The sequence below is a fragment of the Microvirga arabica genome (genome assembly GCF_016811235.1).
GTDB classification, from domain to species: domain Bacteria; phylum Pseudomonadota; class Alphaproteobacteria; order Rhizobiales; family Beijerinckiaceae; genus Microvirga; species Microvirga arabica.
The window spans coordinates 1-55339 of record NZ_JAFBID010000024.1 but is presented as its reverse complement, the minus strand read 5'-3'; the positions used below and the strand labels follow the sequence as shown (position 1 = coordinate 55339).

Genomic DNA, 55339 nt, shown 5'->3' with positions numbered 1-55339 from the left:
CGACCCACGCGGGCATCGCTTTGCGCCTGCCGCAGGACGGCCCCGCCGACCAGGCCTGTCGCTCCGACGAGCATCAGTGTCGTCATTCTGGTTGCCCTGCCTCCGTGGCCCTTGCGAATTGTATTTCAATCCCCATATCAGGTTTACCCCAGCGGACATCGTATGTGGACTTCGAGGCGGCGGGCGTCACCGCCAGCCCCGATGAGGCCGTGTCAGGACGGATGTAATCCGGCCCGGTCTGCTCCTGCGCTTGCCTGACGATGCGAGCGCCCGACTGGTACACGATCAGCCCAGGCCCGTAGTGTGCGAGGCAGCGATGCGAAGGCATCCTGTCCGTTCGCCCCGGAGCCTGGGCTTTCTCGTTTGAAAAGTGCCTTGATCTTTCAGAGTGGCCGCAGGTCCGAATGAACGCGAATGGCCTCTCCTGGCACTCCTCGGAAGTACACAGAACTTCGGCATATCGGCTGTGAGCCGACCTTTGGAAGGCTGGCCACCTCCGGACAAACTCGGCCGGCAGGCTTGAGCGGTCAAACCTGTGGACGGGATTAACCGCTCCACATATTGTGTCGATCTCCGGCCTCCACATGGTTCTTGCCGCCGGCACCTTCTTCTGGCTGGTTCGTGCGCTCCTGTCCTTGAGCTCAATGGCCGCGCTGCTCTGGCCGGTTAAGAAGATTGCCGCCGTGGTGGCGATGATCGGGGCGACGATCTACTGCATCTTCTCGGGCTCCGATGTCGCCACCGAGCGCTCGCTCATCATGACCCTTGTGATGTTCGGCGCGGTGTTAGTGGACCGTCCTGCGCTGAGCATCCGCAATCTTTCGATTGCCGCTCTCATCGTTCTTGCACGGGACCCCGAGGCGCTGCTCGGACCAAGCTTTCAGATGTCGCTTGGAGCGGTGGCCGCCATGATGGCGTTGGTGCCGCTGATGGAGCGGAAACAGGCCGACGGAACACCGGCTACCGTTCTCGAACGGAGTCTTCGCTGGATCGGCCGGGCGATGCTCGGGCTCGTGACCACGACTCTTGTGACCAGCATCGCCACGGCGCCCTTCGCGACTTATCACTTCCAGTCGCTCAACCCATACGGTCTCATCGGCAATGCGCTTGCCCTGCCGCTCGTCTCGGTCGTGGTCATGCCGTCCGCCGTTCTGGGTGTGCTCGCGTATCCCTTGGATCTTGATCGTCCTGTCTGGCAGGTGATGGGAGCGGCCGTCGAGCAGGTGCTTGCGGTGTCGGCCTGGGTCGGGTCTTTCAGCGGTTCGACCGTGGTGGTGCCGGCGCTGAGCATCGGTGCCCTGGCATTGCTGAGCCTGGGCCTGCTCATTCTGACCATCCCAGCGTCGTCGTTGCGATGGATGGCCCTTGTGCCGGCAGCGATAGGGCTTGCCTTCACGGCTGCTCCGGATCGCTACGACATTTTCATCGACCGCGAGGGGGCAGGGGCGGCTATTCGCGGGACCCGAGGACAGCTTGCTCTCGTCGGGCGACCATCGGACTTCGTGACCGAGCAGTGGCTGCGCGCCGACGGCGATGCCAGGACTGCAGATGATGCCAGCCTCAGGCGTGAGGCACGCTGCGACAGCGCTGGTTGCGTGGTGACTGCCACGGACGGGCGGCGGATTGCCTTTGTCCAGGACTATGCGGCATTCGAAGAGGATTGCCGTCGGGCGAACGTGATTTTCACACGGCTGCAAGCCCCGCCGGCATGCAGGCAGCCTTTCGTTCTTGACGGTGAGGCGCTGAAGGAACGCGGAGCCACGGCTCTGCGCCTCGGTCCCGATGCGATTGAGGTGACATCAGTCAGGAAAGGCCGAGAGATGAGAGCTTGGCCCGATGGCCGCTCAGGCGAGGCTGAAGTAGCGCCTGCTCAGGGGAGGCAGAGACCTGTAAGGCCTGTCCCTGAGCAGGATCTTCCTGAAGACGAGATCAGTACCGGCGAACCAGACTGACGAGCTTGCCTTGGATCTTGACCCGATCAGGGCCGAGCACCCGGGTCTCATAGGCTTGGTTGGCGGCCTCAAGGGCGATGGACGAGCCGCGGCGGCGGAAGCGCTTGAGGGTCGCCTCCTCCTCGTCGATCAGGGCCACGATGATGTCGCCCGTATTGGCATTGTCCTGCCGGCGGATGACCACAAGGTCGCCGTCGAGGATGCCTGCTTCCACCATCGAGTCCCCACGCACTTCGAGAGCGAAGTGGTCGCCCTGGGCCAGGAAGTCGCCCGAGAGGGTGATGGAGTGGCTGCGGGTCTGGATCGCCGAGATCGGCGTACCGGCGGCAATCCGGCCCATGACCGGGATCGACATCTCGCGATCGCGCGGATCGGAGGCCGGCTGGGGAGCAGCCTTCGCCTTTCCGGCGAGACCGCCCTCGACCACGCTCGGCGTGAAGCGCCGCTGGCTGCCTGCCCCGCTGGTGCTCTCCGGCAGGCGGATCACCTCCAGCGCCCGGGCCCGGTTGGGCAGGCGCCGGATGAAGCCGCGCTCCTCCAGCGCCGTGATCAGGCGGTGAATGCCGGACTTGGACTTGAGGTCGAGTGCGTCCTTCATCTCGTCGAAGGACGGCGGAACCCCGGTTTCACGCAGCCGCTCATGAATGAAGCGGAGCAATTCGTGCTGTTTGCGCGTCAGCATGGCTGGCCCTTACTGCCTTCAAAAGGCGATTCTGAAACAAATCAGGAACAAGGTAGCCGTTCTCGCTGTGTTCTGCAAGTCTGTGGTTAAGATTCAGCGCGATGGTTTGTTCTCCAGCCTTGATGGTGTCTCGGTCGACGCTGTGCCATCCGGCCGCACTGGATGAAGATGATGATCCACATATCAAACTTCCCTGAGCAGACTGCCGCGTCACATCTGCTTGAAGCTTTGCTCAGGACTCCCACAATCCAATCTTCGATACTCCGAACGAACTGTTGGCGTTGTAGCTGAGAGTTGTTGTGGCTGGGATCGGAGACGCAAATCTTAGAACGTCGATCCCGACAATAGAATTCAGGTGAGCGGAACCAAAGAGTTCGATGGTATCGAATTGCAAGTCCGCAAAATCACCGGCACCATTGGTGCCATAGATGCTCGTCTTGGACACGCCTGCGTAAACATTGAAGACGTCGTCGCCGTCCAGTCCATTGTAGATCAGGCTATCTTGACCCGCGGCAAGAGCGACAACATCAAACCAATTAATGTGTTCGTTATCAGTGATAATTACATCTGCCATGTTTGCCCCTTTGCCTATAAAGGCTGAGTTTATTGAACGTTATAAAGTGTCGCAAAAGTTCTAACTCTGCAACGAACATTGTTCTCAATTGCACATATGTTGCTGTTTTAATGAGAACCTGTTTGAGGAGCCAAAACTCATCAAATTCACAAGTCTCCGCCATATCCGAGGATTTGGAGCCAAAAGCTGCTATCTGGATTCTAACAAAACCGCTCCAGCCGAATGATCCGGCACGGCTCGCCCGCCGTGGCCTCCGGGGCATGCGGCGGACGGACCAGTAGGGCATCAGAGCGCTCGAGGATGCTCAGCATGGATGAATCCTGCAGCAGGTGCGGCGTCGCGACGCAGAGCATCAGCCGGTCCTGTCCTTGAGTGAGGGTCAAGGGGACATCCTGAAGCGCAAGAGAGGCGCGCATGTAATCCTGCCGCTCCCGGTTCGGCGGAAGGTCCGCCCCGAGGATGGCGTCCTCCGTTGGGTCGTCCGCAGCCCGCTGGTCGCCCAGGAGAGCGCGGATGGCGGGCACCAGAAACAGGACGGCGCAGACCAGCGAGGAGACCGGGTTGCCGGGGAGCCCGAGGAGTAGGGTCGAGCCGAGGCGTCCATGCATCAGGGGCTTTCCCGGCCGCAAGGCTACGCGCCAGAAGCCGAGATCCATGCCCTGGCGGCTCAAGGCCTCCTGCACGAGGTCGTGCTCGCCCACCGAGGCCCCGCCCAGGGTCACGAGGATGTCGGCACCGATGTCACGCGCTGTCTGGATCCGCTCATCGAGCGATGCAAGATCGTCGCGGGCGATGCCGAGATCGATCGCCTCGGCTCCGGCCCTTTCTACCATCAGGATCGTGGCAGGGAGGCTCGAGGCGGTGATCTGGTCGGGCCCGACGGGTTCACCCGCCCGTACCAGTTCGTCGCCGGTGGCGAGAATGGCCACTTTGGGCCTGCGATGCACGGGCAGGGTCCCGTGCCCCATGGCGGCGGCAAGAGCGATGTGGCGGGAGTCTAGGCGCAGGCCCGCCTGCAGAAGCACATCGCCAGCGCGGAAATCGAGGCCGGCCGCGCGAATGTGGCGGCTGGAGCGGGGCGCCTCCTTCACGGTCACCCGATCGCCGGAGGGGTCCGCATCTTCCTGCAGCACCACTGCGTCCGCGCCGTCGGGAATGGGTGCGCCGGTGAAGATCCGTACCGCCTTCATGGGGCCGATGGTTCCAGTAAAGCGAGCCCCTGCGGCGCTCGTTCCGATCACCTGGAGGCTGGCAGGAACCTGGGCGCAATCGATGCTGCGCACCGCGTAGCCATCCATAGCGGAGGCCGGGAAGGGGGGCTGATCACGCAGGGCGCTGAGATCCTCGGCAAGGGTGCGCCCGGCGCAGGAGGCGAGGGGCACATACTCGGTCTCAAGCGGTTCGCCTACGCTCGCCAGCACCCGAGACAGGGCATCCTCGACGGAAATCAGGCTCATGGCGCCTCGTAATCTCCCGATCGTCCGCCGCTCTTCCGGCGCAGGCGGATGCTTTCGATCCGCATGCCCTTATCGGCTGCCTTCACCATGTCGTAGATCGTCAGGCAGGCGACGGAAACGGCGGTGAGCGCCTCCATCTCGACGCCTGTTTGGCCCGACACCTTCACTTCGGCGCTCACGCGCACGCCGGGAAGGCTCTCGTCGAGGGCGCAGTCCACCTTCACCTTGGAAATTAGGAGAGGGTGGCAGAGGGGGATCAACTCATGTGTTCGCTTCGAGGCCATGATGCCGGCCAAGCGGGCCGTGCCCAGCACGTCACCTTTCTTGGCGTCACCCTGGCGGATCAGGGCCACCGTTTCCGGCTGCATGACCACGCGACCCTCGGCGATCGCGGTGCGGCTCGTGACGTCCTTGTCCGAGACGTCGACCATGTTGGCCTCCCCCGCCGCATCGAGATGCGTCAGCCCGGTCATGCGGCCTCGCCGAAAAGGAGCCTGCGGGTTGCAGCCGCCACGTCCGCCTGCCGCATCAGGCTCTCGCCGACGAGGAAGGTGGAGATATTCACCTCCGTCAGGCGCTCGATATCCTGCAGCGTGAAGATGCCGCTCTCGCCGACGACGATGCGGTCGGATGGGATCAGGGGCGCCAGTTCCTCACTGACTTCGAGCGAGACTTCAAAAGTGCGAAGATTGCGGTTGTTGATGCCGACCAGTTTGGTGCCGAGCGGCAGGGCACGCTCCAGTTCGGGCCGGTCGTGCACTTCCACGAGCACATCCATCCCGAGATCATGGGCTGTATCGATCAGGGCGCGTGCCTCTTCGTCCGTAACGCTTGCCATGATCACGAGGATGCAGTCGGCACCCCAGGCGCGGGCCTCGTAGACCTGATAGGGTTCGAACAGGAAATCCTTGCGAAGGGCAGGAAGCCCGGAGGCCTCGCGGGCTTGGGCGAGGTATTCAGGCTTGCCCTGGAAGGAGGGCTCGTCGGTGAGCACCGACAGGCAGGTGGCGCCGCCCTCCGCATAAGCTTGGGCAATGCTTGGTGGGTCGAAATCGGCACGGATCAAGCCCTTGGAGGGGCTTGCCTTCTTCACCTCAGCGATCAGCGCGGGCCGTCCTTCGGCGAGATGGCGCTCGATGGCCTTTGCAAAGCCGCGCGGCGGTGAGGCCTCGCGGGCGCGGCGTTCGATTTTGGCCTGTGGCACGGCAGCCTTCGCGGCTGCGATCTCCTGGCGCTTGTAGGCTTCAATCCGGCTGAGAACGTCGCTCATGGCCCCCCACTCAACCGTTTGAGACTTGGACAAGGCGCTCGAGGGTAGCTTTGGACGCACCGCTGTCGAGGGCGCGAGACGCGCGCTCAAGACCATCGCGCAGGTTGGCGGCTTCGTCTGCCACTACGAGTGAAGCGGCGGCATTCAGCAGAGCAACGTCGCGATAGGGTGTGCGGGCGCCGTCGAGGACGGCACGCAGTTGGGCCGCGTTGTGCTCGGGATCGCCACCACGCAGATCATCGAGCGATGCCGTCGGCAGGCCAACCTCTTCCGGAGTGACGGTGAAGCGGCGGATTGCGCCGTTTTCGAGCGCTACTACGAAGCTTGGGCCCGTCGTTGTCATTTCGTCGAGCCCGTCCGAACCGTGCACGGTCCAGACCTTCTGTGAGCCGAGCTCTTTCAGAACCTGGGTGAGGGGCTCGAGCCAAGCCTCTGAGAAGACACCCAGAAGCTGGCGCTTGGCGCCTGCCGGGTTGGCGAGGGGGCCAAGCAGATTGAAGATCGTGCGCGTGCCAAGCTCCACACGCGTCGGTGCCACGTGGCGCATGGCGGCGTGGTGGGTTTGAGCGAACATGAAACAGAGCTTCGTCTCGGACAGGCAGCGCTCCAGGCCTTCTGGAGCGAGGCCGAGCTTCACCCCAAGCGCCGAGAGCACGTCCGCAGTACCCGACTTGGACGAGGCCGCACGGTTGCCGTGCTTCGCGACGGGAATACCGCAGGAGGCGACGATGATCGAAGCCAACGTCGAGATGTTGTAGCTGCCTTTGTGGTCGCCGCCGGTGCCGACGATGTCGATAGCCTTGTCCGGTGCGTTGACCTTGAGCATGCGCCCGCGCATGGCCGTGACGGCACCGACGATCTCGTCGAGTGCTTCGCCCCGAACCCTCAGGGCCATCAGGAAGGCGCCGCCCTGGGCCGGCGTAACCTCGCCGGAGAGCAGATCGTCGAAGGCATCCCGCGCCTCGTCCCGCGTCAGCGATGCACCGGTAGCGACCTTCGCAAGGTATGATTTGAAGGATTCCATTGGTTTCAGTGCCCTGCTGGTGCGGCTGCGGCGCCGGTCGCGCGGTGCTTGGCATTCCAATCCGCCGCGAGTTCGAAGAAGTTGCGCATGATCGTCACCCCGTGCTCCGACAGGATGCTTTCGGGGTGGAACTGCACGCCATGGACCGGCAACGACCGGTGAGACAGGCCCATCACGAGGCCGTCTGCCGTTTCTGCCGTGACGAGAAGGTCGTCCGGGCAGGTCTCGCGATCCACGATCAGGGAATGGTAACGGGTGGCTTTGAACGAGCCGTTGATGCCGCGGAAAACCGCCTGCCCGTTGTGCTCCACATCGGAGACCTTGCCGTGCATCGGCAGCGGCGCCCGCGAGACGGTGCCGCCGAAGACCTGGCCGATGGTCTGCAGGCCGAGGCAAACGCCGAACGTTGGGATCTCGGGCGAGGCGCGCTTCACGAGATCAAGGCAGACCCCGGCTTCATTCGGGGTGCAGGGCCCGGGAGACAGCACGATGGCGTCCGGTCGATGGCTAAGCACCTCGTCGGCGGTAATGGCGTCGTTACGCACCACATCGACCGAGGTAGCAAGCGGGCCGAGCAGATGCACCAGATTCCAGGTGAAGCTGTCGTAATTGTCGATGACGAGAACACGGGTCATGGCGCGCCGACGTTCGCGTATGAGACGCCCCCGGTCAAGGGAACGATTGGCATGACGCTCATTGCCCGACCCTTGCCTGGCTGGCGAAGCGCATGGCCTCTTCGGCGGCCCGGAACAGGGCCTTCGACTTGTTGATACATTCCTGCTGCTCGGAGGCTGGATCGGAATCGTACACGATGCCGGCGCCCGCCTGGACCGCCATGCGCCCGTCCTTCACCACGGCCGTGCGCAGCACGATGCAGGTGTCCATCTCGCCGTTGGCGCCGAAATAGCCGATGCACCCGGCGTAAGGTCCGCGCTTATCCTTCTCCAACTCGTCGATGATCTGCATGGCGCGCACCTTCGGCGCTCCTGAGACCGTGCCGGCTGGGAAACCGGCGATGAGCGCATCGAGGGCGTCGAAGCTCGGATCGAGCCGCCCTTCCACGTTCGACACGATGTGCATCACCTGGCTGTAATATTCGAGGAAGAAGGAATCCGTGACCTGCACGGAGCCCATTTCGGCCACCCGGCCCACATCGTTGCGGCCGAGATCGAGCAGCATCAGGTGCTCGGCGCGCTCCTTCTGGTCGGCCAGCAGGCTCTCCGCATGAGCCCGGTCCTCGGCGGCAGTTGCACCGCGCGGGCGGGTGCCGGCGATGGGGCGGATCGTAACCTTGCCGTCGCGGACCCGCACCAGGATCTCAGGCGAAGAGCAGACGATCTGGAAATCCTCGAAGTCGAGGTAGCAGAGGAACGGCGCTGGGTTGACCCGGCGCAGGGAGCGGTAGAGCGCGAAAGCGGGCAGAGGGAAGGCGGATTCGAAGCGCTGGGACAGCACCACCTGGAAGATGTCGCCCGCACGGATGTAGTCCTTCGCCCTGGCGACCATCGCCTCAAACTCGTCCGGTGTGGTGTTGGACACCGGCGGCTCGAAATGAATCTGCGTGGGGTCGGTCCGGTCGTCCATGGGCAGCGGGCGCTCCAGGGCCACCGTCACCTCGTCGAGGCGCGCCAGCGCCGTTTCATAAGCGATCTTGGCGGAAATGCCCGGTTGGGGGCGCACCGGCGTGATCAGCGAGATCTCATCCCTGACCCCATCGAACACCACCATCACGGTGGGACGGATCAGGATGGCATCCGGCACCTTCAGCACATCGGGGTTGGGCTCGGGCAGTCGCTCCATAAGACGCACCATGTCGTAGCCCAGATAGCCGAAGAGCCCGGCCGCCATAGGCGGAAGATCGTCGGCGAGGGGCAGGGCGCTTTCCTTGATCAGAGCCCGCAGGCTTTCCAGGGGCGGACGCTCGTCCACGCTGAATTCCTGCATGCGGCTCAGCGCCTGACGGTCGATGGACGCAACCCCATCCTGGCAGCGCCAGATGAGATCGGGGTCAAGCCCGATCATGGAGAAGCGGCCGCGGGTCGCGCCGCCTTCGACCGATTCCAGCAGGAAGGCCGGGCCCTTTCGCCCATGACGCAGTTTCAGGAAAGCCGCGACCGGGGTGAGCAGATCGCCCACCAGAGTGGTGCGCAGAACGCCAGCCTCGCCAGCCTCATAGGCCGTGGCGAAGGTGTCGAAGTCGGGCGCGAGCGTCATGGCCTACAATTCGCCGCCGGTAGCCTGACGCAGCGCCTGCTGGTTGATGGTCACGCCGAGATCCTGCCGAACCTGGGCGATATACTGACTGATCAGGTCGTCGCTGATGCCGGTGCGAAGCTGGTTCTCGGTGTTCTGTGCCTGTTGCGTTGAGGTGACCAGGGGCGCAACTGTGGCGGAGGTGACCTTGAAGACCGCCCGCCCATCCGCGCCATTGGCAGCATGGCCCGCCTTTCCGACCGGAACGGCGAAGATGCGGTTCACGGCCTCGGCGGTCAGATCGTCCTTTGCGGCATTTCGGGCGAGGTCGGTGGCGGTTTGCACCGTTGCGCCAATCTCCTGGGCGACAGCCTCGATGGCTTCGCCCTTTTCCAGGCGCTCCGTCAGCCCGCGGGCTCTCTCGGAGAGACGCTGGGCGACCTGATCCTCGCGCCACTGGGCGGCGACCTGATCGCGGACCTCATCGAGGTTCTTCTCGCGGGAGGGCTCGATGCCGGTCACGTCGTACCACACATAGCCGGTGCCGGTGCGCAGGGCTTCGTTGTCGACGCCGATATCCGACGCGAAGGCCGCCTTCACGACCGCATCCTTCGCCGGGATGTCGACCGGGTTGCCGGCCTTGTCGAGGCCGTTGGCATCCACCGCCGGGATCTGAACCAGGGTCAAGCCCTTTTCCCTGGCGATGTCCGCCAGCGGCTTGGCGCCGGCGCGCAGATCCTCGATCTCGTCATGGATTCGCTCGATCTGCCCCTGGGCCCGCTCCGTTGCGACTTCCTGCCGGAGTTCCCCGGCAACCTCTTCGAACGGCCGCACGGCTTCCGGCTGGATCTGCGTGACCCGCAGGAGTACGGGGCCGAAGCGGCCGGCGACCGGAGCGCTTGTAGCGCCTTGCTCCAGGCTGAAGGCGGCGTCCGCCACCGCTTGGTCGAGCATCTCGGCCTTGGTGAAAGTGCCGAGCTCCAGGTCCTGCGGGGACACGTTGCGCTCCGCTGCGATGGATTCAAAGGTCGCGCCTTCCCTGATCTTCGCAGCGGCGGCATCGGCCTCAGCCTGGGACGGGAAGGTGATCTGCTGGATCGTCCGACGCTCGGGGCTGCCGTATCTTGCCTTCTGCTGCTCGTAACGTGCGCGGGCATCGGCCTCCGACACAGTGTCGGGCTTGGCCAGGGCAGCAGCATCGAGAGCCATTGCCGTCACAGCGCGGTATTCAGGAGCCCGGAACGTGCTTTTGCGCTCATTGAAGAAGCTCTGGAGCTGTTCCGCCGTAGGGGCAGGGATATCGCCCGCCATCGTTGCCGTCAGGAGAAAGTAGGCACTCGCGCGGCGCTCAGTGGCGTAGCGATTCAGAGCCTCCCTGGCGGCCAGGGGGACATTGATGTCCCCGGCGATGGCCTCGGCGAGATGAAGGCGCGCCATGGCGGAGCGCTGCTCCTGCACAAAGCCGGCCTCGGAAAGATTGATGTTGCGAAGCGCCTGATCGAACAGGGCACGGTTGAACTGGCCGTCCGCACCTTTGAACGCAGGATTGTTGACGATCGAGGCGGCGACAAGCTGATCGGAGACCGACAGGCCCATCTCCCTGGCCTTCTCGGCCAGGACGGCATCGGTCACCAGGTTATTGATCACCTGCTGGTCGAGGCCAAAGGCGCGGGCCTGCTCAGGGCTGATGACCGTGCGGAACTGGCGCCCGAGCCGCTGCAGCTCGTTGGTATAGGCGTTGCGGGTCTGGTCGACCGTGATCGTCGTGTCCCCGACCTCGGCCACCGTGGAAGCGGGCGTTGCGCGGAAGATGTCGCCGATGCCCCAAATGGCGAAGCTGACGATCAGGGCGCCGAAAAAGATGGTGGCGATGGCTTTGCCGACGATTGTCTGCCCAGCCTTGCGCATGTTCCGAAGCATCGTGAACCCGTTTTCCAAAAACTCGTTAAACTTGCCGATAAACGATCAGGGGCTCTACGAAAAGGGCAAGTCTGGTTGAAAGAGGGTCTAAGCCTCTGCTAGTGCCAAGTTATCAAGCGTCACAGGAGTGCCTTACATGAGCGTCGATAGGCCGCGCCCGCTGGTTGCGGGCAACTGGAAGATGAACGGGTTGAGGGCCTCGGCGAGGGTGCTGGAGGAGATCCACGCGGGCTACACTCCCGGCCTCAGGGCCAAGGTGGAGCTTGCCGTCTGTCCGCCCGCGACCCTGATCGGCCATGCCGCACAGCTCTCGGTCGGCTCCCGGGTCGCCATCGGCGGGCAGGATTGCCATGCCAAGGAATCGGGCGCCTTCACGGGTGATCTTTCCGCCGAGATGCTGGCCGATGCTGGGGCAACCTATGTGATCGTCGGCCATTCGGAGCGCCGCCAGTACCACAAGGAAAAGGACCAGGATGTCTGCGCCAAGGCCGTGGCGGCTCACCGGGCCGGCCTCACGGCCATCGTGTGCGTCGGCGAAACCAGGGAAGAGCGTGAAGCCGGGAAGGCCCTCGCCGTGGTCAAGAAGCAACTGCGCGGCTCGGTCCCGGTCGATTCGAACAGCCACAACCTCGTTGTTGCGTATGAGCCGGTCTGGGCCATCGGCACGGGCCTGACCCCGACGGCCGCCGATGTGGCGGAGGTCCATGCCGCCATCCGCGAGGAGCTGAAGCGCCTCGTCGGCAAGGCCGATGCGCCTAAGGTCCGTATCCTTTATGGCGGCTCCGTGAAACCCACAAATGCTGCCGAGCTGATGGCTGTTGAGAACGTCAACGGTGCCCTGGTTGGCGGGGCCAGTCTCGTGGCGGCGGATTTCCTGGGCATTGCAGGAGCTTATCTGGGGTAAGTGCGAAAAGGCCGCTTGCGGGCCTTTGATCCTGAGCCCACCTATGCTACAGGCCGCCGCAACGAACGGATTGCGAGCGGCTGTCGCCCTGTGCGCAGCCGCTTGAGGTTTTTGAAAACGATGCAAACAGTTCTCATCATCATTCACCTGATCATCGTGCTCGCCCTGATCGGCGTGGTTCTCCTGCAGCGCTCCGAGGGCGGCGGCATGGGTCTCGGCGGTGGCGGAGGCGGCGGCGGTGTGTCTGGTTTCATGACCGGCCGCGGCCAGGCCAATGCGCTCACCCGTGCGACGGCGATTTTGGCAGGCCTGTTCTTCGTGACGAGCATTGCGCTTACCGTCATGGCGACCTCGACACGGGCTCCGCGCTCGATTCTCGACGGCGCCGCGCCGGCCGCTCCGGGCCAGCAGGCTCCGGGGGCTCCGCAGGGCGGCAACGTGCTTGAGCAGCTGCAGCGCCTCCAGGGCGATCAGCCGGCGGCTCCTGCTCCCGGCACTCCGGCGCCGGCGCCCGCAGCGCCTCAGCAGTAAAACGAACCCAGGGCCGGTGCTTCCGGCCCTCTCTTTTTGTGGATGGCTTTCGGGTGGTCGGGTTTGCGATTGCGAATCGGCGCCCGATGTTTATGGATAGGGGTCCATGACGCGGTACGTATTCATCACCGGCGGCGTGGTGTCTTCGCTCGGCAAGGGTCTGGCTTCGGCGGCTCTGGGAGCGCTTCTCCAAGCACGCGGTTACAAGGTTCGGCTTCGCAAGCTCGACCCATATCTCAACGTCGATCCGGGGACGATGAGTCCCTACCAGCACGGCGAGGTCTTCGTGACCGACGACGGCGCTGAAACCGATCTGGATCTCGGCCATTACGAGCGTTTCACCGGCGTGCCGGCCACGAAGGCCGACAACATCACGACGGGGCGCATCTACCTCGACATCATCACCAAGGAGCGCCGCGGCGATTATCTTGGTGCGACCATCCAGGTGATTCCGCACGTCACCAACGCCATCAAGGACTTTGTGCTTACGGGCAACGAAGGCTTCGATTTCGTCCTGGTCGAGATCGGCGGCACGGTGGGCGACATCGAGGGACTGCCGTTCTTCGAGGCGATCCGCCAGCTCGGCAACGACCTCGAGCGGGGGCAGGCGATCTATGTCCACCTCACGCTGCTGCCGTTCATCCCGTCCGCCGGCGAGCTGAAGACCAAACCCACTCAGCACTCGGTGGCAGAGCTGCGCTCCATCGGCATCCAGCCCGACATCCTTCTCTGCCGCACGGATCGCGAGATCCCGAAGGACGAGCGCCGCAAGCTGGCCCTGTTCTGCAACGTGCGCGAGACGGCCGTGATCGAGGCGCGTGACGCCCGCTCGATCTACGACGTGCCATTGGCCTATCATGAGGCGGGTCTCGACAGCGAAGTTCTGGCGGCCTTCGGCCTCGATACGGCCAAGACCCCGAATCTGTCTCGTTGGACCACCATTTCCGAGCGCGTCCACAACCCTGAGGGCGAGGTCACCATTGCCGTCGTCGGCAAGTATACCGGCCTCAAGGACGCCTATAAGTCGCTCATCGAGGCGCTTCACCATGGCGGCATCGCCAACCAGGTGAAGGTGAATCTCGAGTGGATCGAGAGCGAGGTCTTCGAGAGCGAGGATCCGGCTCCATTTCTGGAAGGTATCCACGGCATCATGGTGCCCGGAGGCTTCGGCCAGCGCGGCGCCGAGGGCAAGATCCGGGCGGCCCGCTTCGCCCGCGAGCGCAAGGTGCCGTATTTCGGCATCTGCTTCGGCATGCAGATGGCCGTGATCGAGGCGGCCCGCTCCCTTGCCGGCATCCAGGATGCCAGCTCCACCGAGTTCGGTCCAACCTCGCAGCCGGTGGTCGGCCTCATGACCGAGTGGCTGCGCGGCAACGAGCTCGAAAAGCGTACGGCCAGCGGCGATCTCGGCGGCACCATGCGGCTTGGCGCCTATCAGGCGAGCCTCAAGCCGGGCAGCAAGGTTGCGGAGATATATGGCGGCACGGAAATTTCTGAGCGCCACCGGCACCGCTATGAGGTGAACATGTCCTACCGCGACCAGCTGGAAACGAAAGGCCTGCGCTTCTCCGGCGTCTCGCCGGACGGGATCCTGCCTGAGATCGTCGAGTACGAGGATCATCCCTGGTTTATCGGCGTGCAATACCACCCCGAGCTGAAGTCGCGCCCGTTCGAGCCGCACCCGCTCTTCAAGAGCTTCATCCACGCGGCCGTGGAGCAAAGCCGGCTGGTTTGATGTTAACCTGAACCGTCGCGCCCGAAATCCTACGGGCGCGACCAGCAGGAAAGACCATAATGACCCGCCGGATCGACCATCTCGTTGTTGCCGTCCAGGACCTCGATCAAGCCGGACACTTCTATCAGCGCCTCGGCTTCCAGGTCGGCTCCCGCAACCGGCATCCTTGGGGCACCGAGAATCGGATTATCCAGTTTTCCGGCTCCTTCATCGAGCTGATCGCCGTGGGCGAGGGTGCCGCCATTGCGCCCCATCAGGCAAGCGCCTTCAGCTTCGGCGGCTTCGTGCAGGACTATCTGCGGTTCCGTGAAGGTCTGGCCATGCTTGTGCTCGACAGCCAGGATGCCAAGGCCGACGCCTCTCTCTTCGCCGAGAAAGGCATCGGCTCCTTCGAGCCCTTTCACTTCGAGCGTGCCGGACGCCGGCCCGATGGCAGCGAGACCAAGGTTGCCTTTACGTTGGCATTCACATCGGCCGAGCGTTCTCCCAAGGCAGGCTTCTTCGTCTGTCAGCAGCACTATCCTGAAAATTTCTGGAACCCGGAGTTCCAGCGCCACGACAATCAGGCGACCCGGATCTCGTCCGTCACCCTGGCCGCTCCTGAGCCGGAGCAGCTGCGTGATTTTCTGAGCGCTTTTACCGGCGTGCAGCCCGGAAGTCCCGACGGAGACGACCTGTCCTTCCGGTTGGTTGAGAGCCACATCGATGTTCTGACGCCTGACGATGCCGCGGAGATCTACGGCTCCATCGAGGCTGAGCTCGACCAGCCGTCCTTCGTGGCCTTCGCCATTCGTGTCGAGGACATCCAGCGGCAGGCGAGGTGGCTCGACGCGGCGGAGATCCCCTACCAGCACATCGGCAGCAGGCTCATCGTCCCGGCCAGTGCCGCCTTTGGCGTCGCGATCGCATTCGAACCAACGTAATGTTAACCATGTTCCCTTAACCGGTTGAACGATAATCAACCGGTGGGGGCTCAACCTGTGGCTAATTCTCTCGCGGGCTTGCCCGACTTCCTGATCTTCTTCGTGCTCGCTGTCGCGCTGGTGGGGCTGTATCTGGCCATCTACACCCTCGCGACCATGCACAATGAGTTCGCCCTGATCCGGGAGAATGTGATCTCGGCGGCCACAGCTTTGGGCTTCAGTCTCGTCGGGTTCGCCTTGCCGCTCGCCAGCGCCATCGTGCATGCCCAGACCATCGTCGATTGTCTGGTCTGGGGCCTTGTTGCCCTGGCCGTGCAGATCGTCGTCTACTGGCTCGTGCGGATTGTCATGCCAAACCTCTCGCAGCGCATCGCCGCCGGAGAGATGGCCGCCGCCTTGTTTCTCGGCGCCTCATCGCTGTCGGCCGGCATCATCAACGCCGCTGCAATGACATTTTAGGGTCAGACCGGATCGGAAGAGGAGCGGCCGTTCAGGCCTGCATCTCCACAAGCCTGGCGAATTGCAGAGCTTCTGCCCGCATTGCGGGCGGCACCATCATCGGATTTCGGTGACGAACTGCGTGGAGCATGGCGATCCGCTCGATCGCTCTGAGATAGATGTCTGGAATCTCCGCCTCGCCCCACTCGAAAGCCTGATAGTCCCGCAGGTTCATATCGATCTCATGCGCCATCCTGCTCTGGGTGAAGCCAAGGGCGGTTCGAATTGCAACGAGTTCCTGCATCTTGTCCTGTTCTGACATGAGAGCGCCCCCAAGCGCTATCGGTAAATTTTCTTAGTGTTTGCAGTGACTTCAATACTCTTTACCTAATTACCTAAGGGAAGCTTACTGATTGTGCCGATTGGAGCAGAAAACAGATGCTTCCCGGTAGAATCACCGGTTCTTCCCGGTGCGCCCTTTGGGTTTGATGCTTCCACGGCATTTCGCCGCTTTGCCTTTGGGAACGAAAAGGCTAGTGACAGCCCATGACTGACACCAACCAGCTCCAGAACACCGTCCAGATCGGCTCCGTCCGCTTCGGTAACCATCTTCCGCTCAGCATCATTGCCGGGCCCTGCGCTATGGAAAGCCGCGACCACGCACTGGAGATGGCAGCGGCTCTCAGTGAGATGGCCGGAAAGTTGGGCCTGGGCCTCGTCTACAAGTCGTCATTCGACAAGGCGAACCGCACCTCGATCTCTAGCGCCCGCGGAATTGGGATTGACAAGGCGCTCGCCATCTTTGCCGAGGTTAAGGAGCGTTACGGTCTGCCCGTGCTCACCGACGTGCACGAGAACGACCAGTGCGCCGCCGTTGCGGAGGTCGTCGACGTTCTCCAGATACCGGCCTTCCTCTGCCGCCAGACGGATCTCCTGGTCGCAGCCGCCAAGACCGGACGCGTCGTCAACGTGAAGAAGGGCCAGTTCCTGGCTCCCTGGGACATGGCCAATGTTGCCGAGAAGGTGAAGGCGGCCGGCAACCCGAACGTCATGCTTACCGAGCGCGGCGCCTCCTTCGGCTACAACACCCTCGTGTCCGACATGCGCAGCCTGCCGATCATGGCTGAGACGGGCGCTCCGGTGATTTTCGACGCCACGCATTCCGTGCAGCAGCCCGGCGGAAAGGGTTCCACCTCGGGCGGTCAGCGGGAATACGTTCCGGTTCTCTCCCGTGCGGCCGTTGCGGTGGGTGTCGCGGGTGTCTTCATCGAGACGCACCAGGATCCTGACAAGGCGCCCTCGGACGGGCCCAACATGGTGCCGCTTAAGGAACTCGAGGCGCTGCTCGCCCAGCTCAAGGCCTTCGATGCGCTGGCGAAGAACCGGCAGGCTTGAGGCTTGATCCGTTCCATGTACCATAGCGAGGGCAGGTCTGCATTCCTGCCGCTCGCGTAACGGAGTGGTCGTGATAGGACGCAGAGGCTTTCTCCACGGTTCCTCCGTCAGGCGCCCATGTCCTCCCGCAACCTGATCCTGATCCTCGCCGCCAGCGGCTTTGCCAGCACCTTCTCCGGCCGTGCCGTCGAACCGATGGTTGGCGTGATCGCCCGGGACCTGAGCTCAACGCCGCAGACCATTGCCCTGCTCTCGGCCGCCTTCGCGCTGCCCTATGCCTTCATCCAGCCCGTGCTGGGTCCGGTCGGCGACGCACTCGGCAAGGAGCGCGTGATGAAGGTGGCTCTGGCGGTGCTTTTCCTGGCGCTCGCCTGCTCCATCTTTGCGCCCGATCCTTCGACACTTTTCACGCTTCGCATCATTGCCGGTGCCGCTGCCGGCGGGTCTATTCCGCTCTCCATTGCGCTGATCGGCGACCGGGTGGACATGGGGCAGCGCCAGGTGGCCCTGAGCCGATACTTCATTGCCGTGATCATCGGCCAGCTGGCGGGCTCGTCCTTTGCGGGGCTGCTCGCCGAGTGGATCGGCTGGCGAGGCGTTTTCTCCCTCTCCACTCTCATGGTCGCCCTGGCCCTTGCCGCAACCGTCATCGGCTTCAGGGGAGCGCTGCCGGGAGGGCGGTTCGATCTGAGAGGTGCGCTCCTGCGCTACCGGGACATCCTGTCCAATCCGCGCGCGCTGACCCTCTTCAGCCTCGTCTTCGTTGAGGCCATCGCCATTTTCGGCATCTTCCCCTATGTGGCGCCCCTACTCGAGGAGCGAGGCGGGGGCGGGGCCACCGAGGCCGGCTTTGCCCTTGGCGGATTCGCCATTGGCGGGCTCGTTTATTCTGCGCTCGTCGCCTGGATGCTGAAGCGGCTCGGCATCGGGCCCATCCTCATGGGCGGCGGTTTCTCTGCAGGCGTCGCGCTCATCCTTCTCGGACTGGGCGGCGACTGGAAACTTGATGCCGCCGCCATGCTCTTCCTGGGGCTCGGCTTCTACATGCTTCACAACACCTTCCAAGCCCAGGTGACGGAGGTGGCGCCGGGCGCCCGCGCCTCGGCGGTGGCGCTCCATGCGTTCTCGTTCTTCTGCGGTCAGGCGCTCGGCGTCGTGCTGATGGGCTTCGGCCTGCGCAACATCGGGCTGACCGGGACGACATCCGTTGCCGCCCTGATCATCCTCGGGGTTGGCCTCACCGCATCCTTCTTCCTGACGCGGCCGGCCGCTCAGCGGGCCCGGTAAGGGGCAACGCCCTGGTCGGGCAGCCAGAGGTTCTTCGGCAACTCGCCGGTCTGCCAGAACACGTCGATCGGGATGCCGCCGCGCGGATACCAGTAGCCGCCGATGCGCAGATACCGGGGCTCCAGCAGGTCCGCGAGGCGCTTGCCGATGGCGACCGTACAATCCTCATGGAAGGCGCCGTGGTTGCGGAAGCTGTGCATGTAGAGCTTCAGCGACTTCGACTCGACCAGCCAAGGCCCAGGCGCGTAGTCGATTACGATAATCGCGAAATCCGGCTGGCCCGTCACCGGGCAGAGCGAGGTGAATTCCGGCACGGTGAAACGCGCCAGATAGTCGGTGTCGGGGTGCGGGTTCGGTACCCGGTCGAGCTGCGCTGACTCAGGAGAATCGGGGAGGTGGCTTGACTGGCCGAGCTGGAGATGGGTTTCGGTCATGCGATTTCGCCTTGGATCGAGGAGGGAGAGGCTCTTGCCGTCCTTGCCCACCTGGGTATTTCGGTCAATAAGCCAATCCATGACTTGAGGCCGCACCCGCTTCCCGGGCTGCCCCGGCCGCACTTCAGCCAGCAGGAGCCTGCCTTATGACAGCGATCATCGACGTCTTTGCCCGCCAGATCCTCGATAGCCGAGGCAACCCCACCGTCGAGGTGGATGTCACCCTCGAAGACGGCTCCATGGGCCGTGCTGCCGTGCCCTCCGGCGCCTCTACCGGCGCTCACGAGGCGGTCGAGCTGCGCGACGGCGACAAGAAGGTCTATCTCGGCAAGGGCGTGCTCAAGGCCGTCGATGCGGTCAACAATGAAATCCTGGACGCCATCGGCGGCATGGACGCCGAAGAGCAGGTCGCCATCGACGAGGCGATGATCGAGCTCGACGGCACCCCGAACAAGGCTCGCCTCGGCGCCAACGCGATTCTCGGCGTCTCGCTGGCGGTCGCCAAGGCTGCAGCGGAAGCTTCGACCTTGCCGCTCTACCGTTATGTCGGCGGCACGCAGGCCCGCGTTCTTCCCGTGCCGATGATGAACATCATCAACGGCGGCGCTCATGCGGACAATCCCATCGACTTCCAGGAGTTCATGATCATGCCGGTCGGCGCGCCGACCCTGGCGGAGGCCGTGCGCATGGGCGCCGAGGTGTTCCACACCCTTAAAAAAGCCCTGAAGGATGCCGGCCACAACACCAATGTGGGCGACGAGGGCGGCTTCGCCCCGAACCTGCCCTCCGCGGAAGCCGCCCTCGACTTCATCATGAAGTCCATCGAGCAGGCCGGCTACAAGCCCGGCAAAGACATGGTGATCGGCCTCGACTGCGCGGCCACCGAGTTCTTCAAGAGCGGCGCCTATCATTATGAGGGCACGGGCCAGACGCTGAGCCCGCAGCAGCAGGCCGAGTATCTCGCTAAGCTCGTCTCCGCTTATCCTATCGCTTCTATCGAGGACGGCATGTCCGAGGACGATTGGGAGGGCTGGAAGGCTGTGACTGACCTGATCGGCTCCAAGTGCCAACTCGTGGGCGACGATCTCTTCGTCACCAACGTGAACCGTCTCTCGCAGGGCATCAAGCAGGGTGTCGCCAACTCACTGCTCGTGAAGGTGAACCAGATCGGCTCGCTCACCGAGACTTTGGCCGCCGTCGACATGGCCCACCGCGCCGGCTACACCGCTGTGATGTCCCACCGCTCGGGCGAGACGGAGGACTCCACCATCGCGGACCTCGCGGTGGCTACGAACTGCGGACAGATCAAGACCGGCTCTCTGGCCCGGTCGGACAGACTGGCGAAGTACAACCAGCTCATCCGCATCGAGGAGGAACTGGGCTCGCAGGCGCAGTACGCAGGAGGTGCCGCGCTGAAGGCGCTAGCCTGATCCCATAGACGGAGTTTTCACTCACCCTTTCTCGTCATGGCCGGGCCTGTCCCGGCCATTTCGATTCAAAAAGCGCTGTGCATCATACAATCGGGATCACCGGCACAAGGCCGGCGATGACACGCAAGGTGCGCCCCTAACACCTCTTTAACCATGATGCTGTAAGACTCAGCGCTATGGTAATCCGCAGGCGCGCACGACGATTTCTGATCCCGCTGGTGCTTTATAGCATTTCGGCGGCTGTGGCCGGCTATTTCGTGCATCACGCCCATAGCGGTGCGCGCGGCATCGAGGCCCGACAAAAATATGAAGCTCAGGTGGCTGAACTTTCCGGTGAGCTTGCGGGTTTGAGGACTCAGCGTTCCGACTGGGAGCGCCGCATCGCCCTGCTGCGAAGCGATCAGATCGACCGGGATCTGCTCGAGGAAAGAGCACGCGTAATGTTAGGACGTGTGCATAAGAACGATCTCGTCATCATCACAGGCCCATGATTAAGCATAGCCCAAAAGTTCTGCTTAACTGAATTCAAGTTAATCGTGTAAAGGCGTTATATAACAGTAGCTTGCGCGTTTCATTGTGCAGCGCAAAACGGCTTTTAGCCCACTCGATTTCCCTCTCCGTCTGCGCTACAACTTTCGTCGAGGAAACCCTTCGGAGGACCCGATGGCTGTTGCTGCCCGCAAGGCGGGCCGTGCTGGTGCAGGCGCGGCTAACAAGACCACTTCCACTAAAGGCTCCACACGCGGAGCTGCTCCCAATTCCCCACAATTCGACAAGAACCAGGACCTGTCCGCCTACAACGAGATGCTTCTGATCCGGCGCTTCGAGGAGAAGTCAGGACAGATGTACGGCATGGGCCTAATCGGCGGTTTCTGCCACCTCTATATCGGCCAGGAAGCCGTTGTCGTCGGCATGCAGATGGCGACGAAGGAGGGCGACCAGGTGATCACCGGCTATCGTGATCACGGTCATATGCTCGCCTGCGGCATGGACGCGAAGGGCGTCATGGCCGAACTGACGGGACGCCGCGGCGGCCTGTCGAAAGGCAAGGGCGGCTCCATGCACATGTTCTCCAAGGAGAAGCATTTCTATGGCGGCCATGGCATCGTGGGCGCGCAGGTGTCGTTGGGCACCGGCATCGCCTTCGCCAATCAGTACCGCGAGAACGGCAATGTCTGCCTGACCTATTTCGGTGACGGTGCCGCTAACCAGGGCCAGGTCTACGAGAGCTTCAACATGGCGCAGCTCTGGAAGCTGCCCGTCGTCTACGTGATCGAGAACAACCGCTACGCCATGGGCACGGCAGTGTCGCGCGCATCGGCCCAGACCGACTTCTCGAAGCGCGGCGTGTCCTTCGGCATTCCCGGCGAGCAGGTGGACGGCATGGACATCCGCGCGGTCTACGCCGCTGGCCAGCGCGCCATCGAGCATGCCCGCTCGGGCAAGGGTCCCTACATCCTCGAGATGCAGACCTATCGCTACCGCGGCCACTCCATGTCCGATCCGGCCAAGTACCGCACGAAGGATGAAGTGACCCGCATGCGCGAGGAGCACGATCCGATCGAGCAGGTGCGCCGCCGTCTCCTGGAGAGCTGGAAGCTGTCGGAAGACGAGCTGAAAGCCATCGACAGCCGGGTGCGCGAGATCGTCAACGAGGCGGCCGAGTTCGCCACCCACGATCCGGAGCCCGATCCGTCCGAGCTCTACACGGACATCCTTCTCTAAGCGGCGCACTCGCGCCGCTTCTCCCTGAATCTCGCCGCTGCGACAATCAAAACAGGTCTTTTAATGGCGATCGATATTCTCATGCCTGCCCTCTCGCCCACCATGGAGCAGGGCAAACTGGCCAAGTGGCTGAAAAAAGAGGGCGATCAGGTCAAGCCCGGCGACGTGCTGGCCGAGATCGAGACCGACAAGGCGACCATGGAGGTCGAGGCGATCGACGAAGGTGTCCTCGTCAAGATTCTCGTATCCGACGGTACCGACAATGTGGCCGTGAACACCCCCATCGCGATCCTCGCGGGCGAAGGTGAGGACGTGTCCGCCGCTGCCTCTTCAGCAAAGGCGCCGGCGGCTCCGGCGCAGGAAGCCCAGCCAGCACCGACGCCTGATATGCAGGCTGAAGGACTGGCCGACCGTCCGGCTCCATCCGAGCGTCCGCAGCAGACGGATCTTTCGACTCCGGCAGCGCCCTCCGTTATCACGAACCGCACCAGCTACAACGCCATGGCGGAAATTCCAGAGGGCACCGAGCTGGTCAACATGACCGTGCGCGAAGCCCTTCGCGATGCCATGGCCGAGGAGATGCGCAAGGACAGCTCCGTTTTTGTCATGGGCGAAGAGGTGGCCGAATACCAGGGCGCCTACAAGGTCACTCAAGGGTTGCTGCAGGAGTTCGGGGCCAAGCGCGTCATCGACACGCCAATCACCGAGCACGGTTTTGCCGGCGTCGGCGTCGGCGCGGCCTTCACGGGGCTGCGCCCCATCGTCGAGTTCATGACCTTCAACTTCGCCATGCAGGCGATTGACCAGATCATCAACTCGGCGGCCAAGACCCTCTACATGTCAGGCGGCCAGCTCGGCGCTCCCATCGTGTTCCGCGGCCCCAACGGCGCGGCGGCACGCGTTGGTGCGCAGCACAGCCATGACTATGCCGCCTGGTACTCGAACGTTCCGGGCCTCAAGGTCATCGCGCCCTACACGGCCTCCGACGCGAAGGGGCTCCTCAAGAGTGCCATCCGCGATCCGAACCCGATCGTCTTCCTGGAGAACGAGATCCTCTACGGCCAGTCTTTCCCTGTGCCGAAGCTCGATGACTTCACGGTGCCGATCGGCAAGGCACGCATCCATCGTGAGGGCAAGGATGTCACCATCGTGTCCTTCTCGATCGGCATGACCTATGCGCTCAAGGCCGCGCAGGAACTGGAGAAGGAAGGCATCGACGCCGAGGTCATCGACCTTCGCACGATCCGCCCGATGGATACCGAGACCATCGTCGCCTCGGTCATGAAGACGGGCCGCTGCATCACGGTGGAAGAGGGATTCCCGCAATCGGGCGTGGGCGCCGAAATCGCCATGCGCATCATGGAGAACGCGTTCGATTATCTCGACGCGCCCGTGATCCGCATCACGGGCAAGGACGTTCCGATGCCGTACGCGGCCAACCTTGAGAAGCTCGCGCTGCCGAACGTGGCCGAAGTGGTGCAGGCGGCGAAGGCCGTTTGCTACAGGTGACCTCATGACAGAACGGAAATTCGAAGCCCTCAACGTTCCGCCTGACGTCCTCGAAAAGGGCGGCATCGAGATCCTGAGGGCTTCGGTGGTCGATGGCGAGGTGAGCATCGCGCTTCGCCGCGCCTTCGACGATCCGTTCACTTGGGGCGTGCTCCTAGTGGACCTCGCCCGTCACGCCGCGCGCGTCTATGCCATGGAAACGGAGTTCTCCGAGGAGGAGGCTCTGGCCGAAATCGCCGCCGGCATCCAGGCCGAGCTGGACGATCCGAGCGATCCCGGCTCGACGCAGGCTATCAACTGAATCCCAGATCAGGTCAGGATCTAAAACGCCATGCCCATCAATATCCTGATGCCCGCCCTGTCTCCCACTATGGAAAAGGGCAACCTTGCCAAGTGGCTGAAGAAGGAAGGCGACTCGGTGAAGTCCGGCGATGTGATTGCCGAGATCGAGACCGACAAGGCCACCATGGAAGTGGAGGCGGTGGATGAAGGCATCCTCGCCAAGATCGTGGTGCCCGAAGGAACGGCGGACGTTCCCGTTAACGAGCTCATCGCGCTGATCGCCGCCGAGGGCGAGGATCCGAAGAGCGTCACGGCTCCGGCATCTGGCGGCGGTGCCGCAGCGCCTGCGCCGAAGGCTGAAGCCGCTGCGGCTCCGGCTGCTCCCGCAGCCGCGCCCCAGCCGCAGGCCAACACCGTTCAGGGTGATCCGAACGCCCACATGTCCTACGCCCGCGTCGATCAGGCTCCCGAAGGTCCTGCAACGGCCGCAAAGCCCAATGGGGCAGGGCAGCCGCAGGCCTCCGGCAACCGCGTATTCGCCTCGCCGCTCGCCAAGCGCATTGCCCGCGAGGCTGGCGTCGACATCGCGTCGATCCAAGGCTCCGGCCCCCATGGCCGCGTCGTCGAAAAGGATGTGCGCGCAGCGCTCCAGGGTGGCGGCACGAAGCCTGCAGCCGCTCCGGCTACCGCTGCACCAACACCAGCTCCGGCTGGCAAACCTGCTGCCCCGCAGCTGGCCCAGAGCATGGGTGCCGATCAGGTCAAGGCCATGTTCGAGGCTGGTTCCTACGAGGAAGTGCCGCTCGACGGCATGCGCAAGACCATCGCCAAGCGCCTCGTCGAATCGAAGCAGACGGTGCCGCATTTCTACCTGTCGCTGGATTGCGAACTCGATGCGCTCATGGCCTTGCGCGAGCAGATCAACGCGGCCGCCGGCAAGGACAAGGACGGCAAGCCCGCCTACAAGCTCTCGGTCAACGACTTCGTCATCAAGGCGCTCGCCATCGCGCTCCAGCGCGTGCCCGCTGCCAACGCGGTCTGGGCCGAGGATCGCATCCTGAAGATGAAGCATTCGGATGTGGGCGTGGCAGTCGCCATCGAGGGCGGCCTGTTCACGCCGGTGGTGCGCAAGGCGGAGCAGAAGACGCTCACGGCCATCTCGGCCGAGGTGAAGGACATGGCTGGCCGCGCCCGCAACCGCCGCTTGAAGCCGGAGGAGTATACCGGCGGCTCGACGGCTGTGTCGAACCTCGGCATGTACGGCATCAAGGACTTCCAGGCCGTCATCAACCCGCCCCACGGCACGATTTTGGCAGTCGGCGCCGGCGAGCAGCGGGTCGTGGTGAAGAACGGCGCTCCCGCGGTCGTGCAGGCCATGACAGTGACGCTCTCCTGCGACCACCGCGTGGTCGACGGCGCCCTCGGCGCGGAACTGCTGGCTGCGTTCAAACAGCTCATTGAGAGCCCGATGGGGATGCTCGTTTAATTGATCGTCATGGCCGGCCTCGTGCCGGCCATCCACGTCCTTCAACGGCCCGCTCCACGAAGACGTGGATGCCCGGGCCAAGCCCGGGCATGACGGGGGATTTCTATGGCAAATCAATACGATATCATCGTCATCGGCGGCGGGCCGGGGGGCTATGTGGCGGCGATCCGCGCGGCGCAACTCGGGTTCAAGACCGCGGTCGTGGAGCGCGAGCATCTCGGCGGCATCTGCCTCAACTGGGGCTGCATTCCGACCAAGGCGCTGCTGCGCTCGGCCGAGATCTACCACTACATGGAGCACGCCAAGGATTACGGGCTCTCCGCGCAGGGTATCGGCTTCGATGCGGCTGCCATCGTGCAGCGCTCGCGCGGCGTGTCGGGCCGTCTCAACGGCGGCGTCGGCATGCTGCTCAAGAAGAACAAGGTCGATGTGATCTGGGGCGAGGCGGCGATCTCCAAGCCTGGCGAAGTGGTCGTCACGGCGCCGAAGAAGCCCGCCATGCAGCCGCAGAACCCGGTGCCCAAGGGCGTGCTGGAGCCCGGCACCTATGCGGCCAAGCACATCATCGTGGCGACCGGTGCGCGGCCTCGTGCGCTGCCCGGCATTGAGCCGGACGGCAAGCTGATCTGGACCTATTTCGAAGCCATGGTGCCGCCCGCCATGCCGAAGTCGCTGATCGTCATGGGCTCGGGTGCCATCGGCATTGAGTTCGCCTCCTTCTACCGCACCATGGGCGTGGATGTGACGGTGGTCGAGGTGATGCCGCAGATCCTGCCCGTCGAGGATGCGGAGATCGCAGGATTGGCCCGCAAGCGCTTCGAGAAGCAGGGGATGAAGATCCTCACCGGCGCGAAGGTCACGAAGGTGGAGAAGGGCGCAAACTCTATCACGGCCACCATTGACGACGGCAAGACCACGCAGACGATCACGGCCGAGCGGATGATCTCCGCCGTCGGCGTCGTCGGCAACATCGAGAATCTCGGCCTCGAGAAGGTAGGCGTGAAGATTGAGCGCGGCATCGTCGTCACCGACGGTCTCGGTCGCACCAACGTGCCCGGTATCTACGCCATCGGTGATGTGGCGGGCCCGCCCATGCTGGCGCACAAGGCCGAGCACGAGGGCGTGATCTGCGTCGAGACCATTAAGGGCATGCACACCCATGCCATGGACAAGGCCAAGATCCCGGGCTGCACCTACTGCAATCCGCAGGTAGCCTCCGTCGGCCTCACCGAAGCCAAGGCCAAGGAGCAGGGTTTTGATGTCCGCGTCGGCCGGTTTCCGTTCATCGGCAACGGCAAGGCGATTGCGCTCGGTGAGCCGGAAGGCCTCGTGAAGACCATCTTCGACAAGAAGACCGGCCAGCTGCTCGGTGCCCACATGATCGGCGCGGAGGTGACCGAGCTGATCCAGGGCTACGTGATCGCCATGAACCTGGAGACCACGGAAGAGGAACTGATCCACGCCGTGTTCCCGCATCCGACCCTTTCCGAGACCATGCACGAGAGCGTCATGGATGCGTATGGGCGCGTGATCCACATCTGATCGCGTATCGGCTATGTGGGGCGGTCTCTTTCTTCTCTGCCTCGGTTTGACCATTGCGGCATTGCTGGTCTCTCTTAGGCTCAGCCGGCCTTCTCGCCGGCTGGGCTTATCTTTTGCCCTCCTGCTGGCCGCACTCTGCGTCCCGCTCGGCCTCGTGGCCGCCTTCGATGCCATGATGTGCTCGTCGGAGACCACCGCCCAAGGGCGGATACCAGGCCGCGATCTCGTCTGGTCCATCGAGCGCCGGGGCTGCGGCGCAACGACTGCGGGCGTCTATACGCTTCGTCTCGGCCCTCATGCCTGGTGGAGCTACACGATCCTCACGGCTGACGCCTTTCCTGTCCCGCGTTCCGTCGAAGCGGCGGGAGACGATGCGGTGCGCATCGTCATCGATCCCGACAGCGCAGGCGAGGGTGCCCCGGCCGGGGGCCAGGTCGTTCCCGTCACCGCGTCGGACAAGCCGGATGAACCTCTTCGGTTCGACAGAGGCGTCAAGCTATAGAACACGTTCTGGGTGGCGCCTTGACAGGGCTGATGACCCGCGAGAGCGTTCCTAGAATCCGCTGTGGAGGATGCGATGGAAGATCGGGATCACGTGCACGAAGGCGAGTGCAGGTGCGGGCGGGTGCGGTTTCAGGTTCGTGGCGCACCCATTCTCAACATGGCATGCCATTGCACGGGCTGTCAGCGCATGACCGCAAGCGCTTTCTCGCTGAGTTCCCTCTATGCGAATTCCCAGTTTGAAGTGACGGAGGGAGAGCCGGTGATCGGCGGCCTTCACGGCGCTACCCGGCATTTCTTCTGCCCGCATTGCATGAGCTGGCTGTTCACGCGGCCGGAGGGGCTCGACGATTTCGTGAACGTCCGTGCAACGATGCTCAATGATGCGAGGGGATTCAGGCCTTTCATCGAGACCTACACGAGCGAGGCGCTGCCGTGGGCCAGGACCTCGGCGGTCCACAGCTTCGAGAAGTTCCCGCCGATGGAGCGCTACGCCGAGCTGGTTGAGGAGTTTGCACGAACCTCTGGCTGAACGGCGCGAGGACGGATCGAAGATTTTCAGTATTCGGGCACAAGCCGGTGCGTGACCAAGGGCACATGGATCTCGCATTGCAGCCCCGCCGGGTCGAATCTCAGATTCGCTTTCGCATGACACTGGGCCGGCAGGACGCGTTCGAGCAGGAACGTACCGAACCCGCTGTGCGACGGGCTCCCAACAGGTGGGCCGTTCTGCTCCACCCAGCTGAGATGGAGTTCCCGGCTGCCTTCGGCAGTGGCAAGCTCCCACTTGACGGCGACGCATCCTTTGCGCACGGACAGCGCACCGTACCGAGCCGCATTTGCCGTCAGCTCATGCAACGCCATGCTCAGCGGGATGGCGATATCAGCCGAGAGGTTCACGTCCGGCCCCTCCAGCCGGAAGCGTTCATGTCTCCTCGCCCAGAAGGGCTGAAGCTCACATTCCAGCATCTCCCGCAAGGGCGCCGTCTGCCAGTAATCCTCGGTCAGAAGGGTCTGGGTTTTGGCGAGGGCTGCGATCCGTGACGAGAAGGACCTGTTGAAGTCGCGTATGCTGGTTGACGTGCGGCCCGTCGCGCTCGCGAGAGCCTGGACGACTGCCAGATTGTTGCGCACCCGGTGATGCAGCTCCCTCACCAGCAGAGCTTGGCGCTGCTCGAATCGCTTCTTCTGGTGGATATCCTGGATAACCCGGACGCTGTACCGAAACTCACCCTGCTCGTTGAAAACCGCGGTCGACGAGACATTCAGCCAGACGCTCGAGCCATCCTTGCGGATCGAGCGTCTCTCCAGGGAGTAGGTTTTCAGCTCGCCTGCGACCTGCCGGTCGTAGAGCGCATGTTCGGCGCTGGAATCGTCGGGATGCACGAGATCGAAGAGGCTCAGGTTCAGAAGCTCGCTCCGGGAATAGCCGGTGATGACGGAAAGCCCCCTGTTGACGGTCAGAAACTGACCCGTCGCATTGGTTTCGGCCATGCCGACGCCGGCATGCTCATGGGTCGCCCAGAGCCGCTCGCGGCTTTCCCGTTCGGCTCTTGTCTGAACGGCGTTCTCGACGGACACCGATGCGATCTGGGCAAGCTGGGTGAGGATGGCCTCGTCGTCGGCGGTGAACTCGCCATGCTGCTTGTCGAGCAGCATGAGCACGCCCAACGTGCCACCCTGCGGGCTGATTATTGGGGCGGCGAGCACGCCCGGCATCGCCGGGGAGGCGGTCTCCGCGAGATAGGTATCCTGCAGATGCGGGTAGGCGCTGAGCTCGGTCGCGGTCAGTCGGAGCGGGGAGGCGAGCTGGAGCACATGGGAGTATAGGCCCGCACCGCTCCGAGCCAGAGCGGATGCGGGAAAGCCGCCATACTTGTCCGAAACGGAGACAATGACGGGTTCGCTGGGCCACAGGGCATAGGGAAGCGTGTGGGTGGCGGCCCAATGGGCGCCGACGATCAGCCGCGCCTGTTCGGTGATGTCGCGGAAGATGGCTTCAGGACTGTCCCCGGCGGCAATCCTCGTCGACACGGCCGTCAGCGCCTTGAGCTGCTCCTGGTGCCGGTGGGCCCTTGCCAGAAGGCCTTGCCGCTCCTGCTCGACCAATATGCGGTCGGTGATGTCGTGGTGAGCCACGACAGCGTAGGCGTGGCCGTCGTGGTGAAGACAGGATGCATGAAGCTGGAACCACCGCTTCCGCGTAGGGGAATGGCATGGATACTCGAGCGAGAAGACCGGCTCCCCTGCCAGCACGGACCGGATTCCGGCGGCGGCCGCCTTGGCGCAGGCCGCTTCGACCCCGACGGCACGGTCGCAGATGTCGAGATAGTTCGTTCCCACATGCCGAGTACTCTTGCCGCTGTTGGCGCAACCGAACTCGCGCCAAGCCCGGTTGACGGCAATGATGGTGCCGGACCAATCAAGCACGGCTATCGGACCGGCCATCGCATCCAGAACCTGTTCGGCAGGCGGAATCGCCACGACCCCGTTCCGCTTCGACGTCTGGTTCATAGGCCTGTGTCTCAACACCTTGGAATGAATAGGCTAGTAACGGCCAACGAGGGCTTCGGTTCAGGCGAACAACCAGAAGTTGCCGGTCGCGAGGTCAGGCTCGGTGCCATGCACTTTGTCTTGGGTCGAGCCACCCTTGAGCAGGCAGAAACCATGGAAGGAAAGCCTGCCCCGCAATCTGAGCATTTGCGATTAGGCCTTGAAAGCCTTAAATCAGGCTCACGTCGGAAGGGGCGGGATCCCTTCGCCCCAAAGGTTTAGCTTCATGGCCGTCGTTCTCGACCTTCTGAACAAGGATCAGCGCCCTCGCCACCCTGAAAAGGCGCATCGGCCGGACCAGCCGGTTCAGCAGCGCAAGCCCGAATGGATCCGCGTGAAGGCGCCGGGCTCGCCCAAATGGGCCGAGACCAACCGCATCGTGCGCGAGAACAAGCTTGTGACGGTCTGCGAGGAGGCCGGCTGCCCCAATATCGGCGAGTGCTGGGAGAAGAAGCACGCCACCTTCATGATCATGGGCGACACCTGCACCCGGGCTTGCGCCTTCTGCAACGTGAAGACCGGGCTGCCGCAGGCGCTCGATCCAAACGAGCCGGAAAGCGTCGCCAAGGCCGTGGAAAAGCTCGGCCTGGAGCACGTGGTCATCACCTCGGTGGATCGCGACGATTTGGCGGACGGCGGCGCGCAGCATTTCGCCGACGTGATCCATGCCATCCGGGCCCGCTCGCCGAAGACCACCATCGAGATCCTCACCCCCGACTTCCTGAGGAAGCCGGGCGCGCTGGAGATCGTCGTGGCGGCCAAGCCCGACGTTTTCAACCACAACCTCGAAACGGTTCCGTCGAAGTACCTGAAAGTCCGTCCCGGCGCCCGGTACTTCCACTCCATCCGCCTGCTGCAGCAGGTGAAGGAACTGGACCCGACCATCTTCACGAAGTCCGGCATCATGGTGGGTCTCGGCGAGGAGCGGAACGAGGTGCTCCAGCTCATGGACGACTTGCGTTCGGCGGATGTGGATTTCATGACCATCGGCCAGTACCTCCAGCCGACGAAGAAGCACCACCCGGTGATCCGCTTCGTGACGCCGGATGAATTCAAGGCCTATGAAACCACAGCCTATGCCAAGGGTTTCCTCCTGGTCTCCTCGACCCCGCTGACGCGTTCCTCGCATCACGCAGGTGAGGATTTTGCCAAGCTGAAAGCGGCCCGTCTCGCGAAGCTCGGCTAACGAACCGGACGAGGCATGCAGCGCATTCTGGTCATCGGCAGCCCGGGCGCCGGCAAGAGCACGCTGGCGAGGAGCCTCAGCGATCAGCTTGGCTTACCCCTCATCCATCTGGACCGGGAGCATTGGTCTGCGGGCTGGATCTCCCTGCCGAACGACGTATGGGCCGCCAGGGTTGCGGAACTGGCCGCGCGCCCAAGCTGGATCATAGACGGTAACTACGCCAACACGCTGCATATTCGGCTCGACCGTGCAACAACCGTCATCTGGCTCGACCTGCCGCGCTGGTTGTGTATGGCCCGCATCATCAAGCGGGTGCTCGCTTACCGGGGAAGAGTCCGTCCGGACATGGCGGAGGAATGCCCCGAGCGCCTGAACCTTGAATTTTTGCGATACACCTGGACCTTCTCCAAACATAGCAGGCCGAAGAACAAGGCGCTCCTGAAGAAGCTGCGAAGTGATCAGAAAGTCGTCCTGCGAACACCGCGTGAGGTCGCAGATTTTCTGAGCCGTGACTATCAATGTGTTCTGGCGGCCTCAGCATGACCCGTTGGAACGGCAGTGAGCGCATCTTGGTGATTGGTTCCCCAGGCGCGGGCAAGAGCACCCTGGCGAGCCGTCTTGCCGAGCGCCTCGGTTTGCCTTTGATCCACCTCGACCGGGAATATTTCGGGCCAGGCTGGACCACGCCGACGAAGCCGGAATGGCGCGAGCGCGTGAAGATACTCACTGCACGGCCGGCCTGGGTGATGGATGGAAACTACGCCAGCACCTTCGACATCCGCGTGCCCCGCGCTTCCGCTATTGTCTGGCTCGATCTGCCGCGCTGGCAATGCATGCTGAGCGTGCTCTGGCGAGTGGCCAGACATTATGGGAGAACGCGGCCCGACCTTGGTTCTACCGGACCGGAACGTTTCGATTGGTCTTTCATGCGTTGGATCTGGTCCTATCCGAACAAGATGCGACCGAAGACCGCCCACATGCTGGAGCGCCTGCGCCCGGACCAGCGCGTTTACATCCTGCGCTCCCGATCCGACATTCCGGCCCTGGAGGCCGAGCTTGCAACCTTCAGAGAGGCCGCCTGAGCATGCCGACCTTCCGCACCACCCGGACCGTGAAGCATACGCCCGCTCAGATGTTCGCCCTCGTGGCCGATGTGGAGCGCTACCCGGAGTTCCTGCCCCTGTGCGAGGATCTGCGGGTCATGCGTCGGGTCCAGAGCGGGGAGGGCATCGAGACACTCGTGGCCACCATGGCGGTGGGCTATAAGGCCATCAACGAGAGCTTCACCACCCGCGTGACCTTGGATGATCCCCGCCGGAAGATCACGGTCGAATACGTGGACGGACCGTTCAAGTATCTTGAGAACCGCTGGACCTTCCGCGATGCTCCCGGCGGCTGCGAGGTGGAGTTCTACATCAACTACGAGTTCAAGAGCTTCGCCCTCGGGCTGCTCATGGGCAGCGTCTTCGACAAGGCCTTCCGCAAGTTCACCGAGGCGTTCGAGGAGCGGGCGGACGAGATCTACGGCATGCCCTCCCGGGCCCGGGCCTGATCAGCGGAGCGCCTGCTCCAGAAGCGAAAGCGCATCCTCCACCGCCCGGCGGCGGACATTTTCCCGCCCGAGATCGCCGTAGCGGCGCTCCAGGTGGATCGTGGAGGCTCCTTTTCGCGCTAGGCCGAAATGGACGAGGCCGACAGGCTTCGTGGCCGTTCCTCCGGTCGGGCCTGCAACCCCGGTGATTCCCACCGCCACGTCGGCTCGCGAATAGGCGAGCGCACCCTCGGCCATGGCTCGGGCAACCGGCTCGCTCACCGCCCCTTGGGTGGCGATCAAGTTGGCGGGCACGCCGATCAACTCCGTCTTCGCCTCGTTCGAATAGGTGACGAAGCCACGCTCCACCACCGCCGACGAGCCTGATATCTCGGTCAGCAGGGCGGCCACTAGCCCGCCGGTACAGGATTCGGCCGTGGCGAGCTTCAGTCCCTTCCGGCGATATGCATCGAGAAGCCCGGCGGCGCGGTCTCTCAGGTCCGGAATCATGGATTCACCTCCGGCATGCGGATGGTTGCGGCCGCCTGGGCGGCGATGCCCTCGCGGCGGCCGGTGAAACCGAGCTTCTCGGTGGTGGTCGCCTTGAGCGAGACCTGATCGAGGCGAAGCCCGGCAATTTCGGCGATCCGCTGCCGCATGGCCTCGCGATAAGGCCCAAGCCGCGGCGTCTCGCAGAGGAGCGTGGTGTCGAGATGGTCGACGATGCCGCCGCGCTCCCGCACCAGGCCGACCGCATGAGCCAGGAACCGGTCCGAGGAGGCGCCGCGCCATTGCGGATCGCTCGGCGGAAAATGCGTGCCAATATCGCCGTCGGCCAGAGCCCCCAGGATGGCGTCGGTGAGGGCATGCAGGATCACGTCGCCGTCCGAATGAGCGATCACGCCCTGGTCATGGGGCACCTTGATTCCGCCGAGCCGGACATGGTCGCCGTCGCCGAAGGCGTGGACGTCGAAGCCGGTGCCGAGCCTGGTGATATGCGTCATGGATGAACCTCTCAATCGCCGCTCGGCTTCCACGAAGTCGGCCGGATGGGTGAGCTTGATGTTGCTGCTCTCGCCCTCGAACACATGGACCGGTAGCCCGGCCCATTCCGCAAGAGCGCCATCGTCCGTGAAGGCATGAAGCCTTGCGGCTGCCGCCTTACGGTGGGCATCGAGCAGCGAGGGGAATCGGTAGGCCTGCGGGGTCTGCACGGCTCTGAGGCTCGCTCTGTCAGGGGTCGAGACAACCTCCGAATGGCTGCCGATCACCTTGATGGTGTCGGTCACGAGGGTTCCGGGAACGGCCGCATCCCGGCGCCGGCCAGCCTCGATTGCTCTGTCGATGAGTTCCGGGCTTGCGAAGGGACGGGCCGCGTCATGGACGAGGACGATTTCGGGGGCCGAAGCGCCCAAAGCTTCCAAGCCGTTCCGCACGGAATCCTGCCGCGTATCGCCGCCATGAATGCATGGCAGAAGTGCCGATTGGAGGGGTGCAACGGCCGCGATGCTTGCTTCGTAGAGATCCCGGTCGTCGGGGTGGATCACCACAAGGATACGATCGACTCCGGGATGCGAGAGAAAGCCCGCAAGGGTCCGTGCCAGGACCGGTCGCCCCTGGAGGTCCCGGTACTGCTTCGGAATCCCGTCTCCTGCCCGCGATCCACGGCCGGCGGCAACGATGAGGGCGGCAACTGACATCGAGAAGGCTCTCCGCAACAGGCGTTCTCCTTAACGTGCCGTTGAAAGAAGGCAAAGACCGGCCTGAGAGAGCTTGCACCCCAGCACGATATGGCTATTAAATAGGCAAGATGAAACTTGATCAAAAAATAGGCTGCTCCGGCTTCGGTATCGGGCCCGTGCAGGTCGAACGCAATGCCGTGCTCGCCCCGCTGTCCGGCGTGACGGATGTCGCGTTCCGGCGCATTGCCAAGAGATTGGGGGCCGGCCTCGTAGTTTCCGAGATGGTCGCCTCCGACGAACTCGTGCAAGGATCCGAGGAAGCGCAGCTGCGCGCCGAGGGTGCGGGAATCGAGCCGCACGTCGTCCAGCTCGCCGGCTGCGAACCCCGCTGGATGGCGGAAGCCGCTCGCATGGCCGAAGGGGCAGGGGCCCGTATCATCGACATCAACATGGGATGTCCGGCCAAGCGCGTCATCGGCGGCTTTGCCGGATCGGCGCTCATGCGCGACCTGGACCATGCGGCTCGCCTGATCGACGCGACGGTGCAGGCGGCCAGCGTCCCTGTCACGGTGAAGATGCGGCTCGGCTGGGACCACCAGAGCATAAACGCGCAGGATCTTGCTCGAAGAGCCGAGGCGCTGGGCGTCAAGGCGGTGACGGTCCACGGCCGCACCCGCCAGCAGTTCTACAAGGGACAGGCCGACTGGAATGCCATCGCGTCTGTTGTGGAGGCGGTGGGCATTCCGGTGATAGCCAACGGCGATATCGGCTCCCTGGAGGAGGCGCGGCGCTGTCTGGCCGCCTCTGGAGCCGCTGCCGTGATGATCGGACGCACGGCCGTAGGACGCCCCTGGCTCGTCGGCCAGATCGGCGCGGCCCTGCAGGGGTGCACCATCCCCGACCCGTCGCCTGAGGAAATGACCGCCATCGCCGTCGAGCACTATGAGGGGCTGCTCTCCCTGTATGGGGAAAGGACCGGCATCCGCCATGCCCGCAAGCACCTGGCGGCCTACGCGGATATGGCGATGGCTTCTGGGTTCCAGGTGGCTCCAGGCATCCGCACGGGGCTTGTCACATCGGAGGAGCCGGGAACCGTGATTGCGTTGCTGCGCTCGCTTTACAGCCGCTTGGAGCGGGATGCTGCATGACGGCTCTTCCCATCAATGACCTGATCATGAACGCCCTGCCGATCCCGGTCCTCACGGTCGGGCCGGAGCATCGCATCGCGCACGCCAACGCGGCGGCCGAGTCGTTTTTCGAGATGAGCCTGCGCATGATGCAGCGCCAGAAGCTGAGCGACCTGCTGCCCTTCGGCTCGCCGGTGATGGCGCTGGTCGAGGACGTTCGCCAGCGAGGTTCCAGCGTCAGCGAGCACCGAGTCGATATCGGCAGTCCGCGCCTCGGGGCCGAGCGCATCGTCGATGTCTCGGCATGCCCCCTTGGCGACGACGGCGACAACGTGATCGTCATGCTCCAGGAGCGGACGATCGCGGACAAGATGAACCGTCAGCTCACCCATCGCGGTGCCGCCCGGTCCATTACGGCGTTGGGTGCGCTGCTGGCCCATGAGATCAAAAATCCGCTCTCCGGCATCCGCGGCGCCGCCCAGCTGCTCGAGCAATCGGCGAACGAGGACGACCGGCTGCTGACGCGGCTGATCTGCGACGAGACCGACCGCATCGTGAAGCTCGTCGAGCGAATGGAGGTGTTCGGTGAGGAGCGGCCCGTGGAACGGGGGCCCGTCAACATCCATGGCGTGCTCGACCACGTGAAGCGACTGGCGCAGTCGGGGTTCGCCCGACACATCCGCTTTTCTGAAAACTACGATCCGTCGCTCCCGCCCGTGCTCGGCAACCGGGACCAGCTGATCCAGGTCATCCTGAACCTCGTCAAGAACGCCGCCGAGGCCATCGGCATTGATGCGCCGGACGGTGAGATCATCCTGTCCACGGCCTTCCGCACTGGGGTCAGGCTTCAGGTGCCCGGCTCGCAGGAACGCGTGAGCCTGCCCATCGAGCTGAGCGTCATGGACAATGGCCCCGGCATCCCGCCCGAGCTGATGAGCGATCTCTTCGATCCTTTCGTGACCACAAAGGTTCAGGGCAGCGGTCTTGGGCTCGCGCTCGTCGCCAAGATCGTGGGCGATCATGGCGGGATCGTCGAATGCGAGCCGGCGCCCCGGCGGACCACCTTCCGGATTCTTCTCCCCATGCACCGCGCCGGCGACGGTCGCGGGGCCGATTTATAAGGCTGACCTATGCCGAGCGGACAGATTCTTCTTGCCGATGACGATGCGGCCATCCGGACCGTCCTGAATCAGGCCCTCTCGCGGGCGGGCTACGAGGTCCGTTCGTCGAGCAATGCCGCCACCCTCTGGCGCTGGGTGTCCCAAGGGGAGGGCGATCTCGTCATCACCGATGTGATGATGCCCGACGAGAACGCCTTCGATCTCCTGCCCCGCATCAAGAAGATCCGGCCGGATCTTCCGATCATCGTCATGAGCGCGCAGAACACGTTCATGACGGCCATCAAGGCCTCGGAGCGCGGCGCCTACGAGTATCTGCCCAAGCCCTTCGACCTGAAGGAGCTGGTGGCCGTCGTCGGCCGGGCGCTCTCCCGCCCGCGCAGCGTGCCGACCGGCGCCCATCCGGCGCCGGAAAACGAGGATATCCCGCTCGTCGGACGCTCGCAGGCGATGCAGGAAATCTACCGGGCGCTGGCCCGCCTCATGCCCACCGATCTCACCGTGATGATTACGGGCGAGTCCGGCACGGGCAAGGAGCTGGTCGCCAAGGCGCTCCACGATTACGGCAAGCGCCGGCAGGGTCCGTTCGTGGCCGTCAACATGGCGGCGATCCCGCGGGAGCTCATCGAATCCGAACTGTTCGGCCATGAGAAAGGGGCCTTCACAGGCGCGACCGCCCGCAGCACGGGCCGGTTCGAGCAGGCCGAAGGAGGAACGCTCTTCCTCGACGAGATCGGCGACATGCCCATGGAGGCGCAGACCCGCCTTCTGCGGGTTCTCCAGCAGGGCGAGTACACAACCGTCGGCGGGCGTGTGCCGATCAAGACCCATGTCCGTATCGTGGCCGCCACGAACAAGGATCTGCGCGTCCTGATCCAGCAGGGTCTTTTCCGCGAGGACCTGTATTTCCGGCTGAACGTGGTTCCGCTGCGGCTTCCCCCGCTTCGCGAACGCGTCGAGGACATTCCGGACCTTGTCCGCCATTTCTTCGTGCTGGTGGAGAAGGAGGGGCTCGGCCGCAAGCAGCTCGACGTGGAGGCCATGGACCGGCTGAAACGCTACCGCTGGCCGGGCAATGTCCGCGAACTGGAGAATCTGGTGCGGCGCTTGGCTGCACTCTACCCTCAGGACACCATTACCGGAGCTATCGTCGATGCGGAACTCGATTCTCAGCCGCTCCTGCCGCAGCAGCCTGCTGGAAAATCCAGCCAGCCTGCGTTGCAGGCCTCGGAAGGCCTGTCGGATGCGGTCGAGCGTCACCTGAACGAGTACTTCTCCGGGTTCAGGGATTCGCTTCCGCCGCCCGGGCTCTACCACCGGATCCTGCGCGAGATCGAAGGGCCTCTCATCGGGGCTGCCCTGGCGGCGACAAGGGGCAATCAGATCCGGGCGGCGGAGCTCCTCGGCGTCAATCGAAACACCCTGCGCAAGAAGGTTCGGGACCTGGATCTCATGGTCGTGCGCTCGAACCGAGCCTGACCGGCCTCGGCTGTAATAATTTGACCACAGTGTTGTGTTGGTGCATCACCCCACGACAGGGTGCCGTTTCCAGGGCACCCGATCTCGCGGGGCGTCAGTCTTGATCAACCAGGACACCATTGCACAGCGGCAGGCGGCCGAGCCGTCCCAGACCGGCCTCGGCTGGCTGGGCTACGGAGCCGTTCTGTCGGCACTGGCCTCGGCCCTTGCCACGTTCCTGATTCTGGCCGGTGCCACGCCCATCCTGCCGACCCACAACGTTGTTGTGTGGGTGTTCACGCTGAACGGCATTCTCATCGCGGTCCTTCTCGGCATCGTGGCGTGGCAAACGCGCAAGCTCGTGCGGGAGCGCAGGGCAGGGGCGGCGGCGGCAGGTCTCCACGTGCGGATTGTCGGGCTCTTCAGCCTGGTGGCTGTCCTGCCGGCCATTCTCGTCGCCGGCGTTGCGACCGTGACGCTGGAGCGCGGCCTTGATCCCTGGTTCACGGGCGCGCTCAAGGACCTCATGAACAACACGGTGTCCATCGCGCGCTCCTATCGGGAGATGCAGTGCCGGACGCTCGCGCGCGAGACCCAGCTGATGGCGGCGGACCTCAACCGTGCGAAGGTTCTCTTCGACGCGGACCGCAACCTGTTTCGGGAGTTCATGAACTCCCGTGCGGTCTTCCTCGGCTTCCCGCTGGCCATGATCGTCGATCCGGACGGCACGGTGGTCGAGCGGATCGAGGTGAAGAAGGTCGAGAACATTCCTCAGCCTTCGCAGGTGGATCTTCAGGAGGCGAGTTCCCAGGAGGCTCTCTGCCTCTTCACCCGGGCCAGCGGAAACATCTTCCGTTCCGCCCTGAGGCTCGACGCCCATGGCGGGCGGGTCTTGTACGTGGCGCGGGAAGTGGATCCGCGCGCCATCGAGTTCCCCCAGGTTGCTGAGACCGGGGTGGCTTTCTATGAGGCTCTCGACCAGAAGAAGGCGGGCATCCAGATCGCCTTCGCGTCCATGTTCACGCTCATCGCCCTGATTGTGCTGCTCTCGGCAGTCTGGTTCGGGTTGAATTTCGCGAACCGCCTTGTGGCACCGATCAGGCGCCTCATCCATGCGACGGACCAGGTGGCGACCGGCAATTTCTACGTCCAGGTTCCCGTCAAGCGGGGCGAGGGTGATCTCGGCCATCTGGGCGAGACCTTCAATAAGATGACGTCGGAGCTGCGGCGCCAGCATGACGGCCTCACTACGGCCAGCGAGCTCATGGATCGCCGGCGTCGGTTCACCGAAGCGGTTCTCGCCGGGGTCTCGGCCGGCGTGATCGGCGTGAATGCCCGGGGGGTGATCACCATCGTCAATCCTTCGACCGAAGCCCTTCTTGGAGCCTCAAGGGAGGAACTGCTCGGCAAGCCGATCACCATGATCCTGCCGGAGGTCACTGCCCTGATGGAAGAGATGAGCCATGGGCGCCAGCGGCTGATGCAGCAGCAGATCCATATTGCACGCAAGGGCAAGGAACGCACGATCAACGTCCGCGTCACCAGCGAGCAGACTCGCAGCGAAAAGCGGGATCTCGTGATTACCCTCGACGACATCACGGATCTCGTCCTGGCGCAGCGGACCTCCGCCTGGGCGGACGTGGCGCGCCGGATCGCGCACGAGATCAAGAACCCTCTGACACCGATCCAGCTTTCGGCCGAGCGCATTCGCCGGAAGTACGGCAAGGTGATCACCACCGACCGGGAGGTGTTCGATCAATGCACGGACACCATCGTGCGCCAGGTCGACGACATCAAGCGGATGGTGGACGAGTTCGCATCCTTCGCCCGCATGCCCAAGCCGACCATCGGCAATGAGGATCTGGCTGAGACGATCCGTCAGGTCGTCTTCATGATGAAGATTGCCCATCCCGAGATCGCGTTTGTCGATCAGGTGCCGCAAGGATCGCTCGTGGCGCCGTTCGACCGCCGGCTTGTGTCTCAGGCCGTGACCAACATCGTCAAGAATGCCACGGAAGCCATTGCGGCGGTACCGGACGAAGAAAGAGGGCAGGGGCAGATCTCCGTCCTTCTGGACGACACGCATCCGGATTATCTGATCCTGGCCGTGACCGACAACGGCAAGGGCTTCCCTGTCGAAGGGCGGCAGCGCCTTCTGGAGCCCTACATGACGACCCGCGAGGGTGGAACCGGCTTAGGGCTGCCGATCGTCGCAAAGATCTTGGAAGACCATGGGGGTGGCATGGAACTCGCCGACAATCCCGCCGGGCGGGGTGGGCAGGTCCGCATGTGGATCCCCAAGACGAAACAGATTTCATCGGAAGAGCCAGCGGCCGCTTCCAATCGAAACGATTCTCGCAGGGCAAGCCTATGAGCGCTGATATTCTCGTCGTCGACGACGAAGTCGACATTCGCGAACTCGTGGCCGGCATTCTTGAGGATGAGGGCCACCGTACACGCACGGCAGGAACGTCCGATGATGCCCTGGCGGCTATCGAGACGCGGCGTCCCCACCTCGTCTTCCTGGACATCTGGCTGCAGGGAAGCCGGCTCGATGGCCTCCAGGTGCTTGAGATCATCAAGAGCCAGCATCCCGACCTGCCCGTGGTGATGATCTCGGGCCACGGCAACATCGAGACCGCCGTCTCGGCCATCAAGGCCGGCGCTTATGATTTCATCGAGAAGCCTTTCAAGGCGGACCGGCTCGTGCTCGTCGCCGAGCGAGCCCTCGAGGCGTCGCGGTTGAAACGCGAGGTGCGCGACCTGCGCTCCCGTTCCGTTCAGGCGAGCCGCATCGCCGGCAAGTCCATCGTGGTCAACCAACTGCGTCAAGCCGTCGAACGGGCGGCGCCTACCAATGCCCGCATCCTGATCACTGGCGCGCCCGGTTCGGGCAAGGAACTGACGGCCAGGACCCTTCACGGCCTCTCCACCCGCGCCAACGGCCCCTTCGTGGTGCTCTCGGCCGCGACCATCACGCCGGATACCATGGAGGCCGAGCTCTTCGGCACGGAAGGCGGGGCGGGCGGGGGACGTCGCGTCGGTGCTCTCGAGGAGGCCCATGGCGGCACCCTTTACATCGACGAGATTGCCGACATGCCCCGGGAGACGCAGAACCGTATCTTGCGCGTTCTCGTGGATCAGAACTTCCAGCGCGTCGGTGGAACGACCCGGGTCCATGTGGATGTCCGCATCGTCTCGTCATCGAGCCGCGATCTACCTGCTGAAATCGCTGCCGGACGGTTCCGCGAGGACCTGTTTCACCGCCTTGGCGTCATTCCGATTCGGGTGCCGTCCCTGGCCGAGCGCCGGGAGGACGTGCCGGAACTCATCGAGTTCTTCATGGAGCAGATCTCGTCGACCACAGGCTTGCCGAAGCGGCGCATCGCCGAGGACGCCATGGCGGTGCTGCAGTCGCATGACTGGCCCGGGAACGTGCGCCAGTTGAGGAACAACGTCGAGCGCTTGATGATCCTCACCTCTGGTGAGCCTGATGCTGAGGTCACGGCCGACATGCTGCCGTCCGAGATTGGTGCGCTCGTTCCGAGCACGCCGGGCGGGGCAGGGGGCGAGAAGCTCATGAGCCTGCCGCTTCGCGACGCCCGCGAGATCTTCGAGCGGGAATACCTCCTGGCGCAGATCGCCCGTTTCAGCGGCAACATCTCCAGGACCGCGGAATTCATCGGCATGGAGCGCTCGGCCCTTCACCGGAAGCTGAAATCCTTAGGCATCGGCGGCTGACATCCGCCTTCGTTGGGCCTCACGAGCCTGACGCCTTCGCGGAGTCGGAACTAAAACCTATCCATCCACGGGAAAAATGCGCTCCGAGGGGGTAGAACCGTTGCGTCCCCCTTGCCGAACGGGGCTGTTCGCCCTGTAATAAGAACGCCGGTCACCGACCGCACGAAAGCGGACAATCATATTCAGGCGGCCCCATAGCCAAGACCGGCGGCGATGGGCTGGCGAGGCAACTTCAATGGCGGGCGATCGCGCGCAGAACCTTCAGGACACCTTCCTCAACTATGTCCGGAAGCAGAAAATACCCCTGACGATCTTTCTGGTGAATGGAGTGAAGCTCCAGGGGGTCGTCACCTGGTTCGACAATTTCTGCGTTCTGCTGCGCAGGGATGGTCACTCCCAGCTGGTTTACAAACACGCCATTTCCACCATTATGCCGGGACAGCCCGTTCAGTTGTTCGATCAGATCGACGAGGCTGGCGAGAAGGCTTGAGGTGACGGAACCACGGACGCCCGGGGAAGAACGTCTAGTACAGCTTGCCGAACCTGAGAAAGAGGTTGCGGCGGGGACAAGGACGCTCGTTGTCGGGCCATACCTGACGCGCAAGCGGCGCGTTTCCGCGGATGCTGAAGGCGAGGGGGGTAATCCGCGCCCTCCCGAGGCGCGTCTCGATGAGATCGCCGGTCTCGCTCTGGCCATCGATCTGACCATCGTTCGCTCGCTCATAGCGCCCCTTTCCTCCCCCCGCCCCGCCACCTTCATTGGGAGCGGCAAGGTCGAGGAACTGGCGGGGTTCATCCGGGCTGAGGAGATCGGGCTCGTCGTGATGGACTGCGCTCTGAGCCCCGTGCAGCAGCGCAATCTTGAAAAGGCCTGGGGCGCCAAGGTCATCGACCGGACAGGCCTGATTCTCGAAATCTTTGGGCGTCGCGCCCGCACCAAGGAGGGCACCCTCCAGGTCGAACTGGCGCACCTGTCCTATCAGAAGGGCCGGCTGGTCCGCTCCTGGACCCACCTGGAGCGTCAGCGCGGTGGCTTCGGCTTCCTCGGCGGCCCCGGCGAAACGCAGATCGAAGCCGACCGGCGCATGATCCAGGAACGGATGAACCGGATCGAGCGGGATCTCGAGGGCGTGGTCAAAACACGCTCCCTGCACCGGACGAGCCGCCGCCGGGTGCCATATCCGATCATCGCGCTCGTCGGCTATACCAACGCAGGCAAATCCACGCTCTTCAACCGCATGACTCAGGCCGACGTCTTGGCCGAGAACATGCTGTTTGCGACGCTCGATCCAACCTCGCGGGCTATCGAGTTGCCCCACGGCGAGAAGGCCATCCTGTCGGATACCGTCGGCTTCATCTCGGATCTGCCGACCATGCTGGTCGCTGCCTTCCGAGCCACTCTGGAGGATGTCGTCGAGGCGGATGTGCTGCTGCACGTCCGTGACGTCTCCCATGGGGAGACGGAGGCCCAGGCCGGCGACGTGGCCGTGGTGCTGCGCGAGCTCGGGATCGACCCTGACGATACCCGGCGCATCATCGAGGTCTGGAACAAGGCCGACCTTCTCTCGGCGGATGATAGGGAACGACTCGCCACCACCTCGCAGCGAACCGGTGAGGAGAGGCGGCCGATCCTGATCTCGGCTCTGACGGGGGACGGCATCCCCGAACTGCTCGCCACCATCGAGCAGCATCTGGCATTGGGGCGGGTGACCTATGAGGTGGACGTCGCGGCCGAGGACGGGCAGGGGCTCGCATGGCTCCACGAGAACACGGAGATCCTCGACCGCCAGACAAAGGAGAACGGGCACACGGTGCTTCAGGTGCGCCTCGTCGCCGGCAAGGAGCCCCGCTTTCTTAACCGGTTTCCTGAAGCCCGCGTCCTATGAGGACGCGCCGGGCTCGCGCTCGGCCATCTTCGCAGCGACCCAGTGCCGTTCCATCTCCTCGAGCGATGCCTCGTCGAGGCTCCGGTCCTGCTCCCCGAGCGCCTGTTCGACGGCCCTGAAGCGACGCTCGAACTTGGCGTTCGTCCGTCTCAGAGCCCGCTCCGGATCGATGCCGAAGTGACGGGCGAGATTGGTCACGGAAAAGAGCAGATCGCCGATTTCATCCTCGATCTTGTCTCTGTCTCCAGATGAAGAAGCTTCCTTAACCTCATCCAGTTCCTCGTGAATCTTGTCGATTACCTGAGCAGCATCAGGCCAGTCGAAGCCGACCTTGGCGGCTTTGGCTGTCAGCTTCTGGGCCCGTGTCAGGGCGGGCAGGGCCGTTGGGATGCCGCCAAGAAAGCCAGCCTCATGGGCCTCCGGCGACAAGCCCATCGTGGCGCGCTCTGCCTTCCGTGCCGCCTTCTCCCCAGCTTTGATCGAATCCCAGAGGCTTTTTACCTCCTCGGGCGACAGGTCCTTGGTGCTCCCGAAGACGTGCGGGTGCCGCCGGATAAGCTTTTTGGTGATCGCCTCGACCACATCGCCGAAGGCGAAGGCACCCTGCTCCTCGGCCATGCGGGCATGGAAAACCACCTGAAGCAGCAAGTCGCCGAGCTCGTCCCGCAGGTCCGCCAGATCGCCCCGCTCGATGGCATCCACGACCTCGTAGGCCTCTTCAAGCGTGTAAGGCGTGATCGAGGCGAAATCCTGCTCGAGGTCCCATGGACAGCCTGTTCCGGGCGTGCGCAGGGCTGCCATGATCTCCAGGAGGCGTGTGATGTCGGTCGAAGGCTTCATGGTTAATTTCCGCTCGCTATGTCTGTCTCATAGCCTGAGGACAAAACCCGCCGCTAGCAGGATTTGCACCATGCTAATGGCGTAGCGGTGTATGAACTTGGCCAAACTTCTTGAGATTTGTTGAGGAAGAGCACGATGAAAGCGCGGATCAAACTGGTTGATGGCATGATGTTCGTGGGCGAATCCGGCAGCGGACATGCGGTCGTGATGGATGGCGCACCTGAATATGGTGGGCGCAATCTGGGGATCCGGCCCATGGAAATGCTTCTGATCGGCCTGGGCGGCTGCACGGCTTTCGACGTGGTGCAGATCCTCAGAAAGGGCCGGGAGCACGTGTCCGATTGCGAGGTCGAAGTGACGGCCGAGCGTGCCGAGACCGATCCCAAGGTGTTCACTAAGATCCATCTTGAATATCGCGTCATGGGCAAGGGTCTGGCGCCGGCGAAGGTGGAGCGGGCGATCCAGCTGTCCAAGGAGAAATACTGCTCGGCCTCAATCATGCTGGGTGCCGTGGCCGAGATCACTCATAGCTGGACAGCCCTGGACGCAGCGGAAGAGCCGGCGGCTGCATCCTAGCTCCGAGACTGGATCGTCCTGAACCCAGTCTCTGTGCCAGTGACCATAACCGGGCTGACGCCACACGATGATCGGCATTGATCCGTCGATCATCGCCAACCGGGAATTCTCATCAGAAGACCGTAAACAGATCGCCTCAAGTTAGAGGGGAGAGGCTGATGGATCTACATGCGCAATTCGCATAAGATATATTATGGAACCTAAATGGAGAATTCACTCAGCCACCTTCTATCCGGGTTCAAGGTGTCGCGTTGACCGAGAGAAACCATTCTGCATACGGCGTGTCGCTGACTGGCTACAGATTATAATCCGGCGCACCATCGCTCCACCACACCGGACCACGTTCGCCGAGGGCTCGCTTCGCCGCGTCGACCCGAGCACGAACTCTGGTTAAAGCCTCCGGATCGTCCTTGACGCTGCGGACTGCCCGGCGCGCTGACATCAACTCGTGGACGAGGCGTTTGCGCTCTTCCGGCTCAAGATCCGGATTGCTTAGGCGCCACAACCGACCGCGAACCACGAAATAGCGACCATCCGGTGTGTGCGGGTACTGATCGATCCGTCGCCCTGTCATGGCGCTCCGATCTGAAGCCCATCATAGGCCGGCTCGATATGCGGCGGCAGTTCGCTCCGCAGCGTCTCGTAATCGAGATCCGTGTGCAGGTTCGTCAGGATCGCCCGTTTGGGTCTGACCTTTGCGATAAAGTCCAGGGCTTCTGACACAGAGAAATGCGTCGGGTGCGGCGTGTAGCGCAAAGCATCGAGGATCAGGACATCGAGGCCCTCCAGATACCGCAGGCTCTCTTCAGGCATCTCGCTTACGTCCGGAGCATAAGCGATATTGCCAAACCGGAAGCCTAAGGTGTCGATGTCCCCATGGACCATTCTGAACGGCATTGCCTCGACAGCGCCGCCCGGTCCGGGCACCGAGGTCAAGACCCCAGGCTTCAGATGGTTCATCTTCAGAATGGGCGGATAGCTGCTCCCGGCCGGGGTCTCGAAGCAGTAGCCGAAGCGCATCATCAGCAGCTCGCTTGTCATCCGGTCGGCATAGACCGGAATGCGCTGGCGCTGGACGATAGCGAGCGGGCGCAGGTCGTCGATCCCATGAATGTGGTCGGCGTGCTCATGGGTGTAGAGAACCGCATCCAGGCGGCGGACATCGGCCCCGAGCAGCTGATCGCGCACGTCGGGACCTGTATCGACCAGCACGGTCGTGACAGCTCTATCCGGGCCGATCCGCTCCACCAGCACGGAACAGCGCCGGCGTCGGTTCTTCGGGTTTGCCGGATCGCAGGCGCCCCAGCCGACGCCCACGCGCGGGACACCGGCCGAGGATCCGCAGCCGAGGATCGTCAGGCGCAGCGTCATGATGCGAGCGCCTGCCTGTATGCGGCGTCCGCAGCCGCCGCCTTGGCGAAGAGCCGGTAGAAGTTGGCTGTCGTCAGCTCGGCAATCGTCTCATCCGTCACGCCAGTCACCTCGGCGAGAACGCGCGCCGTATGGGCCACAAAGGCAGGCTCGTTCGTCTTGCCGCGGTGCGGCACGGGGGCCAAGTAGGGCGCGTCGGTCTCGACCAGCAGTTGGTCGTGGGGAACAGCGGCGGCGATCCGGCGGATCTCCTCCGAGTTCCGGAATGTCAGGATCCCAGAAAACGACACGTAAAGCCCCAGCTCGACGCCAACCTGGGCGAGCTTCTCGCCGGACGAGAAGCAATGCAGAACTGCATCGAAGCGCCCTCGCCTCATCTCCTCCGACAGGATCCGGATCATGTCCTCGTCGGCATTCCGGGCATGAACGACCAGCGGCAGCCCGGTTTCGCGAGCGGCTTCGATATGGGTGACAAAAACCCGCTGCTGAACGTCGCGCGGGCTCTTGTCGTAGTGGTAGTCGAGGCCTGCCTCGCCGATGGCGACGCAGCGCGGATGGTGCGACAGCTCGATCAGCCGCTCCGCCGGGACATCCGGCTCCACGGCCGCATTGTGAGGGTGGGTGCCGATTGTGCAGAAAACGCTCTCATGCGCCTCGGCCAGAGCCCGATAGGTCTCGAAGCGCGCCACATGGGTCGAGATCGTCACCATCCGGCCGACACCCGCCGCCGCTGCGGCAGCGAGGACCTCCGGCAGGCGGCTCTGGAAGTCCGGGAAATCCAGGTGGCAATGGCTGTCGACCAACATGGGTAAAGGCGCCCTCCTCTGCGGTTACGGCACCGGACCCAAAGGTGGAATCCCCTTTGTGGGTCCGCACGATGCGCTAGCGGCACGGCTGCATAGATCGGATCTGCGCCCTCGTCTACCGATGGCCGCCCTGAGCGGTCGCCCTGGGCTCGTCGTCCTCTTTCGCTTCCTTGCGCCGCATCTTGCGCAGGCGTTCCTGATGCCTGCGAACCGCGATGTCATCATGGTCCTGCGGCCGAACGACAGGGACCGTCAGGCACACGCTCTGGGCCGGCAGGACATCGCACCAATCCTGGATCAGCTGCTTGTAGCAGCGGCCCACGGGGCGGATGTTGCGGTCGAGATCGTAGAGGCCCACGGGCGTCACCCGGTTGTTCTCCTCCCGCAGGGCCGTATCCCAGTCCATCTGGTCGGTCAGAGAATACCAGGTGAAGCCGACGATCGGTACGCCGGTGTTGCGGACCCGAAGCACGTTGGCCCACTGTTTCCAGAGCCAATCCACGGCTTCCTGGCCGGTCGGCCCTTCCACGAGGTTGGTTTCGGTGTGCATGACCGGCAGGCGGTATCGCTCGTAGTATTGCCGGGTGATCTCGTCATAGCCGAAGACATCGCCGGCCGCCCTCGTCATGCCGTCCGCGCGCACCCGGTGCTCGTTGGTGACGTAGTAATCGTTCCCCATGATGCAGTGATGGCGCAGGGACGAGCGGCTCAGGAAGAAGTGATACTCGTCCCGGGTCATCCCGTTATCCATCAGGAACTCGTACATCTCCGAGTCGACTCGGCGGCCGTAGTTGAGATCGAGGGACAGGAACCGTCGGGCATTCATGATCTCGGCCGGCTTGATGGCAGCCGGGTTCTCCGCGTGGAAATACTCCGAGGACTCGCTCTGGATGAACAGGGCATCCGGTCGGACCTTCAGGATCCGCTCCATGGCTAGCACATTGGCCTTCACGATGTGCTTGAGCGCCGTCACGAAGGCCCGGTCGCTGCGCATCTGCTCGTTCCACCAGCCATAGGCGGCCGAGAACTGGGCACAGATGAACATCTCATTGATCGGGGTATAAAGCTGAACCCAGGGAAAGCGGTGTGCGAAGTCTTCGGCGTAAGCTGCGAAAAGATCTGGGAAATCCGGGTTCTGGAAATTTCCGATCCAATCCGGGACGCCGAAATGACAGAGGTCGACAATCGGGATGAGGTTACGGCGCTGGATCTCGCCGAAGGTCATGTCGGCAAAGGACCAGTCGTAGCGTCCGGGTCCCAGAAAGCTTGTGTGAAGCGGCGGTCCGTATCGCAGGACCTGAATGTCGAGGTCCTCAAGCAGGTCGAAATCGGTTCGCCAGTGCTTGTAGTGGCCGCACTTCTCCATCTGATCGATGCGGGTGCGGCCATTGTTGATCGTCGGGATGCTGTTCTCGATCCCGGTGGCGAACATGAAGGTGGTGTACATCGAACGCTTCCGCTTGGGGCCCCTCCGGGCCGATCAAAGCGGACGCGTCAGGACGCCTCCGCTTCGAGATAACGCGGGAAAATCGGGGCCGGTTGCGGAAGGGCCGTACCGGCCGCCAGGCGATGCTCCGGCCCGACCGATGCCAGCCCCCTGCCCTCCGGCGGAATCGCCAGCAGGTCAAGCAGCTTGGCAGCCGCCTCGGGTACGAAGGGCTGTGCCAGGATGCCGACCGCGCGCAGAACCTCGGCCGTGACGTACAGCACCGTGTTCATGCGCTCAGGGTTGGTCTTGCGCAGCACCCAGGGCTCCTGTGAGGCGAAATACCGGTTGGCCTCGGCCACCGCGGCCCAGATTTCGGCCAAAGTCGTATGGAGGGCGAAATCCTTCATGGCCGCCCTCGTCTTGACCGGCAGGGCATCGGCGAGCCAGAGCATGTCGTGGTCGGGTTGGGCGAACTCACCCGGCTGCGGCACCGCGGCATCGCAGTTCTTCGCGATCATGGACAGGGAGCGTTGCGCCAGGTTGCCGAGATCGTTCGCCAGATCTGCGTTGATGCGGTTGACGATGGCCTCGTGGGAGTAGTTGCCGTCCTGACCGAAGGGGACTTCGCGCATGAAGAAATAGCGGATCTGATCGACGCCATAGGTGTCGGCGAGATCGAAAGGATCGACCACGTTACCCACCGACTTCGACATCTTCTCGCCCTTGTTGAGCAGGAACCCATGTCCGAAGACCCGCTTGGGCAGCGGCAGCTCGGCCGACATCAGGAAGGCCGGCCAGTAGACCGTATGGAAGCGCACGATGTCCTTGCCGATAATGTGCACGTCGGCCGGCCAATAGTTCCAGCGCGGATCGCTCTCGTTCGGAAAGCCGCAGCCGGTCACGTAGTTGTTCAGCGCGTCGATCCACACATACATGACATGCTTCGGATCGCCCGGCACCGGCAGGCCCCAGTTAAAAGTGGTGCGGCTGATCGAGAGATCCTGTAGGCCCGAGCGGACGAAGCTGGTGATCTCGTTGCGGCGGGTTTCCGGGCTGATAAAGTCTGGATGGGCTTCGTAATGGGCCAGCAGCCGGTCCTGATAGGCGGAGAGGCGGAAGAAATAACTCTCCTCCTCGATCCATTCGACCGGCGTTCCGGTGGGGGCGCGCCAACTGCCGTCGGGCTGCTTGGTCAGCTCCGTCTCGTCGTAATAAGCTTCGTCCCGGACCGAGTACCAACCGGAATATTTGGAGAGATAGATGTCCCCCTTCTCCTGCATCCGGCGCCAGAGTTCCTGGGTCGATGGCACGTGATCCGCATCGGTGGTGCGGATGAAGCGATCGTAGGAGCAGTTCAGCCGGTCGGCCATGGCCCGGAACTTGGCCGCCATGTCATCGACGAAAGCCTTCGGCGTCGTGCCGTTCTTGTCGGCGGTCTGCTGAATCTTGAGACCGTGCTCGTCCGTGCCGGTCATGAAGAAGACATCGTAGCCGTCGATGCGCTTGAACCGCGCGATCGCGTCGGAGGCGACGACCTCATAGGCATGACCGATATGGGGAGCCCCATTCGGATACGAGATAGCCGTGGTGATGTAGAACTTCTGCTTGTCGGCCATGTCGAATCCCTGATCCTGAGCTTCTAGAACCCTTCGGCTCCTGCGGACGGCGGAGGCTTCAGGCCGCTCGCCGAACAGCGTCGGCAAGATCGTCGAACATCGTCAGGATGAAGGGTCGGCGGTCGAGGTTGAACACGTCGGCCTCGCGCGCCGTACGGTCGATCTTCTCACACACCTCTACCAAAGGCGCAAGGCGGGAGGCGCCGAGCCCTGCCCGGTCGCGCAGCCGCTCGGACACCCAGCGCTGGACGGTCTCCAGGGTCAACTCGTAGCTCTCGTCCGCATCGCGCCGGGCCAGAGCCTCCGCCAAGGCGAGAATCTGCTTCGTGTCGGTCCGCGGCAGGCTGTCGAGGAGCTTCGTGACCTGATCGATGAAGGCGACCTTCTCGGTATCGAGCAGCTCAAGGGTGCGGCGGACCGATCCCTCCCCATACCGGAGGGCCTGCTCGACCACATCCGGCGGGATCTCGGACCAGGGGGATCCAAGAGAGCCGATAGCTGCCCTGATCTCCTGGCCTTCCAGAGGGCGGAGCAGCAGGCGCCGGCACCGGGAGCGAATGGTCGGCAGCACGCGTTGCGGAGCGTGGCTCACGATCAGGAAGAGCGAACGCGGCGGCGGCTCCTCGATCACCTTGAGCAGCGCATTGGCGCTCGAGATGGTGAGGTCCTCGGCACTGTCGACGATGCAGACCCGGTAGCCTCCATTGGCCGCCGTGGAGCCGAACATGTTGAGCGCCCGGCGCACGGCATCCACGGGGATGGTCGTCGATGCTGCCTTTTTGTCCGTCGGCGGAGATCGCCTCAGGACGGCCAGATTAGGGTGGGACAGGGCTGCGACCTGACGGGCCCCATGGGATTCTGGCGGCACGTTGAGGCCGGCAAGGGACTTGTCACCCGATTTCTGCGGATCGAGGACGGCACGGGCGACGCGATAGGCAAGAGTGGCCTTGCCGATGCCCTGCGCTCCGCCAATTAGCCAGGCATGGTGCAGGCGACCGCTCCGGAGCCCCTCCAGAAAAGCCTCCTCGCCTTCCTGGTGGCCGAAGAAGGCGTACTGCTCCCGCGGATGCGGGGCTCCCTCGAACCCATCCGGCTCTACCACGTCCTGACCGTCACGCGACATCGAGCGGCCTCAAGGCATTATCCGAGAAACGATTCTCGGCAAGCTGAGGCAGCCTCTCGCGCAAGGAGGCCCAAATGGCCGCCTCGACCTCGTCGGGCTCCTGGTCAGCGTTGATGACCGCACACCGTTTCGGCTCATCGCGCGCGATGGCCAGAAATGCTTGGCGCAAGGAATGATGGAAGGAGGCCGCCTCCCCTTCGAAACGGTCCGCTCCCTCTCCTTTGCCGGCCTGGCGCTCCCGGGCTCTGGCAAGGCCGGTTTCTGCCGGGAGGTCGAGGATGAAGGTGAGGTCGGGCTTGACGCCCCGCAGAGTCACCCGCTCGAGCTGGTCGATAAGCGCCTTGTCGATGTTCCCGGCCGAACCCTGATAGGCCCTGGTCGAGTCGGCGAAACGGTCGCAGAGGACGTGAGTGCCCCGTTTGAGGGCAGGCACGATCGTCTTGTCCAGGTGGTCGATGCGGGCCGCGGCGAACAGAAGGGCCTCGGCGAAGGGCCCGAGATGCTTGGCATGCCCGCCCAAAATGAAAGCCCGAATCTCTTCCGCGTGGGGAGATCCGCCCGGTTCGCGCGTTACCAGGGCCGGCTGGGCCAGTTCGCCCAACCGCTGCTTGAGCCGCTCGATCTGGGTCGACTTGCCTGCGCCCTCCCCGCCCTCAAAGGTGATGAAGCAACCTGCCATCAAATGCTTTCGACGAGACTCGAGAATGCGCGGCGGACCCAGCCCGTGCTGAATTCCAGCAAGCCGTCGAAGGCCCGCTGGCTCAGCGTGCCCTGCTGGACGTCCTCATTGGCATAGAGCGGCATATCGAGAGCCTGCATGTCCCCACGGGTCACCTGAAGACGGGCCACCTCGGCCCCCTTCTGGATGGGAGCCTTCAGAGGACCGGTGTAGACGATGCGTGCGGTCACCCGCTCTCCGTCGCCACGAGGCACAAGTACACGAACAGGCTTCTTCGCCACAAGAGGAAGCGCGCGCATGTTCCCACCGAAAACCTGAGCCTCGCCAACAACCTGCCCTTCCGCGAAGAGCTGCTGGGACTCGAAGGCCCGGAAGCCCCAATCCAGGAGCTTTCTCGACTCCGTCGCCCGGTCCTTGGCTGTCTTCAGGCCGTTCACGACGACGATCAGGCGCTGGTTGTTCTGTACGGCGGACCCGATGAGCCCATAGCCGGCCTCGTCGATGTTCCCGGTCTTCAGTCCGTCCGCCCCGATATCGGCGAACAGCAGCGGGTTGCGGTTCTGCTGACGGATCTTGTTCCAGGTGAACTCGCGCTCCCCGAACATCTTGTAGAGCTCCGGGTAGGTCTCGATGACGTGCAGGGCAAGTTTGGCCAGATCGCGAACCGTGACCTTCTGCTCGGGGTGGCCGTAGCCGGTTGCGTTGCGGAAGGTGGACTTCGTCAGGCCAATCTGCTTGGCCCTCTCGTTCATCATGCGGGCGAAATTATCCTCGGTGCCGGCGATGCCTTCAGCAAGGGCAATGGCGGCATCGTTGCCCGATTGCACGATGAGGCCGCGCAGGAGATCCTCCAGGCGCACAGGGGTATTCACCTTGGCGAACATGGACGAGCCGCCGGAGCCGCCTCCACCCTTCCGCCAGGCATTCTCCGACACCACGAACTCGCTGTCGAAATTCAGCCGGCCGTTCTTGATCTCATTGAAAACCACCTCGGCGGTCATGACCTTCGCCATGCTGGCCGGTGCCGTCGCCTCGTCTGCGTTCTTCTCGAAGAGAACTGCGTGGCTTCCGGCATCCATCAGGATCGCCGTGGGAGCCGCCGTCTGGAATTCCTGGGCTCGTGCCTCAATCCCATGAGGTGCGAGGAACAGGCCACTGACTAAAAAAGCAAAGGCCGCAAGGATTCTGGCGGCTTGAGGCTGACGCATAGCTAACGATCTCCAGGCTCTTCCCCTAGGAGATCCTGAATTTGTGGCGCGTCAACAACAAATCAACATTCAGCTACGCTGGACTGTGTGCGGAGGCACGCGAGTGGGGAAAGGCGTGGCTCCAGCTTACCGGAGCACGAACCTCTGGGCACTCGGGGCCGCCGACGAGCCATTCCTCTGAAAGCCGGACGCTGTGCTGGCCGGCGCCTCGTACAGGCTGGCGACCACCGGGCGGGCAGCCGGAACTTGCCCAGGAACTGCCGAGCTGACCCTGGCGACCGGGCTCGCCGCGCCCGGAATCGTCCCAAGGTCGAAGGGACGCTCAGGCGGCAATGGGACGTTGCCGGCGGCCGCGCTGGCCACCGTAGAGGGCTGGGAGGCGCGAGCGGGAGCCTGATAGGCCTCGCTGTCAGGCTCATAGCTGCGCAAAGCAATGGCTTGGCGCGGCGCGTTCGGCTGAGGAGCGGCCTGGGCAATCATGGTCGCCGGCGTGTTAGTGAGGCTGGCGGGCTGACCATCCGTCCTGAGGCTCGCCATCAGGATTCGATCGTCACTTCCATTGGTGGAGGCACTGCCCACATACTCCACCCTCACCCGGGCGGTCCCCTGCTGCTTGAAGCCGAGAGCCATGGCGGCGCGTTCGGAAACGTCGATTACCCGGTTGCCGTGGAACGGCCCGCGGTCATTGACGCGAACGATCATGGAGTGGCCGTTCTGAAGATTCGTGACACGGGCATAGCTCGGCAGCGGCATCGTCGTGTGGGCGGCTGCGATCGAGGCGCGGTCAAACACCTCGCCGTTCGCCGTCATGCGTCCGTGAAAATTCGCCCCGTACCATGAGGCCAGCCCTTCGGCCGGTCGCTGGCTGGAATTGGGAACATAGGTCCGGCCGGCAACCGTGTAGGGCTTGCCCACCATCTCGCGCCCGCCCCCCTTGGGAACAGGCTGGCCGTCGGCAACGACCTTCGGGCTCGGCGCAACGCCATATTTGGGATCAATCCCGCCCCTGACATTCGAGGAGCAATTGGCGGCCATCAGGGCGATGGCCGTGACGCCTGCAACGCGGAGCAGAGTCGGTTGAGTGAAGGACGGGATCGTTCCCCTCAACCCGGTGTTCGCTTCAGCGCGGTTGAAACGCATGTCGTCTCGCATCCTGTTGTCAGCACGAAGCTTGGCTCAGTCCACGTTTGCCCCGGACATCAAGCCAAAGTGCTTTTCAGCCCTTAAAGGAAAGTTAAACAGCCGCGCTTGTCAATGGCAAAGCTAATGAACTTGATACTAAGTATCAGAAGAACATGAAAGCACAATCATTTCATTCGGTTGCGGTCCACAGGAAGCTGGCGTGCGCGAAGGTCAACGTCTGAAAGGTCTCCCCTGAACGAGAGACATGGTCGGCCTTGCATTTAGGTAAAAGTCAGCAATATCAGTCTTTTGGCTTGAAGCTGCTCTTCCAGGAGCGAGCTTGTGGTTATGATGCCAATCGACCGCACCACTCGCGGTGTCTGCCCCCCGCACGACTTAACGTGGTTAATGAATCAGGTGCCCTGACAGCGACTTTCCTGAGTCGAGCATCACTGCAAATGAAGCGATCCGAGTTGACGACATCGGGTTCGCAGCCTTAGAGATGGGCCCGGTTCCGAGCCTGCCTCGGGCGATCAGGAGAGGTGGCCGAGTGGTTTAAGGCAGCGGTCTTGAAAACCGCCGTACGGGCAACCGTACCGTGGGTTCGAATCCCACCCTCTCCGCCATCATTTCCCAGTAAGATACTGGAAATGCCACGAAAGATGATGGAAGACACAACTCTTCCCCGCCTTCTTCCCCATCTTTGCTACGGGCTTGGCTATTGATCCACTGCGCCTCACTCACAGCGTGATGCGAGTTCCGGTGCTACTTCAAGCGTCGCTGGTGTCTTCCGGGTTTCTCACCAATTAAACTTTTTCTTTGTGTGGGCCTGGAACTCAGAGCTTGGCCAGAGGTTCTCATGACCCAAAGAAAAGGGGGATGCTCATGAGCCCACAGAACACCACCTATCGAGGGACCGCTCGACATCGTGCCGAGGACGACCTCTTCCACTATGACCGGTCGAGGGCTCCCAAACCCACCGATTGCGATACGGGCCTGTCCAGCCCCAAAGCCTCAGAGTCCGTCCCGTAATCATGAGTGTCGTCCCAAGCGGCGGACGAGGAGCATGACGGAAGCGGCGTAGAGGAACGCG

General features: G+C 63.4%; 54 protein-coding genes and 1 tRNA gene (1 of these 55 cut by a window edge). 30 read left to right on the top strand and 25 right to left on the bottom strand.

Annotation, left to right across the window (positions count from 1 at the left end; all coding sequences use genetic code 11):
- Positions 1 to 86 carry the start of a Rossmann-fold NAD(P)-binding domain-containing protein gene (locus JQC81_RS14240; RefSeq protein WP_203272466.1) on the bottom strand. The gene continues 544 nt to the left of window position 1, outside the view, so the window shows 86 of its 630 coding nt (coding positions 1-86); its start codon is at positions 84 to 86; the stop codon falls past the left edge of the window.
- Positions 87 to 563: 477 nt separating this feature from the next.
- Between JQC81_RS14240 and JQC81_RS14235 the strand changes: the two genes are divergently transcribed.
- Positions 564 to 1952, top strand: a complete 1389-nt coding sequence (locus JQC81_RS14235) for a ComEC/Rec2 family competence protein (RefSeq protein WP_312887515.1) — start codon at positions 564 to 566, stop codon at positions 1950 to 1952.
- Here the strand turns inward: JQC81_RS14235 and lexA are convergent.
- The 9 genes from lexA to JQC81_RS14190 form a co-directional block, all read right to left on the bottom strand.
- A complete protein-coding gene (gene lexA / locus JQC81_RS14230) occupies positions 1930 to 2634 on the bottom strand; it encodes a transcriptional repressor LexA (RefSeq protein ID WP_190846672.1) in 705 nt (234 codons plus the stop codon). The genes JQC81_RS14235 and lexA overlap by 23 nt on opposite strands.
- 232 nt (positions 2635 to 2866) lie before the next feature.
- On the bottom strand, positions 2867 to 3208 hold the full coding sequence (locus tag JQC81_RS14225) for a hypothetical protein (protein ID WP_203272464.1): 342 nt from the start codon (positions 3206 to 3208) through the stop codon (positions 2867 to 2869).
- 200 nt (positions 3209 to 3408) lie between these two features.
- Positions 3409 to 4665 carry a molybdopterin molybdotransferase MoeA gene (locus JQC81_RS14220; RefSeq protein WP_203272463.1) on the bottom strand — a complete coding sequence of 419 codons (1257 nt, stop codon included), beginning with the start codon at positions 4663 to 4665 and terminating at the stop codon, positions 3409 to 3411.
- A complete protein-coding gene (moaC, locus tag JQC81_RS14215; RefSeq protein WP_203272462.1) occupies positions 4662 to 5138 on the bottom strand; it encodes a cyclic pyranopterin monophosphate synthase MoaC in 477 nt (158 codons plus the stop codon). The genes JQC81_RS14220 and moaC overlap by 4 nt, the downstream gene beginning before the upstream one ends.
- Positions 5135 to 5935: an indole-3-glycerol phosphate synthase TrpC gene (gene trpC, locus JQC81_RS14210; RefSeq protein WP_203272461.1), complete on the bottom strand. Its 801-nt coding sequence runs from the start codon at positions 5933 to 5935 to the stop codon at positions 5135 to 5137. The genes moaC and trpC overlap by 4 nt, the downstream gene beginning before the upstream one ends.
- Before the next feature lie 10 nt (positions 5936 to 5945).
- Positions 5946 to 6959 carry an anthranilate phosphoribosyltransferase gene (gene trpD, locus JQC81_RS14205; RefSeq protein WP_203272460.1) on the bottom strand — a complete coding sequence of 338 codons (1014 nt, stop codon included), beginning with the start codon at positions 6957 to 6959 and terminating at the stop codon, positions 5946 to 5948.
- 5 nt (positions 6960 to 6964) lie between these two features.
- On the bottom strand, positions 6965 to 7594 hold the full coding sequence (locus JQC81_RS14200) for an anthranilate synthase component II (protein ID WP_203272459.1): 630 nt from the start codon (positions 7592 to 7594) through the stop codon (positions 6965 to 6967).
- Between the two features lie 58 nt (positions 7595 to 7652).
- On the bottom strand, positions 7653 to 9173 hold the full coding sequence (gene trpE / locus JQC81_RS14195; protein ID WP_203272458.1) for an anthranilate synthase component I: 1521 nt from the start codon (positions 9171 to 9173) through the stop codon (positions 7653 to 7655).
- 3 nt (positions 9174 to 9176) lie between these two features.
- A complete protein-coding gene (locus tag JQC81_RS14190) occupies positions 9177 to 11072 on the bottom strand; it encodes a peptidylprolyl isomerase (RefSeq protein ID WP_203272457.1) in 1896 nt (631 codons plus the stop codon).
- A gap of 136 nt (positions 11073 to 11208) precedes the next feature.
- Here JQC81_RS14190 and tpiA point away from each other — a divergent pair, with 136 nt between their 5' ends.
- The 5 genes from tpiA to JQC81_RS14165 all read left to right on the top strand — a co-directional run bounded on the left by tpiA (position 11209) and on the right by JQC81_RS14165 (position 15624).
- Positions 11209 to 11976: a triose-phosphate isomerase gene (gene tpiA / locus JQC81_RS14185; protein WP_203272456.1), complete on the top strand. Its 768-nt coding sequence runs from the start codon at positions 11209 to 11211 to the stop codon at positions 11974 to 11976.
- 120 nt (positions 11977 to 12096) lie between these two features.
- Positions 12097 to 12507: a preprotein translocase subunit SecG gene (gene secG, locus JQC81_RS14180; RefSeq protein ID WP_203272455.1), complete on the top strand. Its 411-nt coding sequence runs from the start codon at positions 12097 to 12099 to the stop codon at positions 12505 to 12507.
- Positions 12508 to 12613: 106 nt separating this feature from the next.
- A complete protein-coding gene (gene pyrG / locus JQC81_RS14175) occupies positions 12614 to 14242 on the top strand; it encodes a CTP synthase (protein ID WP_203272454.1) in 1629 nt (542 codons plus the stop codon).
- A 59-nt stretch (positions 14243 to 14301) separates the two neighbouring features.
- Positions 14302 to 15165 (top strand): VOC family protein, encoded by an 864-nt coding sequence (locus JQC81_RS14170; RefSeq protein WP_203272453.1) that lies wholly within the window; start codon positions 14302 to 14304, stop codon positions 15163 to 15165.
- A 57-nt stretch (positions 15166 to 15222) separates the two neighbouring features.
- Positions 15223 to 15624: a DUF350 domain-containing protein gene (locus JQC81_RS14165; protein WP_190848289.1), complete on the top strand. Its 402-nt coding sequence runs from the start codon at positions 15223 to 15225 to the stop codon at positions 15622 to 15624.
- Positions 15625 to 15655: 31 nt separating this feature from the next.
- On the opposite strand, the gene JQC81_RS14160 is transcribed toward JQC81_RS14165, so the two are convergent.
- Positions 15656 to 15925 carry a helix-turn-helix domain-containing protein gene (locus JQC81_RS14160; protein ID WP_203272452.1) on the bottom strand — a complete coding sequence of 90 codons (270 nt, stop codon included), beginning with the start codon at positions 15923 to 15925 and terminating at the stop codon, positions 15656 to 15658.
- 224 nt (positions 15926 to 16149) lie between these two features.
- Here JQC81_RS14160 and kdsA point away from each other — a divergent pair, with 224 nt between their 5' ends.
- Both kdsA and JQC81_RS14150 read left to right on the top strand, forming a co-directional pair.
- Positions 16150 to 16998 carry a 3-deoxy-8-phosphooctulonate synthase gene (gene kdsA / locus JQC81_RS14155; protein ID WP_203272451.1) on the top strand — a complete coding sequence of 283 codons (849 nt, stop codon included), beginning with the start codon at positions 16150 to 16152 and terminating at the stop codon, positions 16996 to 16998.
- 117 nt (positions 16999 to 17115) lie between these two features.
- A complete protein-coding gene (locus tag JQC81_RS14150) occupies positions 17116 to 18285 on the top strand; it encodes an MFS transporter (RefSeq protein WP_203272450.1) in 1170 nt (389 codons plus the stop codon).
- Here JQC81_RS14150 and queF read toward each other — a convergent pair.
- Complete coding sequence (queF, locus tag JQC81_RS14145; protein WP_203272487.1) at positions 18270 to 18719, bottom strand: preQ(1) synthase; 450 nt, start codon at positions 18717 to 18719, stop codon at positions 18270 to 18272. The two genes, JQC81_RS14150 and queF, sit on opposite strands and share 16 nt — an antisense overlap.
- Positions 18720 to 18865: 146 nt before the next feature.
- Between queF and eno the strand changes: the two genes are divergently transcribed.
- The 9 genes from eno to JQC81_RS14100 all read left to right on the top strand — a co-directional run bounded on the left by eno (position 18866) and on the right by JQC81_RS14100 (position 27726).
- Entirely contained in the window at positions 18866 to 20149 is a 1284-nt protein-coding gene (gene eno, locus JQC81_RS14140; RefSeq protein ID WP_203272449.1) for a phosphopyruvate hydratase, read from the top strand.
- A gap of 176 nt (positions 20150 to 20325) precedes the next feature.
- Positions 20326 to 20640, top strand: a complete 315-nt coding sequence (locus JQC81_RS14135) for an FtsB family cell division protein (RefSeq protein ID WP_203272448.1) — start codon at positions 20326 to 20328, stop codon at positions 20638 to 20640.
- 172 nt (positions 20641 to 20812) lie between these two features.
- Positions 20813 to 21874: a pyruvate dehydrogenase (acetyl-transferring) E1 component subunit alpha gene (gene pdhA, locus JQC81_RS14130; RefSeq protein ID WP_203272447.1), complete on the top strand. Its 1062-nt coding sequence runs from the start codon at positions 20813 to 20815 to the stop codon at positions 21872 to 21874.
- Positions 21875 to 21937: 63 nt separating this feature from the next.
- On the top strand, positions 21938 to 23383 hold the full coding sequence (locus JQC81_RS14125) for a pyruvate dehydrogenase complex E1 component subunit beta (protein WP_203272446.1): 1446 nt from the start codon (positions 21938 to 21940) through the stop codon (positions 23381 to 23383).
- Positions 23384 to 23387: 4 nt separating this feature from the next.
- A complete protein-coding gene (locus tag JQC81_RS14120) occupies positions 23388 to 23684 on the top strand; it encodes a DUF5076 domain-containing protein (protein WP_203272445.1) in 297 nt (98 codons plus the stop codon).
- Between the two features lie 30 nt (positions 23685 to 23714).
- On the top strand, positions 23715 to 25151 hold the full coding sequence (locus tag JQC81_RS14115) for a pyruvate dehydrogenase complex dihydrolipoamide acetyltransferase (RefSeq protein ID WP_203272444.1): 1437 nt from the start codon (positions 23715 to 23717) through the stop codon (positions 25149 to 25151).
- A gap of 105 nt (positions 25152 to 25256) precedes the next feature.
- On the top strand, positions 25257 to 26693 hold the full coding sequence (gene lpdA / locus JQC81_RS14110; RefSeq protein ID WP_203272443.1) for a dihydrolipoyl dehydrogenase: 1437 nt from the start codon (positions 25257 to 25259) through the stop codon (positions 26691 to 26693).
- A 13-nt stretch (positions 26694 to 26706) separates the two neighbouring features.
- On the top strand, positions 26707 to 27195 hold the full coding sequence (locus JQC81_RS14105) for a hypothetical protein (protein ID WP_203272442.1): 489 nt from the start codon (positions 26707 to 26709) through the stop codon (positions 27193 to 27195).
- Between the two features lie 75 nt (positions 27196 to 27270).
- The gene (locus tag JQC81_RS14100; RefSeq protein WP_203272441.1) at positions 27271 to 27726 is read left to right on the top strand and encodes a GFA family protein; all 456 of its coding nucleotides are present in this window, start codon (positions 27271 to 27273) and stop codon (positions 27724 to 27726) included.
- Between the two features lie 26 nt (positions 27727 to 27752).
- Here JQC81_RS14100 and JQC81_RS14095 read toward each other — a convergent pair whose 3' ends face one another.
- Entirely contained in the window at positions 27753 to 29708 is a 1956-nt protein-coding gene (locus JQC81_RS14095; protein ID WP_203272440.1) for a sensor histidine kinase, read from the bottom strand.
- Between the two features lie 265 nt (positions 29709 to 29973).
- On the opposite strand from JQC81_RS14095, the gene lipA reads away from it, so the two are divergent.
- From lipA to JQC81_RS14075, 4 genes are read left to right on the top strand one after another with little or no spacing between them, the layout of a single operon-like run.
- A complete protein-coding gene (lipA, locus tag JQC81_RS14090; RefSeq protein ID WP_203272439.1) occupies positions 29974 to 30933 on the top strand; it encodes a lipoyl synthase in 960 nt (319 codons plus the stop codon).
- A 15-nt stretch (positions 30934 to 30948) separates the two neighbouring features.
- Positions 30949 to 31476 carry an AAA family ATPase gene (locus JQC81_RS14085; protein ID WP_203272438.1) on the top strand — a complete coding sequence of 176 codons (528 nt, stop codon included), beginning with the start codon at positions 30949 to 30951 and terminating at the stop codon, positions 31474 to 31476.
- The gene (locus JQC81_RS14080) at positions 31473 to 32015 is read left to right on the top strand and encodes a P-loop NTPase family protein (protein ID WP_203272437.1); all 543 of its coding nucleotides are present in this window, start codon (positions 31473 to 31475) and stop codon (positions 32013 to 32015) included. Before JQC81_RS14085 ends, JQC81_RS14080 begins: the two co-directional genes overlap by 4 nt.
- Before the next feature lie 2 nt (positions 32016 to 32017).
- Entirely contained in the window at positions 32018 to 32485 is a 468-nt protein-coding gene (locus JQC81_RS14075) for a type II toxin-antitoxin system RatA family toxin (RefSeq protein WP_203272436.1), read from the top strand.
- Here the strand turns inward: JQC81_RS14075 and JQC81_RS14070 are convergent, their stop codons facing one another.
- Both JQC81_RS14070 and JQC81_RS14065 read right to left on the bottom strand, forming a co-directional pair.
- Positions 32486 to 32974, bottom strand: a complete 489-nt coding sequence (locus tag JQC81_RS14070; protein ID WP_203272435.1) for a CinA family protein — start codon at positions 32972 to 32974, stop codon at positions 32486 to 32488.
- Positions 32971 to 34164 carry a bifunctional 2-C-methyl-D-erythritol 4-phosphate cytidylyltransferase/2-C-methyl-D-erythritol 2,4-cyclodiphosphate synthase gene (locus JQC81_RS14065; RefSeq protein ID WP_203272434.1) on the bottom strand — a complete coding sequence of 398 codons (1194 nt, stop codon included), beginning with the start codon at positions 34162 to 34164 and terminating at the stop codon, positions 32971 to 32973. The genes JQC81_RS14070 and JQC81_RS14065 overlap by 4 nt, the downstream gene beginning before the upstream one ends.
- A gap of 110 nt (positions 34165 to 34274) precedes the next feature.
- Here JQC81_RS14065 and dusB point away from each other — a divergent pair, with 110 nt between their 5' ends.
- The 7 genes from dusB to hflX all read left to right on the top strand — a co-directional run bounded on the left by dusB (position 34275) and on the right by hflX (position 43476).
- Positions 34275 to 35294: a tRNA dihydrouridine synthase DusB gene (dusB, locus tag JQC81_RS14060; protein WP_203272433.1), complete on the top strand. Its 1020-nt coding sequence runs from the start codon at positions 34275 to 34277 to the stop codon at positions 35292 to 35294.
- A complete protein-coding gene (locus tag JQC81_RS14055; RefSeq protein WP_203272432.1) occupies positions 35291 to 36394 on the top strand; it encodes a two-component system sensor histidine kinase NtrB in 1104 nt (367 codons plus the stop codon). The genes dusB and JQC81_RS14055 overlap by 4 nt, the downstream gene beginning before the upstream one ends.
- Before the next feature lie 9 nt (positions 36395 to 36403).
- Positions 36404 to 37870, top strand: coding sequence for a nitrogen regulation protein NR(I) (gene ntrC, locus JQC81_RS14050; protein WP_203272431.1), 1467 nt, complete (start codon positions 36404 to 36406; stop codon positions 37868 to 37870).
- A 100-nt stretch (positions 37871 to 37970) separates the two neighbouring features.
- Complete coding sequence (locus tag JQC81_RS14045) at positions 37971 to 40223, top strand: sensor histidine kinase NtrY-like (protein WP_203272430.1); 2253 nt, start codon at positions 37971 to 37973, stop codon at positions 40221 to 40223.
- Positions 40220 to 41590, top strand: coding sequence for a nitrogen assimilation response regulator NtrX (gene ntrX, locus JQC81_RS14040; RefSeq protein ID WP_203272429.1), 1371 nt, complete (start codon positions 40220 to 40222; stop codon positions 41588 to 41590). Before JQC81_RS14045 ends, ntrX begins: the two co-directional genes overlap by 4 nt.
- A gap of 235 nt (positions 41591 to 41825) precedes the next feature.
- Positions 41826 to 42080, top strand: coding sequence for an RNA chaperone Hfq (hfq, locus tag JQC81_RS14035; RefSeq protein WP_009491222.1), 255 nt, complete (start codon positions 41826 to 41828; stop codon positions 42078 to 42080).
- A 1-nt stretch (position 42081) separates the two neighbouring features.
- A complete protein-coding gene (hflX, locus tag JQC81_RS14030; RefSeq protein WP_203272428.1) occupies positions 42082 to 43476 on the top strand; it encodes a GTPase HflX in 1395 nt (464 codons plus the stop codon).
- On the opposite strand, the gene mazG is transcribed toward hflX, so the two are convergent.
- Positions 43471 to 44316: a nucleoside triphosphate pyrophosphohydrolase gene (mazG, locus tag JQC81_RS14025; RefSeq protein ID WP_203272427.1), complete on the bottom strand. Its 846-nt coding sequence runs from the start codon at positions 44314 to 44316 to the stop codon at positions 43471 to 43473. The two genes, hflX and mazG, sit on opposite strands and share 6 nt — an antisense overlap.
- 135 nt (positions 44317 to 44451) lie before the next feature.
- On the opposite strand from mazG, the gene JQC81_RS14020 reads away from it, so the two are divergent.
- Positions 44452 to 44892, top strand: a complete 441-nt coding sequence (locus JQC81_RS14020) for an OsmC family protein (RefSeq protein ID WP_203272426.1) — start codon at positions 44452 to 44454, stop codon at positions 44890 to 44892.
- 295 nt (positions 44893 to 45187) lie between these two features.
- Here JQC81_RS14020 and JQC81_RS14015 read toward each other — a convergent pair whose 3' ends face one another.
- The 9 genes from JQC81_RS14015 to JQC81_RS13975 all read right to left on the bottom strand — a co-directional run bounded on the left by JQC81_RS14015 (position 45188) and on the right by JQC81_RS13975 (position 54264).
- Entirely contained in the window at positions 45188 to 45466 is a 279-nt protein-coding gene (locus tag JQC81_RS14015; RefSeq protein WP_203272425.1) for a hypothetical protein, read from the bottom strand.
- Positions 45463 to 46263 (bottom strand): MBL fold metallo-hydrolase, encoded by an 801-nt coding sequence (locus JQC81_RS14010; protein ID WP_203272424.1) that lies wholly within the window; start codon positions 46261 to 46263, stop codon positions 45463 to 45465. Before JQC81_RS14010 ends, JQC81_RS14015 begins: the two co-directional genes overlap by 4 nt.
- The gene (locus JQC81_RS14005; RefSeq protein ID WP_203272423.1) at positions 46260 to 47069 is read right to left on the bottom strand and encodes a TatD family hydrolase; all 810 of its coding nucleotides are present in this window, start codon (positions 47067 to 47069) and stop codon (positions 46260 to 46262) included. Before JQC81_RS14005 ends, JQC81_RS14010 begins: the two co-directional genes overlap by 4 nt.
- A gap of 115 nt (positions 47070 to 47184) precedes the next feature.
- Positions 47185 to 48516 (bottom strand): family 1 glycosylhydrolase, encoded by a 1332-nt coding sequence (locus tag JQC81_RS14000; RefSeq protein WP_203272422.1) that lies wholly within the window; start codon positions 48514 to 48516, stop codon positions 47185 to 47187.
- Between the two features lie 47 nt (positions 48517 to 48563).
- Complete coding sequence (metG, locus tag JQC81_RS13995; RefSeq protein WP_203272421.1) at positions 48564 to 50114, bottom strand: methionine--tRNA ligase; 1551 nt, start codon at positions 50112 to 50114, stop codon at positions 48564 to 48566.
- 58 nt (positions 50115 to 50172) lie between these two features.
- On the bottom strand, positions 50173 to 51237 hold the full coding sequence (locus JQC81_RS13990; RefSeq protein ID WP_203272420.1) for a DNA polymerase III subunit delta': 1065 nt from the start codon (positions 51235 to 51237) through the stop codon (positions 50173 to 50175).
- On the bottom strand, positions 51227 to 51916 hold the full coding sequence (gene tmk, locus JQC81_RS13985; RefSeq protein ID WP_203272419.1) for a dTMP kinase: 690 nt from the start codon (positions 51914 to 51916) through the stop codon (positions 51227 to 51229). Before tmk ends, JQC81_RS13990 begins: the two co-directional genes overlap by 11 nt.
- A complete protein-coding gene (locus JQC81_RS13980; RefSeq protein WP_203272418.1) occupies positions 51916 to 53124 on the bottom strand; it encodes a D-alanyl-D-alanine carboxypeptidase family protein in 1209 nt (402 codons plus the stop codon). Before JQC81_RS13980 ends, tmk begins: the two co-directional genes overlap by 1 nt.
- 126 nt (positions 53125 to 53250) lie before the next feature.
- Positions 53251 to 54264: a septal ring lytic transglycosylase RlpA family protein gene (locus JQC81_RS13975; RefSeq protein WP_203272417.1), complete on the bottom strand. Its 1014-nt coding sequence runs from the start codon at positions 54262 to 54264 to the stop codon at positions 53251 to 53253.
- Between the two features lie 518 nt (positions 54265 to 54782).
- Between JQC81_RS13975 and JQC81_RS13970 the strand changes: the two genes are divergently transcribed.
- Positions 54783 to 54872 (top strand) — tRNA-Ser (locus tag JQC81_RS13970).
- Positions 54873 to 55339: the final 467 nt, after the last annotated feature.

What these genes read in the sequence shown, in the direction of transcription:
- tpiA (WP_203272456.1), top strand. Translation starts at nt 11,209, where the DNA reads ATGAGCGTCGATAGGCCGCGCCCGCTGGTTGCGGGCAACTGGAAGATG.
- JQC81_RS14085 (WP_203272438.1), top strand. Translation starts at nt 30,949, where the DNA reads ATGCAGCGCATTCTGGTCATCGGCAGCCCGGGCGCCGGCAAGAGCACG.
- moaC (WP_203272462.1), bottom strand. Translation starts at nt 5,138, where the DNA reads ATGACCGGGCTGACGCATCTCGATGCGGCGGGGGAGGCCAACATGGTC.
- JQC81_RS14010 (WP_203272424.1), bottom strand. Translation starts at nt 46,263, where the DNA reads ATGACGCTGCGCCTGACGATCCTCGGCTGCGGATCCTCGGCCGGTGTC.
- JQC81_RS14065 (WP_203272434.1), bottom strand. Translation starts at nt 34,164, where the DNA reads ATGTCAGTTGCCGCCCTCATCGTTGCCGCCGGCCGTGGATCGCGGGCA.
- JQC81_RS13975 (WP_203272417.1), bottom strand. Translation starts at nt 54,264, where the DNA reads ATGCGTTTCAACCGCGCTGAAGCGAACACCGGGTTGAGGGGAACGATC.
- JQC81_RS14075 (WP_203272436.1), top strand. Translation starts at nt 32,018, where the DNA reads ATGCCGACCTTCCGCACCACCCGGACCGTGAAGCATACGCCCGCTCAG.
- JQC81_RS14125 (WP_203272446.1), top strand. Translation starts at nt 21,938, where the DNA reads ATGGCGATCGATATTCTCATGCCTGCCCTCTCGCCCACCATGGAGCAG.
- JQC81_RS14005 (WP_203272423.1), bottom strand. Translation starts at nt 47,069, where the DNA reads ATGTTGGTCGACAGCCATTGCCACCTGGATTTCCCGGACTTCCAGAGC.
- lexA (WP_190846672.1), bottom strand. Translation starts at nt 2,634, where the DNA reads ATGCTGACGCGCAAACAGCACGAATTGCTCCGCTTCATTCATGAGCGG.
- JQC81_RS14150 (WP_203272450.1), top strand. Translation starts at nt 17,116, where the DNA reads ATGTCCTCCCGCAACCTGATCCTGATCCTCGCCGCCAGCGGCTTTGCC.
- trpC (WP_203272461.1), bottom strand. Translation starts at nt 5,935, where the DNA reads ATGAGCGACGTTCTCAGCCGGATTGAAGCCTACAAGCGCCAGGAGATC.
- JQC81_RS14200 (WP_203272459.1), bottom strand. Translation starts at nt 7,594, where the DNA reads ATGACCCGTGTTCTCGTCATCGACAATTACGACAGCTTCACCTGGAAT.
- mazG (WP_203272427.1), bottom strand. Translation starts at nt 44,316, where the DNA reads ATGAAGCCTTCGACCGACATCACACGCCTCCTGGAGATCATGGCAGCC.
- JQC81_RS14000 (WP_203272422.1), bottom strand. Translation starts at nt 48,516, where the DNA reads ATGTACACCACCTTCATGTTCGCCACCGGGATCGAGAACAGCATCCCG.
- JQC81_RS14135 (WP_203272448.1), top strand. Translation starts at nt 20,326, where the DNA reads ATGGTAATCCGCAGGCGCGCACGACGATTTCTGATCCCGCTGGTGCTT.
- JQC81_RS14105 (WP_203272442.1), top strand. Translation starts at nt 26,707, where the DNA reads ATGTGGGGCGGTCTCTTTCTTCTCTGCCTCGGTTTGACCATTGCGGCA.
- queF (WP_203272487.1), bottom strand. Translation starts at nt 18,719, where the DNA reads ATGACCGAAACCCATCTCCAGCTCGGCCAGTCAAGCCACCTCCCCGAT.
- JQC81_RS13980 (WP_203272418.1), bottom strand. Translation starts at nt 53,124, where the DNA reads ATGCGTCAGCCTCAAGCCGCCAGAATCCTTGCGGCCTTTGCTTTTTTA.
- JQC81_RS14160 (WP_203272452.1), bottom strand. Translation starts at nt 15,925, where the DNA reads ATGTCAGAACAGGACAAGATGCAGGAACTCGTTGCAATTCGAACCGCC.
- ntrX (WP_203272429.1), top strand. Translation starts at nt 40,220, where the DNA reads ATGAGCGCTGATATTCTCGTCGTCGACGACGAAGTCGACATTCGCGAA.
- tmk (WP_203272419.1), bottom strand. Translation starts at nt 51,916, where the DNA reads ATGGCAGGTTGCTTCATCACCTTTGAGGGCGGGGAGGGCGCAGGCAAG.
- lipA (WP_203272439.1), top strand. Translation starts at nt 29,974, where the DNA reads ATGGCCGTCGTTCTCGACCTTCTGAACAAGGATCAGCGCCCTCGCCAC.
- JQC81_RS14220 (WP_203272463.1), bottom strand. Translation starts at nt 4,665, where the DNA reads ATGAGCCTGATTTCCGTCGAGGATGCCCTGTCTCGGGTGCTGGCGAGC.
- hfq (WP_009491222.1), top strand. Translation starts at nt 41,826, where the DNA reads ATGGCGGGCGATCGCGCGCAGAACCTTCAGGACACCTTCCTCAACTAT.
- kdsA (WP_203272451.1), top strand. Translation starts at nt 16,150, where the DNA reads ATGACTGACACCAACCAGCTCCAGAACACCGTCCAGATCGGCTCCGTC.
- JQC81_RS14170 (WP_203272453.1), top strand. Translation starts at nt 14,302, where the DNA reads ATGACCCGCCGGATCGACCATCTCGTTGTTGCCGTCCAGGACCTCGAT.
- dusB (WP_203272433.1), top strand. Translation starts at nt 34,275, where the DNA reads ATGAAACTTGATCAAAAAATAGGCTGCTCCGGCTTCGGTATCGGGCCC.
- ntrC (WP_203272431.1), top strand. Translation starts at nt 36,404, where the DNA reads ATGCCGAGCGGACAGATTCTTCTTGCCGATGACGATGCGGCCATCCGG.
- JQC81_RS14100 (WP_203272441.1), top strand. Translation starts at nt 27,271, where the DNA reads ATGGAAGATCGGGATCACGTGCACGAAGGCGAGTGCAGGTGCGGGCGG.
- JQC81_RS14015 (WP_203272425.1), bottom strand. Translation starts at nt 45,466, where the DNA reads ATGACAGGGCGACGGATCGATCAGTACCCGCACACACCGGATGGTCGC.
- JQC81_RS14120 (WP_203272445.1), top strand. Translation starts at nt 23,388, where the DNA reads ATGACAGAACGGAAATTCGAAGCCCTCAACGTTCCGCCTGACGTCCTC.
- JQC81_RS14080 (WP_203272437.1), top strand. Translation starts at nt 31,473, where the DNA reads ATGACCCGTTGGAACGGCAGTGAGCGCATCTTGGTGATTGGTTCCCCA.
- JQC81_RS14020 (WP_203272426.1), top strand. Translation starts at nt 44,452, where the DNA reads ATGAAAGCGCGGATCAAACTGGTTGATGGCATGATGTTCGTGGGCGAA.
- metG (WP_203272421.1), bottom strand. Translation starts at nt 50,114, where the DNA reads ATGGCCGACAAGCAGAAGTTCTACATCACCACGGCTATCTCGTATCCG.
- JQC81_RS14070 (WP_203272435.1), bottom strand. Translation starts at nt 32,974, where the DNA reads ATGATTCCGGACCTGAGAGACCGCGCCGCCGGGCTTCTCGATGCATAT.
- eno (WP_203272449.1), top strand. Translation starts at nt 18,866, where the DNA reads ATGACAGCGATCATCGACGTCTTTGCCCGCCAGATCCTCGATAGCCGA.
- JQC81_RS13990 (WP_203272420.1), bottom strand. Translation starts at nt 51,237, where the DNA reads ATGTCGCGTGACGGTCAGGACGTGGTAGAGCCGGATGGGTTCGAGGGA.
- trpE (WP_203272458.1), bottom strand. Translation starts at nt 9,173, where the DNA reads ATGACGCTCGCGCCCGACTTCGACACCTTCGCCACGGCCTATGAGGCT.
- secG (WP_203272455.1), top strand. Translation starts at nt 12,097, where the DNA reads ATGCAAACAGTTCTCATCATCATTCACCTGATCATCGTGCTCGCCCTG.
- JQC81_RS14190 (WP_203272457.1), bottom strand. Translation starts at nt 11,072, where the DNA reads ATGCTTCGGAACATGCGCAAGGCTGGGCAGACAATCGTCGGCAAAGCC.
- JQC81_RS14225 (WP_203272464.1), bottom strand. Translation starts at nt 3,208, where the DNA reads ATGGCAGATGTAATTATCACTGATAACGAACACATTAATTGGTTTGAT.
- lpdA (WP_203272443.1), top strand. Translation starts at nt 25,257, where the DNA reads ATGGCAAATCAATACGATATCATCGTCATCGGCGGCGGGCCGGGGGGC.
- pyrG (WP_203272454.1), top strand. Translation starts at nt 12,614, where the DNA reads ATGACGCGGTACGTATTCATCACCGGCGGCGTGGTGTCTTCGCTCGGC.
- JQC81_RS14115 (WP_203272444.1), top strand. Translation starts at nt 23,715, where the DNA reads ATGCCCATCAATATCCTGATGCCCGCCCTGTCTCCCACTATGGAAAAG.
- JQC81_RS14095 (WP_203272440.1), bottom strand. Translation starts at nt 29,708, where the DNA reads ATGAACCAGACGTCGAAGCGGAACGGGGTCGTGGCGATTCCGCCTGCC.
- JQC81_RS14055 (WP_203272432.1), top strand. Translation starts at nt 35,291, where the DNA reads ATGACGGCTCTTCCCATCAATGACCTGATCATGAACGCCCTGCCGATC.
- trpD (WP_203272460.1), bottom strand. Translation starts at nt 6,959, where the DNA reads ATGGAATCCTTCAAATCATACCTTGCGAAGGTCGCTACCGGTGCATCG.
- pdhA (WP_203272447.1), top strand. Translation starts at nt 20,813, where the DNA reads ATGGCTGTTGCTGCCCGCAAGGCGGGCCGTGCTGGTGCAGGCGCGGCT.